This is a genomic window from Pantoea sp. IMH, assembly GCF_000599885.1.
Classification (GTDB): domain Bacteria; phylum Pseudomonadota; class Gammaproteobacteria; order Enterobacterales; family Enterobacteriaceae; genus Erwinia.
The window spans coordinates 633,913-691,425 of record NZ_JFGT01000002.1 but is presented as its reverse complement, the minus strand read 5'-3'; the positions used below and the strand labels follow the sequence as shown (position 1 = coordinate 691,425).

General features: G+C 53.0%; 53 protein-coding genes, 1 other RNA gene and 1 pseudogene (2 of these 55 cut by a window edge). 34 read left to right on the top strand and 21 right to left on the bottom strand.

The genetic code is table 11. The features are described 5' to 3' along the window. The 5 genes from phnP to phnE (EA20_RS0103145) form a co-directional block, all read left to right on the top strand. A protein-coding gene (gene phnP, locus EA20_RS0103165; RefSeq protein WP_024965454.1) for a phosphonate metabolism protein PhnP crosses the window boundary here: on the top strand, positions 1 to 528 show its 3' portion. Its footprint begins 243 nt before the window's first position; only the last 528 of its 771 coding nucleotides appear in the window; the start codon falls outside the window, past its left edge; its stop codon occupies positions 526 to 528. Positions 529 to 610: 82 nt separating this feature from the next. Next, positions 611 to 1,441, top strand: coding sequence for a phosphonate ABC transporter ATP-binding protein (gene phnC / locus EA20_RS0103160; RefSeq protein WP_024965453.1), 831 nt, complete (start codon positions 611 to 613; stop codon positions 1,439 to 1,441). A 26-nt stretch (positions 1,442 to 1,467) separates the two neighbouring features. Then, positions 1,468 to 2,394 (top strand): phosphonate ABC transporter substrate-binding protein, encoded by a 927-nt coding sequence (phnD, locus tag EA20_RS0103155; protein WP_024965452.1) that lies wholly within the window; start codon positions 1,468 to 1,470, stop codon positions 2,392 to 2,394. 81 nt (positions 2,395 to 2,475) lie between these two features. After that, on the top strand, positions 2,476 to 3,330 hold the full coding sequence (gene phnE / locus EA20_RS0103150) for a phosphonate ABC transporter, permease protein PhnE (protein WP_024965451.1): 855 nt from the start codon (positions 2,476 to 2,478) through the stop codon (positions 3,328 to 3,330). A gap of 1 nt (position 3,331) precedes the next feature. After that, positions 3,332 to 4,216: a phosphonate ABC transporter, permease protein PhnE gene (phnE, locus tag EA20_RS0103145; RefSeq protein WP_024965450.1), complete on the top strand. Its 885-nt coding sequence runs from the start codon at positions 3,332 to 3,334 to the stop codon at positions 4,214 to 4,216. Positions 4,217 to 4,622: 406 nt separating this feature from the next. On the opposite strand, the gene EA20_RS0103140 is transcribed toward phnE (EA20_RS0103145), so the two are convergent. Together EA20_RS0103140 and EA20_RS19515 are read right to left on the bottom strand one after the other, a co-directional pair. Beyond that, positions 4,623 to 5,477, bottom strand: a complete 855-nt coding sequence (locus tag EA20_RS0103140; protein ID WP_024965449.1) for a PA4780 family RIO1-like protein kinase — start codon at positions 5,475 to 5,477, stop codon at positions 4,623 to 4,625. A gap of 1,041 nt (positions 5,478 to 6,518) precedes the next feature. Next, a pseudogene (locus tag EA20_RS19515) lies at positions 6,519 to 6,659 on the bottom strand (arsenate reductase); the annotation flags it as partial. 329 nt (positions 6,660 to 6,988) lie between these two features. On the opposite strand from EA20_RS19515, the gene EA20_RS19510 reads away from it, so the two are divergent. Continuing rightward, the gene (locus EA20_RS19510) at positions 6,989 to 9,250 is read left to right on the top strand and encodes a restriction endonuclease (RefSeq protein ID WP_024965448.1); all 2,262 of its coding nucleotides are present in this window, start codon (positions 6,989 to 6,991) and stop codon (positions 9,248 to 9,250) included. Between the two features lie 780 nt (positions 9,251 to 10,030). Here the strand turns inward: EA20_RS19510 and EA20_RS0103125 are convergent. The 6 genes from EA20_RS0103125 to EA20_RS0103100 are packed head-to-tail and all read right to left on the bottom strand — an operon-like array spanning position 10,031 to position 13,946. Next, a complete protein-coding gene (locus EA20_RS0103125; protein WP_024965447.1) occupies positions 10,031 to 12,361 on the bottom strand; it encodes a primase-helicase zinc-binding domain-containing protein in 2,331 nt (776 codons plus the stop codon). 14 nt (positions 12,362 to 12,375) lie between these two features. Continuing rightward, a complete protein-coding gene (locus EA20_RS0103120; RefSeq protein ID WP_024965446.1) occupies positions 12,376 to 12,699 on the bottom strand; it encodes a DUF5375 family protein in 324 nt (107 codons plus the stop codon). After that, entirely contained in the window at positions 12,696 to 12,920 is a 225-nt protein-coding gene (locus EA20_RS0103115) for a hypothetical protein (protein ID WP_024965445.1), read from the bottom strand. Before EA20_RS0103115 ends, EA20_RS0103120 begins: the two co-directional genes overlap by 4 nt. Continuing rightward, on the bottom strand, positions 12,917 to 13,456 hold the full coding sequence (locus tag EA20_RS20065) for a host cell division inhibitor Icd-like protein (protein WP_071995373.1): 540 nt from the start codon (positions 13,454 to 13,456) through the stop codon (positions 12,917 to 12,919). The genes EA20_RS0103115 and EA20_RS20065 overlap by 4 nt, the downstream gene beginning before the upstream one ends. An 8-nt stretch (positions 13,457 to 13,464) precedes the next feature. After that, the gene (locus tag EA20_RS0103105; RefSeq protein WP_024965443.1) at positions 13,465 to 13,683 is read right to left on the bottom strand and encodes a hypothetical protein; all 219 of its coding nucleotides are present in this window, start codon (positions 13,681 to 13,683) and stop codon (positions 13,465 to 13,467) included. Then, positions 13,680 to 13,946, bottom strand: a complete 267-nt coding sequence (locus tag EA20_RS0103100; protein ID WP_024965442.1) for an AlpA family transcriptional regulator — start codon at positions 13,944 to 13,946, stop codon at positions 13,680 to 13,682. Before EA20_RS0103100 ends, EA20_RS0103105 begins: the two co-directional genes overlap by 4 nt. 524 nt (positions 13,947 to 14,470) lie before the next feature. Between EA20_RS0103100 and EA20_RS0103095 the strand changes: the two genes are divergently transcribed. From EA20_RS0103095 to EA20_RS0103080, 4 genes are all read left to right on the top strand, one after another. Next, positions 14,471 to 15,214, top strand: coding sequence for a hypothetical protein (locus tag EA20_RS0103095; protein ID WP_024965441.1), 744 nt, complete (start codon positions 14,471 to 14,473; stop codon positions 15,212 to 15,214). Between the two features lie 90 nt (positions 15,215 to 15,304). Beyond that, complete coding sequence (locus tag EA20_RS0103090) at positions 15,305 to 15,580, top strand: ogr/Delta-like zinc finger family protein (RefSeq protein ID WP_024965440.1); 276 nt, start codon at positions 15,305 to 15,307, stop codon at positions 15,578 to 15,580. Positions 15,581 to 15,597: 17 nt separating this feature from the next. Beyond that, complete coding sequence (locus EA20_RS0103085) at positions 15,598 to 16,410, top strand: hypothetical protein (protein ID WP_024965439.1); 813 nt, start codon at positions 15,598 to 15,600, stop codon at positions 16,408 to 16,410. A gap of 318 nt (positions 16,411 to 16,728) precedes the next feature. Then, a complete protein-coding gene (locus EA20_RS0103080; protein WP_024965438.1) occupies positions 16,729 to 18,426 on the top strand; it encodes an AIPR family protein in 1,698 nt (565 codons plus the stop codon). Between the two features lie 171 nt (positions 18,427 to 18,597). Here the strand turns inward: EA20_RS0103080 and EA20_RS0103075 are convergent, their stop codons facing one another. The 3 genes from EA20_RS0103075 to smpB all read right to left on the bottom strand — a co-directional run bounded on the left by EA20_RS0103075 (position 18,598) and on the right by smpB (position 20,869). Beyond that, a complete protein-coding gene (locus EA20_RS0103075; RefSeq protein WP_024965437.1) occupies positions 18,598 to 19,791 on the bottom strand; it encodes an integrase domain-containing protein in 1,194 nt (397 codons plus the stop codon). Positions 19,792 to 19,973: 182 nt separating this feature from the next. Then, positions 19,974 to 20,337: a transfer-messenger RNA gene (gene ssrA, locus EA20_RS20060) on the bottom strand. Between the two features lie 49 nt (positions 20,338 to 20,386). Then, complete coding sequence (gene smpB, locus EA20_RS0103070; RefSeq protein ID WP_024965436.1) at positions 20,387 to 20,869, bottom strand: SsrA-binding protein SmpB; 483 nt, start codon at positions 20,867 to 20,869, stop codon at positions 20,387 to 20,389. A gap of 158 nt (positions 20,870 to 21,027) precedes the next feature. Between smpB and EA20_RS0103065 the strand changes: the two genes are divergently transcribed. Further along, positions 21,028 to 21,462, top strand: coding sequence for a type II toxin-antitoxin system RatA family toxin (locus EA20_RS0103065; protein ID WP_024965435.1), 435 nt, complete (start codon positions 21,028 to 21,030; stop codon positions 21,460 to 21,462). After that, positions 21,455 to 21,742: an RnfH family protein gene (locus tag EA20_RS0103060; RefSeq protein WP_024965434.1), complete on the top strand. Its 288-nt coding sequence runs from the start codon at positions 21,455 to 21,457 to the stop codon at positions 21,740 to 21,742. Before EA20_RS0103065 ends, EA20_RS0103060 begins: the two co-directional genes overlap by 8 nt. A gap of 55 nt (positions 21,743 to 21,797) precedes the next feature. Here EA20_RS0103060 and bamE read toward each other — a convergent pair whose 3' ends face one another. The 3 genes from bamE to nadK all read right to left on the bottom strand — a co-directional run bounded on the left by bamE (position 21,798) and on the right by nadK (position 25,067). Beyond that, a complete protein-coding gene (gene bamE / locus EA20_RS0103055; RefSeq protein WP_024965433.1) occupies positions 21,798 to 22,145 on the bottom strand; it encodes an outer membrane protein assembly factor BamE in 348 nt (115 codons plus the stop codon). A gap of 294 nt (positions 22,146 to 22,439) precedes the next feature. Continuing rightward, entirely contained in the window at positions 22,440 to 24,101 is a 1,662-nt protein-coding gene (recN, locus tag EA20_RS0103045; RefSeq protein ID WP_024965432.1) for a DNA repair protein RecN, read from the bottom strand. A gap of 87 nt (positions 24,102 to 24,188) precedes the next feature. Further along, the gene (nadK, locus tag EA20_RS0103040) at positions 24,189 to 25,067 is read right to left on the bottom strand and encodes an NAD(+) kinase (RefSeq protein ID WP_024965431.1); all 879 of its coding nucleotides are present in this window, start codon (positions 25,065 to 25,067) and stop codon (positions 24,189 to 24,191) included. A gap of 124 nt (positions 25,068 to 25,191) precedes the next feature. On the opposite strand from nadK, the gene grpE reads away from it, so the two are divergent. Next, the gene (grpE, locus tag EA20_RS0103035) at positions 25,192 to 25,773 is read left to right on the top strand and encodes a nucleotide exchange factor GrpE (protein WP_024965430.1); all 582 of its coding nucleotides are present in this window, start codon (positions 25,192 to 25,194) and stop codon (positions 25,771 to 25,773) included. Between the two features lie 43 nt (positions 25,774 to 25,816). Here the strand turns inward: grpE and ung are convergent, their stop codons facing one another. Then, the gene (gene ung / locus EA20_RS0103030; RefSeq protein ID WP_024965429.1) at positions 25,817 to 26,497 is read right to left on the bottom strand and encodes a uracil-DNA glycosylase; all 681 of its coding nucleotides are present in this window, start codon (positions 26,495 to 26,497) and stop codon (positions 25,817 to 25,819) included. A gap of 281 nt (positions 26,498 to 26,778) precedes the next feature. On the opposite strand from ung, the gene grcA reads away from it, so the two are divergent. Continuing rightward, entirely contained in the window at positions 26,779 to 27,162 is a 384-nt protein-coding gene (gene grcA / locus EA20_RS0103025; RefSeq protein WP_024965428.1) for an autonomous glycyl radical cofactor GrcA, read from the top strand. Positions 27,163 to 27,405: 243 nt separating this feature from the next. On the opposite strand, the gene srmB is transcribed toward grcA, so the two are convergent. Beyond that, a complete protein-coding gene (srmB, locus tag EA20_RS0103020; protein WP_024965427.1) occupies positions 27,406 to 28,737 on the bottom strand; it encodes an ATP-dependent RNA helicase SrmB in 1,332 nt (443 codons plus the stop codon). A gap of 132 nt (positions 28,738 to 28,869) precedes the next feature. Between srmB and EA20_RS0103015 the strand changes: the two genes are divergently transcribed. Beyond that, positions 28,870 to 29,607: a tRNA1(Val) (adenine(37)-N6)-methyltransferase gene (locus EA20_RS0103015; RefSeq protein ID WP_024965426.1), complete on the top strand. Its 738-nt coding sequence runs from the start codon at positions 28,870 to 28,872 to the stop codon at positions 29,605 to 29,607. Here the strand turns inward: EA20_RS0103015 and nadB are convergent, their stop codons facing one another. After that, on the bottom strand, positions 29,608 to 31,209 hold the full coding sequence (nadB, locus tag EA20_RS0103010) for an L-aspartate oxidase (RefSeq protein ID WP_024965425.1): 1,602 nt from the start codon (positions 31,207 to 31,209) through the stop codon (positions 29,608 to 29,610). Between the two features lie 456 nt (positions 31,210 to 31,665). On the opposite strand from nadB, the gene rpoE reads away from it, so the two are divergent. From rpoE to acpS, 12 genes are all read left to right on the top strand, one after another. Then, on the top strand, positions 31,666 to 32,241 hold the full coding sequence (rpoE, locus tag EA20_RS0103005; RefSeq protein WP_024965424.1) for an RNA polymerase sigma factor RpoE: 576 nt from the start codon (positions 31,666 to 31,668) through the stop codon (positions 32,239 to 32,241). Between the two features lie 30 nt (positions 32,242 to 32,271). Then, a complete protein-coding gene (gene rseA, locus EA20_RS0103000) occupies positions 32,272 to 32,919 on the top strand; it encodes an anti-sigma-E factor RseA (protein ID WP_024965423.1) in 648 nt (215 codons plus the stop codon). Next, positions 32,919 to 33,872 carry a sigma-E factor regulatory protein RseB gene (gene rseB, locus EA20_RS0102995; RefSeq protein WP_024965422.1) on the top strand — a complete coding sequence of 318 codons (954 nt, stop codon included), beginning with the start codon at positions 32,919 to 32,921 and terminating at the stop codon, positions 33,870 to 33,872. The genes rseA and rseB overlap by 1 nt, the downstream gene beginning before the upstream one ends. Continuing rightward, a complete protein-coding gene (gene rseC, locus EA20_RS0102990) occupies positions 33,869 to 34,333 on the top strand; it encodes a SoxR-reducing system protein RseC (protein WP_024965421.1) in 465 nt (154 codons plus the stop codon). The genes rseB and rseC overlap by 4 nt, the downstream gene beginning before the upstream one ends. A 230-nt stretch (positions 34,334 to 34,563) precedes the next feature. Continuing rightward, positions 34,564 to 35,694 (top strand): ABC transporter substrate-binding protein, encoded by a 1,131-nt coding sequence (locus EA20_RS0102985; RefSeq protein ID WP_024965420.1) that lies wholly within the window; start codon positions 34,564 to 34,566, stop codon positions 35,692 to 35,694. Between the two features lie 292 nt (positions 35,695 to 35,986). After that, entirely contained in the window at positions 35,987 to 37,786 is a 1,800-nt protein-coding gene (lepA, locus tag EA20_RS0102980) for a translation elongation factor 4 (RefSeq protein WP_024965419.1), read from the top strand. A 26-nt stretch (positions 37,787 to 37,812) separates the two neighbouring features. Beyond that, positions 37,813 to 38,778, top strand: a complete 966-nt coding sequence (gene lepB, locus EA20_RS0102975) for a signal peptidase I (protein ID WP_038381474.1) — start codon at positions 37,813 to 37,815, stop codon at positions 38,776 to 38,778. Positions 38,779 to 38,911: 133 nt separating this feature from the next. Beyond that, positions 38,912 to 39,592 (top strand): ribonuclease III, encoded by a 681-nt coding sequence (rnc, locus tag EA20_RS0102970; RefSeq protein WP_024965417.1) that lies wholly within the window; start codon positions 38,912 to 38,914, stop codon positions 39,590 to 39,592. After that, a complete protein-coding gene (gene era, locus EA20_RS0102965; RefSeq protein WP_024965416.1) occupies positions 39,589 to 40,494 on the top strand; it encodes a GTPase Era in 906 nt (301 codons plus the stop codon). Before rnc ends, era begins: the two co-directional genes overlap by 4 nt. A 5-nt stretch (positions 40,495 to 40,499) precedes the next feature. Continuing rightward, entirely contained in the window at positions 40,500 to 41,234 is a 735-nt protein-coding gene (gene recO, locus EA20_RS0102960; RefSeq protein ID WP_024965415.1) for a DNA repair protein RecO, read from the top strand. A 74-nt stretch (positions 41,235 to 41,308) separates the two neighbouring features. Then, positions 41,309 to 42,040 (top strand): pyridoxine 5'-phosphate synthase, encoded by a 732-nt coding sequence (pdxJ, locus tag EA20_RS0102955; protein ID WP_024965414.1) that lies wholly within the window; start codon positions 41,309 to 41,311, stop codon positions 42,038 to 42,040. After that, on the top strand, positions 42,040 to 42,420 hold the full coding sequence (gene acpS, locus EA20_RS0102950; RefSeq protein ID WP_024965413.1) for a holo-ACP synthase: 381 nt from the start codon (positions 42,040 to 42,042) through the stop codon (positions 42,418 to 42,420). The genes pdxJ and acpS overlap by 1 nt, the downstream gene beginning before the upstream one ends. A 110-nt stretch (positions 42,421 to 42,530) precedes the next feature. Here acpS and EA20_RS0102945 read toward each other — a convergent pair whose 3' ends face one another. The 3 genes from EA20_RS0102945 to EA20_RS0102935 form a co-directional block, all read right to left on the bottom strand. Next, entirely contained in the window at positions 42,531 to 42,785 is a 255-nt protein-coding gene (locus EA20_RS0102945) for a YfhL family 4Fe-4S dicluster ferredoxin (protein WP_024965412.1), read from the bottom strand. Between the two features lie 339 nt (positions 42,786 to 43,124). Next, positions 43,125 to 44,249: an O-antigen ligase gene (locus EA20_RS0102940; protein ID WP_235192623.1), complete on the bottom strand. Its 1,125-nt coding sequence runs from the start codon at positions 44,247 to 44,249 to the stop codon at positions 43,125 to 43,127. Between the two features lie 371 nt (positions 44,250 to 44,620). Then, complete coding sequence (locus EA20_RS0102935; protein WP_024965410.1) at positions 44,621 to 45,460, bottom strand: MurR/RpiR family transcriptional regulator; 840 nt, start codon at positions 45,458 to 45,460, stop codon at positions 44,621 to 44,623. A gap of 195 nt (positions 45,461 to 45,655) precedes the next feature. Between EA20_RS0102935 and murQ the strand changes: the two genes are divergently transcribed. From murQ to tadA, 4 genes are read left to right on the top strand one after another with little or no spacing between them, the layout of a single operon-like run. Further along, the gene (gene murQ, locus EA20_RS0102930) at positions 45,656 to 46,555 is read left to right on the top strand and encodes an N-acetylmuramic acid 6-phosphate etherase (RefSeq protein WP_024965409.1); all 900 of its coding nucleotides are present in this window, start codon (positions 45,656 to 45,658) and stop codon (positions 46,553 to 46,555) included. Between the two features lie 3 nt (positions 46,556 to 46,558). After that, positions 46,559 to 47,908: a PTS transporter subunit EIIC gene (locus EA20_RS0102925; protein ID WP_024965408.1), complete on the top strand. Its 1,350-nt coding sequence runs from the start codon at positions 46,559 to 46,561 to the stop codon at positions 47,906 to 47,908. 3 nt (positions 47,909 to 47,911) lie between these two features. Beyond that, a complete protein-coding gene (gene yfhb, locus EA20_RS0102920; protein ID WP_024965407.1) occupies positions 47,912 to 48,550 on the top strand; it encodes a phosphatidylglycerophosphatase C in 639 nt (212 codons plus the stop codon). Between the two features lie 39 nt (positions 48,551 to 48,589). Continuing rightward, positions 48,590 to 49,096 (top strand): tRNA adenosine(34) deaminase TadA, encoded by a 507-nt coding sequence (gene tadA, locus EA20_RS0102915; RefSeq protein WP_024965406.1) that lies wholly within the window; start codon positions 48,590 to 48,592, stop codon positions 49,094 to 49,096. Between the two features lie 29 nt (positions 49,097 to 49,125). Here tadA and mltF read toward each other — a convergent pair whose 3' ends face one another. Next, entirely contained in the window at positions 49,126 to 50,583 is a 1,458-nt protein-coding gene (mltF, locus tag EA20_RS0102910; RefSeq protein WP_024965405.1) for a membrane-bound lytic murein transglycosylase MltF, read from the bottom strand. 269 nt (positions 50,584 to 50,852) lie between these two features. Here mltF and purL point away from each other — a divergent pair, with 269 nt between their 5' ends. From purL to qseG, 3 genes are all read left to right on the top strand, one after another. Continuing rightward, entirely contained in the window at positions 50,853 to 54,743 is a 3,891-nt protein-coding gene (gene purL, locus EA20_RS0102905; RefSeq protein ID WP_024965404.1) for a phosphoribosylformylglycinamidine synthase, read from the top strand. An 829-nt stretch (positions 54,744 to 55,572) separates the two neighbouring features. Then, a complete protein-coding gene (locus EA20_RS0102900) occupies positions 55,573 to 57,009 on the top strand; it encodes a HAMP domain-containing sensor histidine kinase (RefSeq protein ID WP_024965403.1) in 1,437 nt (478 codons plus the stop codon). Beyond that, positions 56,999 to 57,513 carry the 5' portion of a two-component system QseEF-associated lipoprotein QseG gene (qseG, locus tag EA20_RS0102895; protein WP_024965402.1) on the top strand. Its footprint extends 226 nt past the window's final position, so only the first 515 of its 741 coding nucleotides appear in the window; it begins with the start codon at positions 56,999 to 57,001; its stop codon lies beyond the right edge, outside the window. The genes EA20_RS0102900 and qseG overlap by 11 nt, the downstream gene beginning before the upstream one ends.

Genomic DNA, 57,513 nt, shown 5'->3' with positions numbered 1-57,513 from the left:
GGATTATTTGCGCTGCGCTGGGGGATGGGGAAGCCGATTCCGGTCTGGGGACCGCCCGATGAACGGGGTTGTGATGATTTGTTTAAACATCCCGGCCTGCTCAATTTCCGGCCCGCGCTGACGCCTTTTGTGCCGCAACAGTTTGGTGAACTGCAGGTCATCGCGCTGCCGCTCCAGCATTCGCGGCTGACGTACGGTTATCTGTTTGACTGGCAAGGTACCCGGCTGGCATGGCTTTGTGACACCTGCGGCTTGCCGCCCGATACCGCAGAATTCCTCCGGGGACAGCAGATCGATCAACTGATTATCGACTGCAACGATCCGCCGCGCGTCGATGCGCGTAACCACAATGATGTGACTCGCGCGCTGGCGACGATAGCCAGCCTGCAACCCCGTCAGGCTTGGCTGACCCATCTCAGCCATGAGATGGATAACTGGCTGCGGGAAAACAGTCTGCCAACAGCGATCCGCCCGGCATACGATGGGCTGACGCTGGGAATGGGCGTCGATCAGGCTGTCATTGTTTGATCATCTTACTGTCATTGAACATTCACTGCGCATTGCCCTAATAGGCCTCAACTTACGGTCGGTTAACGAAACGGAACACACTATGGCCCAGGTACTTCTGAAAACAGTGGTCGATAACGAGCTGCACCCCTCCACCCCAAGCGGACAGAAAGTCTTGTCAGTACAGGGACTGAGCAAGGCTTTTGGCGAGACGCGGGTATTGGATAATGTCAGTTTCGATCTGCATGCGGGTGAGCTGGTGGCCGTGATTGGCCGTTCTGGCGCAGGCAAATCGACGCTGCTGCATATGCTGAACGGCACCATCAGCGCCAGCGAAGGGGCCATTTACAGCCTGCAAAACGGCGAAGTTAACCAGAACATCGTCGCGCTCAACAGCCGTCAGATGCGGCAATGGCGCAGTGAGTGCGGGATGATCTTTCAGGATTTCTGCCTGGTGCCACGGCTGGACGTGCTGACGAATGTGCTGCTGGGCCGGCTTAGCCGGACCTCAACGCTTAGCTCGTTCTTCAAGGTTTTCTCCGATGCCGATCGCGCCGCTGCCATTGAGCTGCTGCAGTGGATGAATATGCTGCCGCAGGCGCTGCAGCGGGCAGAAAACCTCTCCGGCGGCCAGATGCAACGTGTGGCGATCTGCCGTGCCCTGATGCAAAACCCCAGAATTCTGCTGGCGGATGAACCTGTCGCTTCGCTCGATCCCAAAAATACCACGCGCATTATGGATGTGCTGCGTCAGGTGAGCGGTCAGGGCATCAGCGTGATGGTGAACCTGCATTCTGTTGACCTGGTAAAACAATATTGTACCCGCGTAATCGGTATTCAGCGCGGCGTAGTCATGTTTGACGGCCATCCTTCCCGGCTTACCGACGGCCTGCTGCACCAGCTCTATGGCGATGAAATTAATCAACTCTACTAACTCCCACGGCAAGAGAAAAACTTCGAATGAAACTGACATCTTTAGCTTTATTGACCAGTGTGATGACCTCAGCCGCTTTTGCCGCAGAGGCACCAAAAACGCTTAATCTGGGCATTCTGGGCGGACAAAACGCCACGCAGCAGATTGGCGATAATCAGTGTGTGAAAAGTTTCTTTGATAAAGAGCTGGGCGTGGATACCAGACTGCGCAACTCCTCCGACTATTCGGGCGTCATCCAGGGGTTACTGGGTGGAAAGATCGACATGGTACTGAGCATGTCGCCCGCCTCTTTCGCGTCGGTGCACCTGCAGGATCCCGAGGCTGTGGAGGTAGTGGGTGTGGTGGTGGATGACAAAGATAATTCGCGTGGCTACCACTCTGTGGTGATCGTCAAGGCTGACAGCCCTTATAAAACGCTGGCCGATCTGAAAGGCAAAGCGTTCGGCATGGCCGATCCCGACTCTACCTCCGGTTTTCTGATGCCAAACCAGGCATTTAAAAAAGAGTTTGGTGGCACCGTCGATAACAAATACAACAACACCTTCTCCAGCGTGACCTTCTCTGGCGGCCATGAACAGGACATTCTCGGCGTGCTCAATAACCAGTTTGACGGCGCGGTGACCTGGACTTCCATGGTGGGCGACTACGACAGTGGTTACTCCGCGGGCGCGTTCAGTCGTCTGATCCGGATGGATCAGCCCGATCTGATGAAAAAAATTCGCATTATCTGGCAGTCGCCGCTGATCCCGAACGGTCCGCTGCTGGTAAGTAATAAGCTGCCGGCTGAATTCAAACAGAAAGTCGTGGCTGCCATCAAAAAGCTGGATAAAGAAGACCACGCCTGCTTCGTCAAAGCGGTGGGCGGTGAGCAACATATTGGCCCGGCCACTATTGCAGACTATCAAAACATCATCGATATGAAACGCGATCTGATGAAAGGCGAGCGCGGATAAGTCACGTGCGCCTCAGGGCGCACCTTTAACTTCACTGTCCGGCAGTAAAGGCCCGGCTCTTTCACCCACAGGATCTCCCCCGTGACTGATTTCGAACGCTACTACAAGCGCATTCGCACTCAGCAGAAGCGCGATACGTTAATCTGGTCGTTGTTGCTGGTGGTGCTCTATCTCACGGCCAGCCATCTGGCCGAATTTAAGCTGGTCACTGTCTTGCAGTCATTGCCTGATTTCTTCGATTACCTGCGCGAGATCGTACCGGTTCTACACCTGCCGCTGCTCTTTGCAGATGGTAAAACCGAAGGATCGCTGGCTTACTGGGGCTACCGGCTGCCGATCCAGCTGCCGCTGATTTGGGAGACGCTGCAACTGGCGCTGGCCTCCACTCTGGTGGCAGTCGCTCTGGCCAGCGTGCTGGCGTTCTTTGCGGCTGATAATACTCAGACCCCCGCAGGCGTGCGCCTGGCTATCCGCTCCTTTGTCGCTTTTTTACGCACCATGCCGGAACTGGCGTGGGCGGTCATGTTTGTTATGGCGTTCGGGATTGGTGCCATACCCGGCTTCCTGGCGCTGATGCTGCATACCGTAGGCAGCCTGACCAAGCTGTTTTATGAAGCGATTGAATCGGCCTCCGACAGGCCGGTGCGCGGACTGGCGGCGTGCGGAGCCAGCAAACTGCAGCGCATGCGCTTCGCTTTCTGGCCGCAGGTCAAACCGGCATTTCTCTCCTATAGCTTTATGCGCCTGGAAATTAACTTTCGCTCCTCGACGATACTCGGCCTGGTGGGCGCGGGCGGTATTGGTCAGGAGCTGATGACTAATATCAAGCTGGATCGTTACGATCAGGTCAGCATTACGCTGCTGCTTATCCTGATTGTGGTTTCGTTGCTGGATACGTTATCCGGTAAGTTACGCCGCCGTGTGGTGGAGGGATAAGATGATCGCGATTGCGCCTGACACCCGTAAAATGAAGCAGCAGCACGCTGAGCTGTTTGCCGCCCAGAACCGCTATCTGCGCCGTATCGGCCTGCTGGCACTGGCGGTGCTGCTCTATTACCTTTTCTTTTTCACCGTCTATGGCATTGAGTGGAGCCGTTTAGCCGCCGGCAGCCAGCAACTGGGGCGCTACTTTCTGCGCATGTTTGTCTGGCAGAACTTTGCCAGCTGGCCTTTCAGTTATTACTTCTCGCAAATTGGCATCACGCTGGCGATTGTCTTTGCGGGTACGATTACCGCCTCGCTGCTGGCGTTACCGCTCTCCTTTCTGGCAGCGCGCAACGTTATGCATGGCAGGCTAACCAGGCCGGTAGCCTTTATGATGCGCCGCCTGTTTGATGTGCTGCGTGGCATCGATATGGCGATTTGGGGGCTTATCTTCGTGCGTGCGGTTGGTATGGGGCCGCTGGCCGGGGTGTTAGCGATTGTTATGCAGGACGTAGGACTGCTCGGCAAACTCTATTCAGAAGGGCATGAGGCCGTTGAGCGTTCGCCAGGCCGGGGTCTGGCCGCCGTGGGGGCTAACAGCCTGCAAAAACACCGTTTCGGCATCTTTACGCAGTCGTTCCCTAACTTTCTGGCGCTCAGCCTTTATCAGATTGAATCAAACACCCGCTCTGCTGCGGTGCTGGGTTTTGTCGGTGCGGGCGGCGTAGGGCTGGTGTATGCCGAAAATATGCGGCTGTGGAACTGGGATGTGGTGATGTTTATCACGCTGATTCTGGTGGCCGTGGTAATGACGATGGATGCGATTTCCAGCCGTCTGCGTAAACGCTATATCACTGGCAAAGCGGTACCGCTGTGGCAGCCTGCCGCCCGTAGCTAATGGCACTCATACCGGCCCCGTGAAAGCGTAAGCAGAGGATGTGTGCAGATATTTACCCTGAACGGTTGCGAGCGTATTTAAGGGACGTTTAAGAGTTAATGAGAAGGGAAGGCAGACGGGACGTCAGCTATGTGCTTTCAGCAAGGGGCAGGGTGCGTCACTATTGCAACGCTGTGACAGGTAAGTAGCAGACTGGATACTGGTAATAGCCATCGCCCTGTTATCGCGTAATACGTGGTGGATTCAAATCCAGCGCCTTTTACAACGAAAAACAGGTTGCCCTGTACGATAACAGGCAACCTGTTTTGCCGCGTGGCGGCCGTGCTCCATTGAGATAAAGCGCATCAGCCGCGGATGCGGCAATCAGCCCATAATCCTGCGCGGTCAGGTGCTACCGGTCGGGACGCTACTGCTCGTCGCGCTCGTTTTTGGCCCGCTGACGATCATAATAGTCATCTTCCGCCGCAATGATTTCATCCATCAGTGAGTTCATATCCACCTTATGCTTCTCTTCTACAAAGCGGCCGGTCAGCGTGGTTTCCGGCGTTAACTTGCCATCTTCATATAACGCCCAGATCTCTTTGGCATAGCGGGTCTTGAGCAGCTGCGGCGCGAACTGACCATAGTAAGCGGTGATATTATTGACATCACGTTCAAACATGGCCGCGGCATGGTTGTTGGCAGCGGCATCCACAGCCTGGGGCAGGTCGATAATTACTGGCCCTTGCGCATCAAGCAGCACGTTGAACTCCGATAAATCCCCATGTACCAAACCGGCACACAGCATGCGGACGATATTACGGATCATCGTATCGAAATCGGCCAGGGCAGTTTCTTCTGACAGAGTCACATCGCTGAGACGCGGGGCAACGGCGCCTTCCGCATCAGTCACCAGCTCCATCAGTAACACACCGTCGATGCAGATATAGGGCTGCGGCACGCGCACACCCGCATTAGCCAGCCGGAACAGCGCATCGACCTCGGCCATCTGCCAGGACTCTTCCTGCTGCTTGCGACCGAACTTCGAGCCTTTTTGCATGGCGCGGGCGTTACGGCTGTTGCGGGATTTCCTGCCTTCCTGATACTGCACCGCCTGCTTAAAACTGCGCTGGCTCGCTTCCTTGTACACTTTGGCACACTGAATTTTGTCGCCGCACAGCACGGTATAGACGTCTGCTTCCTTACCGCTTTTCAGCCGCTGCAGCACGGTATCTACCAGGCCATCATCGACCAGAGGTTGGATTCTGTTTGGGATTTTCATACGGCTTTATACCTTATTTCAGCCGCTTTTCGTATCCATAACGGTGATGGCGATACGGGAAAAAACTGGCAGTGTCTGAGTGAAGACGATCATTTTACCTGAAAATGGTGGGGGAAGGGCAGCGTTCAGCGTTTATTGTTTTGATGATAAAACAGCCTGTTGAAGGATTGTGAATCAGGGTTGGCGCATATCAGGCTGCCTGGGATAAAGGCTGTGCGAAAAAGAGAGCTTGCGCTGGTTTTGAGATCTGTCCTGACGGTGAATCCGACGGCAGGTTTCTCTGCTGAATTATCGTGTCAGCACAGAAACTGGCGAAGAGCTGCCCGAATAATACTGAATGGTTATCAGGCATGGCTGGATGGTCTGATTGCCGCGGCAGGTTTGGGGTAATCAGGCCATAACAGTCAGAAAGAATGTAGCGCGTTTCAGGACAGGGGGACGCTTTACGCAATTGGAAGAGTTTGTTCGCCTGGCTATGGGGAAAATTCGGTAGCATCAGGCGCTTTGATCGCACCATTCATGAAAGGGGCGTCGGGCTGGAGGTCTTAAAGTTCTGCGTTTGGTTGAGCCACTTCAGATTTCGCGGCACTAATCAGAGGCACAAAAAAGCCCGCAGGGCTTGTGCCATGCGGGCTTTCAGGACTTCATCGGATGGTTCTGGTAGCCATCGATCAAGAATTTGGTGGGCTGGCGGAATCTGAATCTTTTATTCAATATTATGTTTTATAAGTAATTTTATTAATTCAACTTTGGTTGGTATACCTAACCGTATACCAATCGCGTTCACTAAGGCGTTTTTCAAGTAGGTAAAGGGCTGGTTTTGCTTATATCGTTTCGCATGTTTCTAGCCCCGAAGCTCGCTTGACGTTACATAGATCGGAAAGGGACACGAAGTTTAGGCGTACTGAACAGGAAAACGGCATTCAGTGACGAAAAGCCCAATTACAAAACTGAAAATGTGATCTGATGATAGTCCGCTATGAGCGAAAACCGGACGCCCGCATAGTGTAAACAGGCGTCCGATATTCTGAAGTGGGCAGATTACTTAACCCGCTTCCCCGTTTCGTCAATGACCTTCTCGCCATCCTCTTTGGTAAACGCTCCTTTCTGACCTTCCTTTAGAATATCCAGCACTATTTCTGAAGGTCGGCAAAGACGAGTGCCAAGCGGCGTAACGACTAATGCAGGTCTGCGGAGGTACAGAGTCCTTCAATGCAGTGAACCAGTGACCTGCCTACCTTTGCGCGCGCTTGCTTCCCCGCCTCGCTTGCGCACATTAATACCCCATTTTTGTGCTCTTTCTGAAAGGCAGCAAAACTGCGCCATATACGACGCGGCACATCTTTTAGTTACCTTGAAAAATCGTGCAATTTTGCGCAAAATCATGCACTAAATCACAATTTAATCCTTATGAACTCTATAAATATAACAATCTATCATCATTCCACTTTTTTTTGATTTTTCCACCATGTAACATTGCTATCATTTTCAGCCACTTATTAAGAACTCCAATGACAAACTATGATTTTAGAGCACTCAATAATGAAGAGTTTGAAAGACTAGCTACAGACCTCTTAAGCAAGAGAGAAAATCTGCTTATTGAGCGTTTTAAATCAGGAAAAGATGGTGGAATTGATGGTCGTTTTTATCACTCTGGCGAAGTAATAATCCAAGTTAAACATTATGTTAAAACTGGTTATAGTGGATTATTAAGTAAACTTAAAAGCGAAGAAGTTGCAAAAGTTAAAAAATTAAAACCTAATCGATACATTTTCATCACAAGCGTTGGTTTATCCCCTGGTAATAAAAAAGAAATCTTCGATTTATTTAATCCTTACATTCTAAGCAATAATGACATCATTGGTCCTGAGTATCTCAATGATCTTTTAGCACTTCACCCCGAAATAGAACGGAACCATTACAAACTTTGGCTTTCCAGTACAAATTTTCTAATGAGCATGCTAAATAATGCTGCAATTCAAAATAGTAACTTCCTGATTGAAGATGCTAGGAAAGAATCATACAAATTCATCGAAACTAAGCAATTACAAAAAGCTTTAGATATTTTAGATGAAAACAAAGTTGTAATCATCACTGGTTTACCTGGCGTTGGTAAAACCACTCTTGCAAAACAAGTGATGCTTATGCATTGCAATCGCGACTATGAAATTTACCACATTGAAGGATCAATTTCAGAAATTGAATCTATATACTTTAAAGAGAGAAAGCAATTTTTCTATTTTGATGATTTTCTCGGCGCTACTCTTTTAGAAATTTTCACTAGAAACTCTGATTCTAAAATCGTTCAGTTTATTAAAAAAATCATTACCGACAAAAACAAAAAGATGATTTTGACGTCAAGAACCAACATATTAAACAGAGCTAAAAATCTCAGTGATATATTTAATATAGAAAAAATTGAAAAAAAAGAACTTGAGATAAATGTATCAGATCTTACTGATATAGAAAAGGCTGATATACTTTACAATCATGTTTGGCATAGTTCATTACCGCAGGAGTACATTGATACTTTTTATGATAATCGTAATTATTTTAAAATAATACATCATCCAAACTTTAACCCACGGCTTATATCGTTTATTACAGATAGCGATAGAATATCAGGAATCGATAGTTCGAATTTTTGGTCATATATCGAAAATTCATTAGACAATCCAGAAATGATCTGGTCGCACTGTTTCAATAATCAAACACGTGAGGAAGTCCTTGATCTGGTTTGCTTGGTTGTTTTTAATTCTAATAACATTGAAGAACGAGACTGTAAAAATGCATTAAAGTGCATTTTCAATATCAAATATAAAAATAACTTTCACTCCAAAGTAAACAAAATAGATGAATACATAAAAGAGTCAATAAAATCAACACTTAATAGAAGCCTGACACAGCTAGATAAAAATGTAATGATAAGACTGACACCATTCAACCCATCAGTGTCTGACTATATCATCAATCGCTATGCTACTGATGAAACCTCTCTTGCACTTTACTTTTCAGCCCTTAAGACAAATCAATCAATTAACACTTTGTTCTCTTTGTACAGCAATAGGAAAATTAATGCAGATGTATTTGTTTCAGTGCTGGAGTCAGTACTCAATGCTGTTGATCTTAAATGCTTAAATGATTACTCAATTCATCTTCTTCATTCGATTATAAATTCCAATTTAATCTCCACCAATAAAAACAGAATGGTCTATCCGAGCTTATTTTTAAACATTAAAGAAGAATATCTCACTTACGATTACGAAGTTGGGGAGTGCGTGTTATGGGCTGTAAAAAAGGCTGCAAGTCTATTTTCAGATAAATTCATCTCTGACTTTATAAATTATGCCATAAGGTCTAGTTGGAGATATACTCTTAACCATGACGATTACCTCCCCTTAGCACACTTAATCAACCTTCGACCTGCAATAAAAGGAGAGGAAGTTACTCATGAACTCATGGAACATATCAAAGAATATTGGCATGAAAATTATGACGAACATTTATCTGGAACAGGAAAAATTCAATCATTAGATGATGACGAAAGATCTAAAGCTGATGAAATTGCATATGACATGCTACATGATTTAATTAGTGAATACGATTTACCCTTTGATGACAATGAAATTGAATATATGTATAGTCAAGTTGATGCGTCTACACACCTCTATGACTCTTACGATTATGAGGATCAAAGAGATCGCTTCCATAGCCACAGAGATGAAAAAGAACATATCGAAAGCTATATAAACGATTTATTTAAAAAACATTAGCTAATTTCATAACTCACCATTTTGGCCACATATGAAAAATATTATTGCATAAATGCGCAGACCACCGGAGGCCAGCCCGGTGGTTTGCTGTTGATACATCATAATGCACAGCTGAATAGTTCAAAATTGATTTTTCAAAAGATTTCATTGTGGTGCTGCATCATCAACTCCCTTTTCCAAAAGTCCCATTTGGATCACACAAAAATCCACAACAGCCCCAACCATTTCGGTGTCTCTTTCATAGTCCTGCCGCAACTCTGCACTGCTGTAACTCAGCTTTTGGCCCTTATATTCCCAATCTCAGAGCATTGTTAGAATTGGACCATTCCATTCAAATCGTACACGCGTTTCCGGTTTAACTTTTCTGGCCTCCATCGTAAGTTGTCCTTTAATTGCCACATCCACCTGACCTGCCCCTACCGATTAGTACGTTCCGAACTTAGCATTGTCTGCTCTTGGCACTTGGCGGAAATAATACCTTGGGCATTAATCAGCACATCCTGAAGAATAAAGCGGGCGAGAAGTGCGCAGCTTGCCCTTCAGCGGCATGGAAGTGTCAGATGACGAGGAAGCAGGTACTTCAAAACATTTGAGTGAGCAGGAAGCGAGGTGCCCTTAAAAAAAGATTTTATGAAAAATACTTCACACTCTACACCTTTTATTTAATACTTTTAAATTCAACTAATTAGGTGGTGAAGTATGGGTGTAGAATCGCCTGAATTCTACACCACGGGTGTACAATAGGCGTAAAAAAACCGGCTTGCGCCGGTTCCGTGTGGCTCAGATGGCTGCCGGGTCATCACACTTTGGTAGCCAGTCGGTGTTGCTCTCCTCCGTCAGATCCAGATTGGTCTGGATCCCCAGCTTCGTTCGTCGCTTCAGGTAGTTCAGCCCGTATTCCCGTAAAATCCCTTCAAGCGCCAGGCCAAACATTTTCATGCTCAGCGGGTTCCTGTAGCCATTGGCCTCCATGTAGCACAGGTAAGCGTGATACAGATAGCGGCGTGGCTGTGCGGGCCGGATGCTGGCATTCCCCATATAAAGCGCGTTTGGCTCCGGTGCGGTAAACAGGTAGCCACAGAAGTCCACCATCGGATCGGCATCGCGCTTGATGCGCATTGCCTCGCCGGAGTTCTGCTGCGACTGAAGCAGTGCGCGGGCATCCTGCGGCTGACTGAACCGCTGCATCAGCTGGCGCACGATAACGGCCAGCTCTCCCCGGATTTTCTCTTTCAGCTGCGGATCGCGCTCGCTGGCCGCAACGATTTCCGGAAAATGAAGAATGACCCGGCGGCGTGACACGCCCCCGCTGCGGTCGGTGAAGCGCATCGGGTTGTTGTTCACCGCCAGAATAACTGCCGGGATATGGGTTGAGTAGGCGTCACGGTATTTCGGATCAACGGATACCGCATCGCCGCCGGTGATGGCCTTGATACCCGCACCGTCGCCGCTCCATTTCTCCTGGTCAGGCAGAATAATCAGTGAGTAGCCAATCACTGCCGCGCGTTCACGTGAAGACTCCAGCGTCTCGATGGTTGCAGAGGTGGTGTTATCCGTTCCGGCCAGCATGGTGGCGATTTCGGCCATGATACTTTTACCACTGCCACCGGGGCCGGTCACCTCAAGAAACAGCTGCCAGTCATAGCGGTTTGCCAGCACCATGAACAGCGCGGCCAGAATGATGTCGCGTTTCTCTGCACTGCGTCCGGCAGCCCGGTCCAGCCACCGCCAGAAGTGCGGCGCGTGTTTTTCCAGCGTCTCGCCGCCAACCGGTGGCGTGAAGTCCACATCACTGACGGTGCGCAGCCAGTAATCCTTACGGTGCGGGCTGAACGTCGCGGTGTGGGTGTCCAGAACGCCGTTACGAAAGCCAATCAGACGCCGGGCCGGTTCAGCCTGCTGCGGCACGATAAGTTTCAGCGTGTCGACGATAGCCGCCACCTTCGCCGATGAAAAGCTGGCCCCAACTTTAAGGAACAGGGCCGCCACCTCACGGCGAAACTGATTGCCGGGCATCACCTTCCACGCGCCCGCCCGGTAACGGCTCAGAATTTCACCACTGGCGTCCACGGCCAGTCGGTCACGATAATGTTCAGACACACGCTCCGCCTTGTCGCTGACGCTCATGGCTGAAAATTCCGCCTCGCTCATGGTGGTAAACGGGCTGGTGCGTACTGGCCTGGCCGCGTCGCTCAGCGCCCTGCGCGTTTCATCCGCGCCGTTCTGAATAAAGGCATCATTCCAGTCACCGAATACGGGTGGCAGGGCTACCGTGGCGTTGCAGGCTTCTGCGGCCTTACCTGCTTTTGTTTGCCCGTCACCGTTCAGGTCACGGTCTGCGGCAATCAGCAGGGGCAGCGTGGCGTGTTTTTCGCGGACAAGGCCAGCCAGAGAAAGGAGGTTCACGGACGACAGTGCCACCCACACTTCATCGCCGGTCAGGTTATGCACTGTCAGCCCGGTGGCGTACCCTTCTGCCAGCCAGATGCGCTTTGCCGGTTTATCACTGCCGAGAACGTGGCAGGCACCTTTCACCTGACCGCCTTTTAAGGTGCGCTTTTCACCGGCGGCGTTAATCAGCTGGACGTTGACCTGCTGTCCGGCCATATCATGCAGCGGCACCACCACGTCACCGGGACGGTAGCTGATGGTTGCCACCTTATGCGGCTTCGTCAGCGCCAGGGCATTATGCTGCGGCCAGCCCTTGCGGGACAGGTAGGCGTTACCGGTGGCTGCTTTCGACGTGCTGACCAGCTGCTGCGCCAGCATGGCGGCGGCCTGGTGGGCTGCTTCGGTGTCAGCCGTGTTTGTTCTCAGGAACTCAGGCTGTACCGGTGGCAGCACGCCGCTCAGCTCACTGACGCGTACAGCGGCCTCGCTCAGGGAAATACTGAGCGCCTTTTCCACCAGGGTGAGACCGTCACCGGCCCCGCAGTGGTTACAAATCCAGGTGCCGCGTCCGTCTTTATCATCAAAGCGAAAGCGGTCAGTGCCCTGACAGACCGGGCACGGCATATGGCGGTTTTTCACCACCGTCAGGCCCAGTGCGGGGAGGATGCGGGGCCACTGGCCCCGGGCGGCAGTGGCCGCCTCTGATACGGTCATTTTCATTATATTTTTCTCCCTCAGTGCAGTACCGGCACGTCTTTGAGACGTCCGCACAGTTCATCCATTACCACCTGTCCGAGAAAGGACAGGCATGGCGCGGCTTTCAGCGGCCCGGCGGCCATCAGGTCAGACAGCAGTGCACAGGCGATTTCCTGCCCACGCTGGGGTCCGTGCTGGCGCAGATAAAATCCTTCCAGCCCGGTTTCGATAGCGTGTTCAACACGCGCCAGCGTCAGGGAGTGATAGCGGTTCTGCTCATGGCACAGGGTCAGCCAGGCACAGGCCACCGCGCGGCGGTAAAGCGCGGCTTTTAAAGCGGGCGACAGGGTACGTTCTTTCATGGCTGCACCTCCTCATTCATCCAGCCGTCATGGCAGCGCGTCACCACGCCGTCCAGCTGGGCGGTCATCAGGTAAATAAGTGAGGCCAGCTGCGCATGCTGGTCAGCCGGTGGAGCTTCGTGGCAGTCCTGAATCCGGGTCAGGTCAGAAACCAGTTGACCGACGTTGCGGATATGGTCGAGGCGAAGAATATCTTCATGAGAAATGCTGGCGTGGCTCATGCGTGCACCTCCCTGACCGGCAGGCGGGCGGCCAGTGACAGAATGTAATCACGTGCAAGTGTCAGGCGCGCAGCGCGCTCACTGGCAGCCACGGTGCGCAGCATCTGTATACGGGAGTGGCGCTCACAGCGGCGCAGGGCGGCAAAAACAAAGACAAACTGAATATGTGGGGAATGAGTGACTTTAGCCATGATGGCAGTCTCCAATGAGTAGCGGTTAATGCCACCACCGGAGCTGCAAATCTCATGGGTGGTAGCCCGAACAGGGTTTGCAGTACCGGCCTCAATGGATACCGGCCAGCCCGAGGGCTGCCCCGCCCGGGCCACCATTATTTGATACAGACAGAGGCATAAAAGCCACTGCCCGAAAAATAGGGAAGCCGAAGCTACGACGTAAAAAAAGACGCATGGCGCGTCTGGTGTCGCCATTGAGTTGCACGGGCTGCAAATCCCGGCTGCCGATTTTGCGGCAGCGAAAGGAATGTAGCAGGAAAATGCCCCGGCAGGCAAGCCGGGGAAGCAGAAGAAAAATATCATAGGGTGCCTCAGCAGTAGGTGAGGGAAATACCGGCACGGGAAAGGTTTTCCACATCGGCCTTACCGGCGGATGCGTCCAGGCCCCCTAAGCTGAATGCAGTCTTTACACCCTGAAAACGCTGAACCAGACCCGGTTTGTCGACATCCGCAGCGATTGCCAGCGCCAGATTTCTGGCATCCTCAACGGATAAATCATGCGTTATGCCCCCTATGGTCAGCACAATCATGACAAACGCTCCTGACCGCGTGCGGCAATGCGATCATTCATCCAGTCGCCAACTTCACTGGCAACCCACGCCACATTTTTTCCGCCCAGCGAGACCTGCGCCGGAAAGGCATTGCGGCTGATGAGGTCGTAAACGGTGGAACGGGATAAACCACAGATATGCATCACTTCCGGCAGGCGGATAAAGCGTTCCTGAGCGGGCAGCGATGAAGGTAAAACAGGGGCCGCCGGAGCGGATGAGGATGCGGAAACAGTGTTATACATGGCTACCTCTCAGGGTTCCGTAATGAGCCGGGCGGACGTGCCCGGTCTCTGGTAGCTCTTTATTTTGAGTATATAAACGATGATCACAATGTTTGTTTTTTCAATAACAAACATTGACTTTTGGGCAGTACCTCCAGATGTAAACTCATGGCAATTAAAGGTAAACCCTGGCAATGTCGTTATTTTCTTTTAATCAAATCAGCTCTGTATTTTATTCCAAAGTGTTCTAAACATGCCGCTTTCTCTAAAGCACTCTGGGTGAACAATGATGAACAGAGGGTGAAGGATTATTTTCCGATTGTTCACCCCTTAATTTCCTGTATTTACTCTTTTTTTCTTAAGAGTGAACAAAGGTGAAGGATATATATAAAAGTAAAATCAGCATGGTGGGTTTACGAAGCCCTTTTCCTGGCTGGCCAGAAGAAGGTCTTTTTGTCTGGTCGCTGAGACAACGGCATCCGGTGGTTCAGCTGTGCCAGCCCCGGCACAATTGACTTCCCAAAACCGAAAAGGCAGGAAATAACATGACCGGCACCCAGCGCACCCCCGAAGCAGACTTTACCACCGCATTACCCGCCGCTACCCGACAGGCGCTTGAGAAAGTACAGACCGCTAAATCAGCATGGCTTGCTGCACGCAAGCAACAGACTGATGCCGCAACGATGGCCGCCACCATTAAACGACGCAGGCAAGAAACAGAAGCTGAAGCGAAGCTCATGAACGAGGAGTGGCGCGAGCTGTTCCGGGAAAACCAGGGCAGCATGACGCCGCGCATGAAGAAGCTGCGTACGGATATCGCACTGGCCCGCGAGACGCTAAACGAGTTTGATGAATTGCTGAACACACTTCAGACCGAAACGGAAACCCTCCCGTGGGCCTCCGGAGACCGGGCAAAAGAATACATCACTGCCCACAAATCATTGATGATGGTTTACTCGCACCACGTATGGTCACGGTTCATGGCAGAGCATGGTGAGGAAATGATGCAGGCCCTCAGCCTGCGGATGCACGCAATGGAGCTTTATCATGCCGGTGGCTATGAGGGCGTGGATGATGCAGAGACCAAAATTAAGCAGTTCATCCGGGGAGACATTACCGAAAAAGCGATGAAGCATTCTCCGTCCACCGAAGGAGATGCCCTGCTTTCGGGGATAGGACTCAGTGCTGAATCACAGGCGCATCACGATGCACGTAATGCGCCCAGCCCGATGACACGACATACACTGTTCATGAAGCGTGAAATGGCCGCGAAGGACACAGCACAATGAGGCAGGACTGCCAGCACAGCAACTCGCCTGCCAGACACTTTCGTTACCGGCAGCGTTCTGAAAGTCTGATACGCACCAGGGGGCCAGCTGATGGCGCTTAAATGCCCGGAATGCGGCACGGTATCGCACACGCGTACCAGCGCCTATGAATCTCCCACCGTCAAGCGAACCTGGTATCAGTGCCGGAATCTGGATTGTTCGTGCACCTTTACCGCGCTTGAGAGCGTGGAGAAAATCATCATGAAACCGCACAAGCCCGTGGCGGCAGAGCCTAAACCGCAGAATGACGTCCCGGTTCGCCAGCCGCAGACGCTGGGCCGCTATGGTTCAGCTAGCACCCGCAAAGACCGCCACGCACAACCCTGACAGAGAGGAAAAGCAGCATGACACAGCAGCAGATGACCGACGAACAGATTCAGGCCGCCGGCAATCGTATTGGTACGGCGCAGGCCAGAGTACAGCGGCCACTTAAGGAATCCGGATGGCTCCTGCGATTACCCGAGGCTGACGTTATCAGCCACACCACCGAGCTGGTGAAGGGCCTTTCCCCTGACTGGCGTTTACGTATCGAAGACCTCAACGTGAAGATGCTTGCCTGGCTGGAAGCGAGGCAGGCCGAAAATGCCGCCACTGAAAATCTCAGCGAGCTGCGCCAGCGTAAAACAGAAATGGAACAGGCAAGCCGGGACAACAGGGCGCGCTTCCGTGAAATGCTGGGACAGAATGGCGGCAACGTCACGCCGGATATGAAGGCACTGCGCGCGGAGTATCTGGAACAGCAGGAAACGGCATCAGACCTTGCCGGGCTGGTTGCCGAAAAGGAAAAGCAGCTGCCAGTACTGGCAGACGTGACCGGACGAAAGGCTAACGCTTACGTATTCTGTCATGAGGGCATCACGGATGAGCGCATTGATACGCTTATTGATGACTTCTTTATCATTCATGGCGCCGAGCTGAGCAGCCTGCTCAGGATGAAGTACAGCCAGTTTGAACGTAATGGCTCAACGCATGAACCGGGCGTTATTGAAGGTGCGAACGATGCCGACACGCTTTACCGTGAATATGTCCAGAACCTTATTAAGCAATGGACGGGGGTAAACCAGCCGCTGATGTTCCGGGATGACGTGCTGAGCGTGAGCGGTGCGCATCCTTTCAGGGGAGCCAGAACCGACCGCAGCAAGCGTAAACTTTTCTGAGCGGCAGACTCAGAGACTCACCGAAGCCCGGTCAGCCCCGGGCTTTTTTACGCCTGCTGCGTGAGTGCATGTCTATGCCGCATGAAAACGCATGACTTTCCGGCATCCCGGAACGGCAGGAAAGGCCAGCTGCGGCGCGGCACAGAGCTAATCATGCAGGTGCATGAAAACTGCTGCATAAAGCGGGCAGGCGTGGCGGGGGTACGAGAGCGCGCTCGGGGGTTAAAACGATATGTAGCCCCATTAAGTGGGTTATATGAACAAGCTTTAAACAGTGATAAGATTTATTTTAGAAATGCCCTCTTTAAGGATTGATCCATGCATAGAATAGTTAAGGCTCATCTTGATAGCTTCGTAAAAAGTTATGGACTTGAAAGTAATAATGAAGATGTTCAATTCGAATTGTTTTGTAATAAAGCCATGCTTTCCTCACGTATAAATGTTGACTTTGAACTAGACGATGTAACAACTGGTACAGGCGATGATGGCACAGATGGCGTTGCCATCATTATTGATGAAGAGCTATGCATTTCTCCTGAGGATGCAGCATCAGTATTTTCATCTCAGAGAAAAAATCATGATGTTGACCTGGTTTTTATCCAATCAAAAAGAAGCGAAGGTTTTGATCTTGGCGACTTTCTGAAGTTTAAGGAGTCAATTCTCAGGTTTGTTGATGAAGAGCCTTACTCCGCAGTAGACGATGTGCAAAAAAACGCGCGCTCCATATTTGATGTGGTTATAAAAAATGTTCCTAAAATACGAGGTGGTAAACCTACATTCACAGCAAAATACATTGCAACAGGAATTTATAAAGAACCCAAAGAACTTGAAAGTGCAAAAGAAAGTTTTGTACGTGAGGTTGAAGAACTTGGTTATTTTTGCAATGTAAGCGTAGAGTTCGTTGACAGAGATGAACTTACCAAAACTTGGATTGATACTTATTCAGTGGTTAGTGCCGAGTTACCACTTTTCAGTAATGCTGCATTGCCTAAGATAAATGGTATTGACGAGGCTTACTTAGCAGTAGTTAAGGCTAAAGATTTTGTTGATAACCTACTTATCACTGATGAAGGGGCGTTAAGAAATCATGTTTTTGTAGAAAATGTCAGAGCCTTCTTAGGCATAGAGAATCCTGTAAATGCTTCAATAGCTGAAACGATAAAAGATAAAAACGCCGCATCGAGATTCCCTGTTCTTAATAACGGTATAACTATTGTTAGTCCGGATGTGCGTCTTCAAGGTAGTATTTTACATCTTGATAATTTCCAGATTGTAAATGGTTGTCAAACATCGAATGTACTTTATGAATGTAAAGATGATTTAGATGATGATTTAATGGTTAATTTGAAAGTTGTAGAAACATCCAATGAAGATGTTTTTTCTGAGTTGGTCCGCGCCACAAATAGTCAAACAAAGGTTGAAGAAACTCAATTCTACTCTTTGAGACCGATAATTAAAAAGGTTGAAGCATATTTCGACACCTTTGAAGGCCACGATGGAAGACTTTACCTTGAAAGACGAGAGCGACAATATATAGGTCGAGATATTGCTGCTGTGAGGGTTTTTTCAGTTCATATGGCGGCAAAGTGTGTTTCAGCAATGTTCTTTAGAAGGCCTGATTTATCCTATAGATATCCTAAGCGAATGTATGAGTTGCTCGCTGAAAAAATATTCAGTGATGAAACTAAGGAAATTGTTTTCTATTCGGCCTGTCTAACTCTATATAGATTGCATTTACTTACATCAAATGCCGATATACCTCAGAATATAAGGAAATATAAATGGCATATTATGGCTGTTGTAGGCGCTCTCATCGCTGGAAAAGACATCCCTAAACCCGGCTCAAAAAAAATGGATGTTTACTGCACCAAAATTATTACTGAAATGACCAAACATGGAGACAAAATTAAAGCGACCTTCCAAAAAGCTGTGGATATAGTGTTATCAGTTGAGGATATAACTGATGATAGAATGAAACGGCAAGCCATTTTAGACGAAATGCTCGATAAAATATGATTGAAGGCGAGCTTAGCTCGCCTTAATAATTACTCTTCCAAGTGGCAATTCTTAAAATTTACAACATCATAATCAAGCCGTTTCGTACGCTCAACGATAAGTTTTTGCAATGGGAAGATTTCGTTTTTTACTGATTTTAGAGGTAATTATCTCCATATTAGTAGGGGAAGGTTATACACCTTTTGAAACCCTCTCTCCCCACCATGCCATAAGTTCTTTCCTTTGAACGAGATAAGTTGAGCGGTTATATGCTCTGCGAACTTCATTTTTATCACTATGAGCTAAGGCTGCCTCAATGACATCTGAGTTGAAACCAGCTTCATTTAAAGCTGTACTGGCAATTGAGCGAAGCCCATGTGCGACCAATTTACCGCCATAACCAATCCGCTTCAGCGCAGCATTTGCAGTCTGGCTATTCATTGGCTGCTTTGGGTCATTTCTGCTAGGAAAAATATGTTCACGATGTGCGCTGATAGGCTTCATCACTTCTAAAATATCTAAAGCCTGAGGTGACAAAGGTACAATGTGTTCACGCTTTGCCTTCATCCGTTCGGCTGGAATCGTCCAAATTTTTGCATTGAGATCGATCTCTGCCCATCCAGCACCAGAAGCCTCAGAAGGACGCACGAGAGTAAGGAGCTGCCATTCAATCAAGCAACGAGTTGGAACGGATAGATTAGACATTACCAGTGAACGCATAAGCTTCGGCAATTCCTCCGGTCGCAACGTGGGCATATTCTGCTTTTTAGGCTTCTCAAAAGCCATACCAATCCCAGAAGCAGGGTTAGCATCAATCAGCCCGGTATTAACCGCATAAATCATAATCTCGTTGATACGCTGTACCAGACGACGAACGGTTTCGAGAGCACCTCGGGCCTTAATCGGCTCCAATGCTTCAACCAGCTTTCGGGCTTTAATTTCCTGAACCGGGATCTCTCCAATGACAGGAAAAACATCTTTCTCAAGAGAGCGCCAGATATCCTTTGCATAATCCGGCGTAACGCTGGCTTGCTTCAAAGCAAACCAGTTAGCGGCCACGGTTGAGAAAATGCTGTCTAACGCGATCTGCTGCTGTTCTGTGAGCTGTTCGGCTTGCGTCTGTGGGTCAATGCCATTAGCGAGTAAGGAAAGGTAATCAGCACGCACGCGTCTGGCATCTGCCAGCGAAAGGGCAGGAAAAGCACCCAGGCCCATCATGGTGCGCTGCTTTGTCGCTGGCCTTTGATAACGGAAGCGCCAAAGCTTCTTGCCGGTGGTTTTCACCACCATGAACAGTCCGTCGCCATCATGCAGAGTCAAATCTTTATCAGTGGCTTTAGATCGAAGAACTTCTGTGTTTGTGAGGGGGCGTGTAGTCCGTGCCATGCGGGGTTTTCTGCCTGAATTGGTATACGTTATTGGCATACATCTTACCGTATACCAATACGTATACCAATTATCACCGGATTTGGCTGGATCTCTACGGACTACTACAGACGTAAAAAAGCCCGCGAGGCTGGTTCCAGGCGGGCTTTCAGGACTTCCCCGGACGTATCCGGTACATAATGTGGTGGAGCTGGCGGGAGTTGAACCCGCGTCCAGAATTACTACACCGTCGGCACTACATGCTTAGTCCAGTTTTTACATTCGCTGGTTAGCTGCGAACGGACACGCCACTAACAAACTAGCCTGATTGGATTTAACGCTGCAACCCCAGGCAGGGTATTCACGCGATCTCTTTTGTTTTTGACCTCTCTTGATCCCCGTCTTAAGAGCGGAAGCTAGGGAGAGAGGGCTCTAAGCAGGTTATTAAGCTGCTAGTGCGTAGTTTTCGTCGTTTGCGACTATTTTTTTGCGGCTTTTAACGAGGCCAACCGCCCCTCGGCATGCTCCTAGGGCTTCGCAAATCCTGTCGAATCCAGAATCAGCCCCAAGTACTGTTCAGCAGTATATCAGAAAAACCAGCCTCTGTGCCAGTGGCTTAGCGGTTGGCGTGCTTCATAATACGCGCTTTGTCTAATTTCCACTCACGATCTTTAATGTCATCGCGCTTGTCGTGTTCTCTTTTGCCTTTGGCGACGCCAATTTTCAGCTTAGCCCAGGCGTTCTTCCAGTAGAGCGATAGCGCCACGATGGTATAACCGTCGCGGTTCGCTTTACCGAACAGCGTATCCAGCTCGCGCTGTTTCAGCAGCAGCTTACGGGTGCGCGTAGGGTCACAGACCACATGTGACGAGGCTCCCGTCAGCGCCTGAAAGGTCGAACCGAACAGGAAGGCTTCACCATCGCGCAGCAGTATGTAGCTTTCGCTGATATTGGCCTTGCCGGCGCGGAGTGATTTGACTTCCCATCCCTGTAGCGACAGCCCCGCTTCGAACTCTTCTTCAATGAAGTATTCATGGCGGGCCCGCTTGTTCATGGCAATGGTAGCAGAACCGGGTTTATGTGCTTTTTTCTTTGTCATAGTGCTACTTAGTTTACATGAAGCGGTGGTTGATGGCATCCCCTGTAACAACGGACGCAGGGAAAAGCGCTATTTTAGCAGAACGCTGGCGGCTCCGAATTTTTGTTTACCCGCCGGCGATGTTATTATTTATCTATTGAAGATTAACAGGAAACATTATGTCTCAGATTAGCCGTTCCGCGCTGGTGCCCTACAGCGCCGAGCAGATGTTCCGGTTGGTAAACGATGTGGATGCCTATCCGGAATTTCTACCAGGGTGTACGGGCAGCCGCGTGCTGGATTCGAGTGAACAGGAGATGACGGCGTCCGTGGACGTTTCCAAGGCCGGCATCAGTAAAACGTTTGTGACGCGCAATACGTTAACGAATAATCAGCGTATCCATATGCAACTGGTCGACGGGCCCTTCCGTAAGCTTAGCGGCGGCTGGACTTTTACTGCGTTAAGCGATGAGGCGTGCAAGGTTGAGCTGAATCTGGATTTTGAATTCAGCAATATGCTGATCGAAATGGCCTTTGGTCGCATCTTCAAAGAGCTGGCAAGCAGCATGGTGCAGGCTTTTACGCACCGGGCCAAAGAGGTTTACAGTGTCTGACATCGCTGTTGAAGTGGTCTATGCGCTGCCGGACAAACAGTATCTCTACACAGTGAACGTGGAAGAGGGCAGTACCGTCGAGCAGGCGATCCGGGCATCAGGCCTTCTTGAACTGCGTAGCGATATCGATCTCTCCCGCAATAAGGTCGGCATCTTCAGCCGGACGGTAAAGCTACAGGATGAAGTGCAGGGAGGCGACCGCATTGAGATTTATCGTCCCCTGATTGCTGACCCCAAAGAGCTGCGGCGCCTGCGCGCTGAGCGGGCAGCAAAAAAATAAGGCGCTCTTTAGCGCCTTACCGGTATAACGAACACTTCTGCCTTTACCTACCCGATTAGCCTTTATTGCCTTTCAGGTTCGGGCTGTTCTCAATATTGGTCAGCGTGCCGCTGCTGTCGAAAGTCAGCGTCAGCGTCTGCTGTTTCACCGGCTCATGGCCAGGCTCCTGACGGAACACGTAAAACCAGACGTTACTGCCGAAAGGATCGCGCATCATCGGGGTGCCCAATGTGTACGCTACCTGCTGTTGTGTCATGCCGGTATGAATTTTTGCAACGTCAGTGGCGACCAGATAGTTGCCCTGATTGATATCAGGCCGGTAAACCACTCGTTCCAGAGTGGAACATCCAGCGGTCATCATCAGAAGAACCACCGCCGCAGCAGTCAGCGTTTTACAGCGCATAAGTCTCTTTATTCCTTTTCGGGCCAACACCGTGGGCATCTGGCTATTTTATTTGCCGGTCTGAACCCAATCGGTCGCCGCAGAACGCGGGACGGTCAGTAACCTTTTCACAATCGGTTTCAGGCTGGCTGTAACAATAACGCCAGATGGCCCGTTCATCAATGACCGGCACCTGGCTGTATCGGTTTATCGCTACACTAACAGCGTAAGAAGCCGATGATAATAAACCTTTCCGCAGTTTAAAACCTCTGCGAATGAGGGTTATGACCACATGCGGCCAAAAAAGTGCGGTAATCAGGCGGCTAAAAGCTCTTTTGCGTTAGCCAGCGTATTGCGGGTCACTTCGCTGCCGCCCAGCAGACGAGCCAGCTCCTGTAAGCGGGCGCGTTTATCCAGCGGCCGCATATGGGTTTCGGTCATCGCACCGTCGGTCTCTTTGCTGACATAGAAATGTTGATGACCACAGCCGGCGACCTGTGGCAGGTGGGTCACGCACATTACCTGGGTGGACTCGCCGAGCTGGCGCAGCATTTTGCCGACCACGGCAGCGGTAGGGCCGCTGATACCCACATCCACCTCATCGAAAATCAGCGCTGGCGTATCCATTTTACGGGCGGTAATCACCTGAATCGCCAGGGCGATACGCGAGAGTTCGCCGCCTGAGGCAACCTTAGAAAGCGGCTGGAGCGGCTGTCCGGGGTTGGTGGTGACGCGAAAATCGATGCGGTCGGCGCCCTCAGCGGTCAGATGGTCGGCGTTAAATTGCACCTCAATGCTCAACTGGCCGTGCGGCATAGAGAGCGTATGCATACTTTCACTGATTAAGCCGCTCAGCTCACGGGCAAAATGGCTGCGGCGGTCGTGCAGCTTTTCCGCGCAGGCCAGGGCGGTACGATGGTGTATGGCAACCTTCTGTACAAGTTCATCCTGATCGCTCTCCTGCTCATCGAGTAGCCTCTGTTCTTCAAGCATCTGCTGATGAAACGCCGGCAGCTCTTCGGGAGAGATATGGTGTTTACGGGCCAGCGCGATCTGACGTGAAAGCCGCTGCTCAAGCTCATAGAGGCGGTTTGGATCGAGATCGAGCCGTTCAGAGTAGTGGCGAAGTTCATCGCTGGCTTCACTGATCTGAATCGAGGCTTCTTCCAGAAGCGTATAAACGCCGGTCAGCTTATCGTCCATGCTGATAAGTTCACTGACGTGCTGTTGCGCAATATGGAGTTGAGCCAGTAAGGTTGAGTCCTCGCCATCGGCCAGCAGCATTAGCGCCTGCTGGCTGGTGGAGAGCAGCTGTCCGCTGTTAGCCAGGCGCTTGTATTCTTCATCAATGTTTTCATACTCGCCCGCCACGGGAGCAAACTCATTCAGCTCTTTAAGCTGATACTGGAGCAGCTCACGGCGCGATTCACGCTCCTGAGAGAGTTGCTGATGCTGCGCCAGCGTCCGGCAGCTTTGATGCCACTGACGATAGGCCTGAGCCATCTCCTGACGCAGATCGTTTTCACCGGCATAGGCATCCAGCAGCACTTTCTGATGTTCAGGCTTAAGCAGCATCTGGTGGGCGTGCTGTCCATGGATCTGGATCAGTAGCTGACCTAAATCGCGAAGCTGGGAGAGCGGAACAGCCGTTCCGTTGATAAAACCGCGGGAGCGCCCGTCGCTATTAATAACGCGACGCAGCAGACATTCCTGGCCTTCGTCGAGTTCGTTTTCAACCAGCCAGCGCAGGGCGGACGGGGTATCCTTAAGGGAGAAGCGGGCGCAAATGTCCGCTCGTGTGGCGCCCTGACGCACCATATCTGCTTCTGCTCGTCCGCCCAGGCAGAGACCCAGCGCATCAATAGCAATAGATTTACCGGCACCGGTTTCGCCGGTGATGGCGGTCATACCGCGCTGAAAATCGATCTCCAGCTCACGAACAATCGCAAAGTTACTGATGGTCAGTTGTGCCAGCATAATTGTTGTTCCTGTACGAAAACACAGATATGGTTTTTCATACAGTATATACTGGTTTTATAACCAGTAAAGGTGCTGAGGGCGTTTTTAAAATAATTTTTTTGACCAGGCTAGCTTAGAACTCAATGTGTTGAAATAATTGTAGTTTTGTGGGTGTATCAGGTTAAGGTGATCGTCATTCCGCCGGATAAGGACATCTTCACCTTCCTGAATCGGCAGTGCAATCTGGCTGTCGCAGCTCACTTCAAGGTCGCTGCGCATTGTGGAAAATCGCAGACGGATCGTACTGCTGCTGTTAATGACCAGCGGACGGGCAGAGAGCGTGTGCGGAAACATCGGCACAATGGCGATAGCATCCAGCGACGGCGTCAAAATCGGCCCACCAGCGGAAAGCGAATAGGCAGTGGAACCCGTCGGCGTTGAGATAATCAGACCATCGGAACGTTGGGAAAAAGCGAAGGTTTCGTCGATATACACTTCGAATTCGATCATATGAGCGACCTTGCCGGGGTGCAGCACCACTTCATTGATCGCGGTGCCGATGCGGGGTTCCTCTCCTTTGCGGCAAACGCTCGCCTCAAGCAAAAAACGGCTCTCGGTAATATATTTACCTTCAAGCACGTCTGCCAGCTGCTGCTGCGCGTTGTCAGGATCAAGGTCGGTCAGAAAACCCAAATTGCCGCGGTTGATGCCGATGACTTTTATATCGTATCGCGCCAGTACGCGGGCCGCGCCCAGCATATTTCCGTCGCCGCCCACCACCACTGCCAGGTCTGCCTGCTGACCAATTTCAGAGAGCGTGCCGGTTTCCACATCGGTAAGGTTAAGCTCGCGGGCAATCTGCTGCTCAATGATGACCTGATATCCCTTTGCCGTCAGCCAGCGGTAAAGCATTTCATGCGTAGTCAGCGCCGTGGGATGGCGTGGATGTCCGACAATACCGATACAGTTGAAATGGTTGTTCATGATGCTGGCTTTCCTCATGAGGTAAACTACCCCAGACAATGTGACGGGTTCCCTTGAAACCTCAATTCTGATCCCCATAATAAGCGAACCAGCGAGATGAATGTGCACAAACGCGGAGAAATTCATGAGTAGTAAAGAACAGAACACACCAAACGAGCAAGTCTCAGACGATATTGAGATGGAACAGGCGCAGCCTCAGGACGCAGAGACAGCAGAAGGCGTGGATCTGCGTGATGATCGCATTGCCGAACTGGAAGCCCAGCTGGCGCAGTCGCAGGGCGGCGTGCGCGAGGCGCAGATCCGTGCGCAGGCTGAAATTGAAAACATCCGTCGTCGCGCTGAGCTTGATGTGGAAAAAGCGCATAAGTTTGCGCTTGAGAAGTTTGCCAATGAACTGCTGCCGGTGATCGACAGCCTCGAGCGTGCGCTTGAAGTCGCCGATAAGAATAATGCCGAGCTGACCGCGATGGTGGAAGGTATCGACCTGACGTTGAAATCCCTGCTGGGCGCCGTCCGCAAGTTTGGCGTCGAGGTGGTTGGTGAAGTGAATGAGCCTTTCAATCCCGAACTGCATCAGGCGATGTCGATGATGGAGTCGGAAGGGGTGGCGCCAAATCACGTCCTGATGGTGATGCAGCGCGGCTATACGCTGAATGGCCGTCTTCTTCGCCCGGCGATGGTCGCGGTTGCCAAAGCCAAAGCGTAATCTATTCGTTAAAAAAGCACCTCCGGGTGCTTTTTTTTCGTCTTTATTCCGGCAGTTGCGGACGCCAGTCGATCGGCTTTTCACCTTGTTCTTCCAGCAGCTGATTCGTCTTTGAGAAATGACCGCAGCCAAAGAAGCCCCTGTGGGCGGAGAGTGGAGAAGGGTGAGGCGCTTTTAATACATGATGCCGCTTAGGGTCGATGATGCTTCCCTTCTTCTGCGCATGTGAGCCCCAGAGCAGGAACACCACACCTTCCCGGTACTCATTGATGGCGGCGATGACATTGTCCGTAAAGGTTTCCCAGCCAAAGCGGGCGTGCGAGTGGGCTTTACCCGCTTCGACCGTCAGAACAGTATTAAGCAGCATCACGCCCTGACGCGCCCAGCTTTCCAGGAAGCCGTGCGCAGGCCGCTCGAAGCCGGGAATGTCCGTAGCCAGCTCTTTATAGATATTGACCAGAGAAGGCGGTACGGCAACCCCTGGCAGCACGGAAAACGACAGCCCGTGAGCCTGATGCGGCCCGTGATAAGGGTCCTGTCCGAGGATCACCACCTTCACTTCGCCTAATTCGGTGAGGCGAAACGCATTGAATACATCTTTTTGCGGAGGATAGATAACCTTACCCGCAGCCCGCTCATTCGCCACCATGGCGAGCGTTTCGACAAAATAGGGTTTCTCTTTTTCCTCAGCCAGCACATCGTGCCAGGTCAGCGCATTGACCATTTTCGCCTCCTTTATTTTGTAAGGTGAATAGCTTAGCGCGTATCGTGCGCGGGAAGAACTTAAAATAATTTTGAAAATTTACAGATTTTATTAAAAATAGTTTTTTATGAAAAATCTATGCGAATCATAAAGTTGGCATTTTTTGCATTTCTGGCGCGCTACAGATATTGATTCTGGTCAAAGTTGCCGCATTTAGAGACTGATATACAGTAGAGAGCAGATCAATATTGAACTGATAACTCGTGCTGACGCCGGTCAGCCATAACTGCCTGGAGGCAAATATGATTACTGGAATTCAGATTACGAAAGCTGCAGATGCCGCGCTGATGAACTCATTCTGGTTGCTGGACGATGAAAAAGCCGAAGCACGCTGCGTATGCGCTAAAGCGGGCTACAGCGAAGATCAGATTGTACCCGTGGGTGAGCTGGGCGAAATCGAGTACCGCGAAGTGCCGCTGGAAATGAAACCGGAAGTCCGTGTGGAAGGCGGCCAGCATCTGAACGTTAACGTATTACGTCGTGAAACGCTGGAGGATGCGGTTAAGCATCCGGAGAAATATCCGCAGCTGACCATCCGTGTGTCTGGTTATGCCGTACGTTTTAACTCACTGACGCCTGAACAGCAGCGTGACGTTATTGCCCGTACTTTTACAGAAAGTCTGTAACAATTTCGCCTAAACGGCCTGATTATATAAATTAAAACCCGGATGGCGCTGAAACAAACGCCATCCGGGTTTTTTATAATCCATTTGTAATTCAGCTTGTTATAACAATCCCTTAGCAGCTAAAACGGTATCCCCTGCCTGAAAGCGCGGTTCCGCTACTATTGCCCTCCAGTCCGCTATTTTTGTAGAACATAAGCCAAAAAAAACCGCCCCGGGAGGCGGTTTTTCTGTATGGCTGATGCTTTATTCAGCACTGTCCGTTTTGGCTGCGCTGCTTGGCTTACGGCGTTTGCCGATATTCTTGATATCCCGGTGGCGCTTCTTAACGCGCGGCTTATTTTCAGCGTCTTCTTTCTGTTTCTGCTCTTTGCGCTTTGCCAACACCTTTTTCGACGGCTTGCCGTTCAGCTTTTCGCTTGGTGCACGGGTAGTCGGGCGCAATTCATCAATAGTGCGCGCTTTTAGGGGCTCTTTGATATAGCGAATAATCTTGCCCAACAGCACGTTATCGTGTGCCTCAACAAAGGAAATTGCCGTTCCTTTTTTCCCGGCGCGGCCCGTACGGCCGATACGGTGGAGATAGGTATCCGACGTGCGCGGCAGATCGAAATTAAACACGTGGCTGACATCTTCAATGTCGATGCCACGGGCAGCAATGTCGGTAGCGACCAGAACATTAACCCGCCCGTCCACCACGCGTTTAATCGCTTCGTTACGCTTAAACTGCTCCAGTTCGCCTTCCAGATAGCTGGTGTTGATGCCCGCCTCGCGCAGCCAGCCGCAGAGTTCATGAACGCGTTCACGTTTGCGCACGAAAACAATCGAACGGGTCGCTTCTGGCTGCTTAAGAAGATGAATCAGCATGGCGGTTTTATGCTTGATGTCATCTGCACGGTAATACCACTGCAGGATTTTTTTACGCTCACGACGGGCCGGATCGGCTTCGATTTCAACCGGTTCGTTCAGCAGGCGCTCAGAGAAGTCCTGGATCGCTTCCCCTTCCAGCGTGGCGGAGAAAAGTAGCGTTTGCTTGCGCCAGCGGGTTTCGGCGGCAATAGTTTCAATATCCTGAGCAAAACCCATGTCCAGCATGCGGTCCGCTTCATCCAGGATTAGCGTTTCTACCGCACGACAGTCAAAATTTTCTTCTTTGATGTACTGAAGCAGTCGTCCGGTTGTGGCCACCACCACGTCCTGGTTTTCGCTGAAAACTTCAGCATGGTTCATATAAGCCACGCCGCCGGTAATAGTGGCAATGTCCAGGTGGGTATGCTTTGCCAGCTCGCGGGCCTGATCGGCAACCTGCATCGCCAGCTCGCGCGTTGGCGTCAGCACCAGAATACGCGGCGGTCCCGATTTTTTGCGCGGGAAGTCGAGCAGATGCTGCAGTGCGGGCAGTAGATAAGCCGCCGTTTTGCCTGTACCGGTTGGTGCCGAACCCAGAACGTCGCGACCCTCCAGTGCAGGCGGGATTGCAGCGGCCTGGATTGCAGTGGGGCGCGTGAAGCCTTTTTCCTGCAGAGCGTTCAGCAGGCTTTCATCAAGTTCGAGTTCGGAAAAAGTGGTTACAGTCATGGTCTACCTCAGTTTGGGGCGCTGATTATAGACAGATTGAACACGATCTTCATCTGTTTGTGTGGGCTTAATGACTTTTCCTTCAACATACTTTGTCATATGCTAGCGCCGTTTCCCCTTCAGGTCAGTCAAATGTCTTCAAAGAAAGCGGTTCTGCGCGCCAACGGATTTACCTTCAAACAGTTTTTTGTCGCCCACGATCGTTGCGCGATGAAAGTTGGCACGGACGGCGTTCTTTTGGGTGCCTGGGCACCGGTCGCGGGTGTGACGAGAGTACTGGATATCGGCACCGGCAGCGGACTGATCGCCCTGATGCTGGCTCAGCGTACCGGCCAGACGGTCAGCGTGGACGCGGTTGAACTCGACGAGCAGGCCGCCGCACAGGCCAGAGAGAATGTTCAGGCATCGCCCTGGCGTGAGCGTATCCATATTCATCAGGATGATATCCGGCAGTGGGCTAAGCAGTGCGAAAACCGTTACAACCTGATCGTCAGTAATCCGCCTTATTTTACGCCCGGCGTTGAGTGCGCCAGCCCGGCGCGGGCTGCTGCCCGCTATACCGCAGACCTGACGCATGAGATCCTGTTGCAATGTGCGGAAGAATTGATCGCGGAAGATGGTTTTTTCTGCGTCATCCTGCCAGCAACAGCCGGTAATGCGCTGGTGGAGCATGCCTTGCCGCGCGGCTGGCACCTCCGTTCCCGCACCGATATTTCTGATAACGAAATGCGCCCGCCAAACCGGGTGCTGCTTGCACTCTCTCCCCAACCGGGTGAGCTGCTTCTGGATCGGATGACCATTCGCGGGCCGGATCAGCGTTATTCAGAAGCGCACTGCAGCCTGACCCGCGATTTTTACCTGTTTCGCTGATCAGGGTGTCAGGATCGTCGGTCTGGCCTCATCCAGCATATCCGGGTAGTCGAGCGTAAAGTGCAGGCCGCGGCTCTCTTTACGCGCCATGGCGCAGCGAACAATCAGTTCCGCCACCTGAACCAGATTCCTCAGCTCCAGAAGGTTGTTCGAGATGCGAAAGTGAGCGTAATACTCATCAATCTCCTGCTGAAGCGTATTGATGCGTCTCAGCGCGCGTTCAAGCCGCTTGGTGGTCCGCACTATCCCCACGTAATCCCACATAAACAGGCGCAGCTCATGCCAGTTATGCTGGATGACCACGCGTTCGTCAGAATCATCAACGCGGCTCTCGTCCCAGACGGGTAGTGTTGATGGCAGCGTAACGGTTTGCAGATAGCGATGAATATCTTCAGCGGCTGACCAGCCGTAAACCAGGCACTCCAGCAACGAGTTGGAGGCCAGGCGGTTGGCGCCATGCAGACCTGTATAGCTGACTTCACCGATGGCATAAAGGCCTGTGACATCGGTGCGCCCTTGCTGGTCAACCATCACGCCGCCGCAGGTGTAATGTGCCGCCGGAACAATCGGTATTGGCTCTCTGGTGAGGTCAATGCCCAGCGTTTTCAATTTTTCATTGATGGTCGGGAAATGAGATTCAATGAACTCAGTAGGTTTATGACTGATATCCAGGTACATACAGTCTGCACCGAGACGCTTCATCTCGTGATCGATGGCACGGGCCACGATGTCTCGCGGCGCCAGTTCAGCACGTGGATCAAAATCAGGCATAAAGCGGGAGCCATCCGGGCGTTTCAGCACCGCCCCCTCACCACGTAGCGCTTCTGTCAGCAGAAAATTCCGTGCTTCCGGGTGAAATAAACAGGTGGGATGAAACTGGTTAAACTCCAGGTTAGCCACCCGGCAGCCCGCCCGCCAGGCCATCGCGATGCCGTCACCGGAGGCGACATCGGGATTGGTAGTGTACTGGTAAACCTTCGCTGCGCCGCCGGTAGCAAGCACCACAGCCCGGGCACGGCAGGTTTCCACGCGTTCACGTTTACGGTTCCAGATATAAGCCCCCACCACGCGACGTTCACCGGCAAGACCGATTTTATCCGAAACGATAAGATCAACCGCATTGCAGCGTTCGATAAGCTGAATATTAGGGTGGGTGAGCGCGCGGCTGACCAGCGTCGTTTCAACGGCGCGGCCCGTGGCGTCGGCGCTATGCAGAATGCGGCGATGGCTGTGACCGCCTTCCCGCGTCAGGTGATAGCGGGAGGCGCTGCTATCGGGCGTCTCTTTATCAAACAGCATGCCGTTATCAATCAGCCACTGTACGCAGTGGCGCGCATTACTGGCGATAAACGAAACCGCCTCACGGTCACAAAGACCGCCACCGGCAATCAACGTATCTTCAACATGAGATTCAATGCTGTCGGTTTCATCAAACACAGCGGCAATGCCGCCCTGCGCGTAGAAAGTGGATCCTTCACTCACAGGCCCCTTGCTGAGCACCGTTACCTGATGCGTTTCGGCCAGGCGCAGCGCCAGCGATAAGCCGGCAGCGCCGCTACCGATGATAAGCACGTCACAACTGTATTCGGAAAGAGAGGTCATTTTGTTTAATTTACTAAACAGGAGGTTTAGTGAGCATAACATTCCTGACGGCGATGAAAAATGCTTTTCATAACTTGTGTTCAGCAAGTTGAAAAGGAGAGACAGAGGCGAACGGGCGCCGGAAAGAAGGGAAGAGCAGCTTTTCGCCGTTTAATATTGCGAACCCGCCTGGACTGTGGCGATTTAGAGGTGAAATAACGAGCCTCATGAGTTACTCTGCGGCGTTAGTGCAAAGCGCTGCGCCTTAAAGCAAAACCAGAAGAAAGCAGAGGCTTCAGGCCGGTTATAACAAAAAACGTACCGGTCTTCTCTTTCTGCCGGGAACTCAAAATTATAAGGTCGTAATGGAACTTTACTCATGATGATCAATCAAACCGGATGCTTGCTCGAAATAGATAGGTTGTTGCGGGTAGTTCATCAACGCGTGGAAAAAGATTTGGGGAGACATTACCTCGGATGAGCGAGCAGTTAACGGATCAGGTTCTCGTTGAGCGAGTGCAGAAAGGGGATCAGAAGGCGTTTAATTTACTGGTGGTTCGCTACCAGCATAAAGTGGCGAGTCTGGTTTCCCGCTATGTTCCCTCGGGCGATGTGCCAGACGTAGTACAGGAATCCTTTATAAAAGCCTATCGGGCGCTGGAATCCTTTCGTGGCGATAGCGCGTTCTATACCTGGCTTTACCGGATTGCCGTAAACACGGCGAAAAATTATCTGGTTGCGCAGGGACGACGTCCTCCTGCCAGTGACGTTGATGCTATTGATGCTGAAAACTTCGAAAGTGCGGGCGCGCTTAAAGAAATTTCGAACCCTGAGAACTTAATGTTGTCTGAGGAATTGAGACAGATCGTTTTCCGCACTATTGAGACGCTTCCTGAAGACTTACGTATGGCGATTACGTTACGTGAGCTGGATGGCCTGAGCTATGAAGAGATAGCCGCCATCATGGAGTGTCCCGTGGGAACGGTGCGTTCACGTATTTTCCGGGCGCGAGAAGCTATTGATAATAAAATTCAACCACTTATCCAACGCTAGCGATAGCGGTCACAGGAAGGGTACTTAGGCATGCAGAAAGAACAACTTTCCGCTTTAATGGATGGTGAGACTTTAGATAATGAAGTGTTATCCGCATTGTCTGAAGACGCCACGCTACAGAGAAACTGGGAAAGCTATCATCTGATTCGCGATACCCTGCGTGGTGATACCGCTCAGTTCGTGTACGTTGATATCGCCGCCCGCGTAGCGGCAGCGATTGAAAATGAACCGGCAAGGCCGGCACCTCTCATTCCTGAAGCACAGCCGAAGCCGGAACAGTATGTCAAATTGCCGTTCTGGCAAAAAATGCGCCCCTGGGCGGCCCAGATCACGCAGGTTGGTGTTGCTGCCTGTGTCTCGCTGGCCGTGATCGTTGGCGTACAGCACTATAACGCGCCACAGGATGGCCAGGCGGCGTCTGACTCACCGGTATTCAATACGTTGCCAATGATGGGCCAGGCTTCACCGGTCAGTCTCGGTGTCCCTTCTGAAAGCGCGCTTAACGGCAATGCGCCGCAGCAGGTTCAGGATCAGCGCCGTCGCGTCAATGCGATGCTGCAGGATTATGAACTTCAGCGCCGTTTGCATTCCGAGCAGCTTCAGTTCGGGCATAGCCCTGCGCAGCAGGCTGCTGTCCAGGTCCCGGGTAACCAGTCGCTAGGAATTCAGTCGCAGTAATGAAGCACTTTTGGTACGCCGTCAGCCTTATGGCTGGCAGCCTGATGTACTCCAGCGTCGCCCCGGCGGAAACCACCTCCGGGGCGCTTCTTCAACAGATGGAGCAGGCCAGCCAGACCCTCAGTTACGAACTCGCCTACATTAACGTTTCCAGGCTCGGGATAGAGTCGATGCGTTACCGCCACGCCGTCCTTGATAATAAAACGTATGCGCAGTTGCTGCATATGGACGGTCCGCGCCGGGAAATTATCCAGCGGGGCAACGAAGTCAGCTATTTCGAACCTGGCCTGGAGCCTTTTACGCTGGCGGGCGATCATATCGTGGACTCAATGCCGTCACTGGTTTTCGCAGATTTTAAACAGCTCTCTGAAAACTATGATTTTGTCGCCGTGGGCCGGACCCGCATCGCCGACCAGCTCTGCGAAGTTATTCGCATCGTGGCCCGGGACGGTACCCGCTACAGTTATATCGTCTGGATGGACAGTGATACCAAGCTGCCGCTGCGTGTCGATCTGCTGGATCGTGATGGCGAAACCCTGGAGCAGTATCGCGTTGTCAGCTTCGCCATTGATGAAGGCGTAAGCAAAATGATGCAGGGGCTGGTTAAGGCGACGCTGCCGCCTGCGCTTTCCGTGCCGCAGGGCGATAAGGTGAAGTTTGACTGGCAGGCGGGATGGTTACCCGTGGGCATGAAAGAAGTGACTCAGAGCCGCAGGCAGATCCCTTCCCTGAATAAGCCCGTGGAATCCCGGCTCTATTCTGACGGCCTGTTCAGCTTCTCCATTAACATCAGCGCAGCGGATAAAAATGCGGCCTCACAGCTTTTGCGTACCGGACGGCGTACGGTGCATACTGAAATACGTAATAACCGTGAAATTACGGTGGTGGGGGAATTGCCACCCGCTACCGCTAAACGCATTGCTGACGGCATCAATCTGGGTAACGCAAAATGATGAGAGAATGGGCCACAGTCGTATCATGCCAGGATGGCGTGGCGACGCTGCACTCAGAAATAAAAACATCCTGTAGCAGCTGTTCCGCCCGCAAAGGCTGCGGCAGCCATATGCTCAACAAGCTTGGGCCGAAAAACGCGCACGTGATGAAAATCGCCACGGCTGAACCGCTGTCGCCCGGGCAGCGTATCGAACTGGGTATTGCTGAACAAAGCCTGCTCAGCTCCGCGCTGCTGGTCTATATGACGCCGCTGGTGGGGTTGTTTATCCTGGCCGGCCTGTTTCAGATGCTGTTTCACAGCGATCTGGCGGCGGCGGCGGGAGCGCTGTTAGGCGGTATCGGCGGCTTTATTATCGCCAAAGGCATTTCAGGTTATCTGAGCAAGTCCGCCGCATTCCAGCCGGTTATCCTGAGCATTGCCCTTCCACACGATGCGCTTCGTGTAGAAACCGAAGCCTGAGGCCGGCCGCCATCGCTGTGGCGGCGGCCAGATTAACACCTTACCTGCCCACGTTTTCCCCTGCTTGAAAAAAGGCTTAACCGGTAATTTTTCGCGGGTTATCTCAGCCTGACAGCCCCTTTTAACAGAAATATTAAGAAATAAAGTGACATATCTTGTGTTAAATCCGGCAACGTCGTAGCATCTGCCTGAATTGATAATGATAATCATTTAATTTTATGGGGTTAATCATGCCATCTCTGTTGAAAAAAGCAGGCCTGCTGGTTTGCGGGCTGTTTGTGGCCTGTCAAACCTTGGCGGCGCCGTTTACCGTTGAAGATGTCAGCGGCCGTCAGGTTGAAATCAAATCGGAAGTGAAACGCATTATTTTGGGTGAGGGACGGCAAATTTACCTGCTGGCCGCCTTTGACACGCAAGCGCCGTTCAGCCGCGTGGTAGGCTGGCGTGACGATCTGCCTAAGGCGGATTTCGACAGTTATCAGAGCTATGAGAAGAAATACCCACAAATTAAAAAACTGCCCACGTTTGGCGGCGCTAAGGATGGCACCTTCAACGTTGAACAGGCGCTGACGCTCAAGCCGGACCTGGTGCTGATGAACCTGGAATCCAAAGCCGCCACGGATGAAGGCAAGCTTATCGAAAAACTGACGAAACTGGGCATCCCGGTGGTGTTCATTGATTTTCGCGAAAAGCCGTTTGAAAACGCCGAAAAGAGCATTCGTATTATGGGACAGCTGCTTGGTAAACCTGAGCGTGCCGAAGAGATCCTGGCTTTCCGCCGTGAGCAGGTAAATATCGTTACTGACCGTCTTAAGGATTACCGGGGCAAACGGCCCTCGGTCATGCTTGATCGTGCCGGTGGTTATACTGACGAGTGCTGTATGTCCTTTGGCGATGAAAATTTTGGCCGGATGGTCGATGTCGCGGGCGGCAGAAACATCGCTAAGGATCTTATTCCCGGCACCTTCGGTACCCTTAACCCGGAAGAGATCATCAGCGCCAATCCAGATGTGGTGATCGTTACGGGCGCTAACTGGAAGAACTACAACACGGCTGACGGTTGGGTTGGCGTGGGACCGGGAGCCGATCTAAAGGTAGCTGAACAGCGTCTGACCGCACTGATGGCCAGGCCTGCTTTCAGGACGCTGCCGGTTGCGACCAACGGTAACGCGCACGCGATCTGGCATCAGTTCTATGACAGTCCTTATAACTTTGTTGCCATTCAAGTCATCGCAAAATGGCTGCATCCTGATCTGTTTCGCGATCTTGATCCTGACGCCACATTCCGTACTTTCCATGAACGGTTTTTACCGCTGGATTATCAGCCCGGTTACTGGGTGAGCTTGCCAGCCAGGAATTGATGGCTATTCAATAAATTAGCGGCAACAGATATGACGGGCCACTTCGGTGGCCCTTATTATTGGCCGTCTGTTTTTAGTCCGTATTGAGAAAGCGTGATGGATGAGCGAAGAGGTGGAAATAGCGGCGTGACGCCGCGAATTTGATGTGCCCCAGAGCGCGTGAATTCTTTCGTGCCGGGGGTTAACAGTGTAAGATGCGTGCTCATTGATGGCGGGTACATTGCGAGAGTTGTCCATAGCTCTGTTCACCGTGAGAACTAAACCGAACGTTTAAGCGAAAATATTCATATAAATGAAGCATATAAGAAACTTTTCTATCATCGCTCATATCGACCACGGCAAATCAACGCTCTCTGACCGTCTGATTCAGATCTGCGGTGGGTTGACCCAACGTGAAATGGCCGCGCAGGTTCTGGATTCAATGGATCTTGAACGTGAACGCGGTATTACCATTAAGGCGCAGAGCGTAACGCTCGATTACCATGCGCCGGACGGTGAAACTTACCAGCTCAATTTTATCGACACGCCGGGCCACGTGGATTTTTCCTACGAAGTGTCCCGCTCGCTGGCTGCCTGTGAAGGTGCGCTGCTGGTGGTGGATGCCGGGCAGGGGGTTGAAGCCCAGACCCTGGCAAACTGCTATACCGCGATGGAGATGGATCTGGAAGTGGTGCCGGTGTTAAACAAGATCGATCTGCCCGCGGCCGACCCCGATCGTGTTTCTCAGGAAATTGAAGACATCGTGGGCATCGATGCCACCGATGCGGTGCGCTGCTCGGCGAAAACCGGCGTTGGTGTTCCTGAGGTGCTCGAACGCCTGGTGCGCGATATTCCGCCGCCGGAAGGCGATCCGGAAGGGCCTTTGCAGGCGCTGATTATCGACTCCTGGTTCGATAACTATCTCGGCGTGGTATCGCTGGTACGTATTAAAAACGGCACCATGCGTAAGGGCGAAAAAATCAAAGTGATGAGCACCGGACAGGTCTACAATGCTGACCGTCTGGGCATTTTCACCCCGAAGCGCGTTGACCGTGACGTACTGAACTGCGGCGAAGTGGGCTGGCTGGTCTGCGCTATCAAGGACATTCTCGGCGCACCGGTCGGGGATACGCTGACGCTGGCGCGTAATCCGGCTGAAAAATCGCTGCCGGGCTTTAAGAAAGTGAAGCCGCAGGTGTATGCCGGCCTCTTCCCTATCAGCTCTGACGATTATGAAGCCTTCCGCGACGCGCTGGGCAAGCTGAGCCTTAACGATGCCTCGCTGTTCTACGAGCCGGAAAGCTCAACGGCGCTGGGCTTCGGCTTCCGCTGTGGCTTCCTTGGCCTGCTGCATATGGAGATCATCCAGGAGCGCCTGGAGCGTGAGTACGATCTGGAGCTGATCACCACGGCACCAACCGTAGTATATGAAGTGGTCACTACCGGCGGCGAAACGGTCTACGTTGACAGCCCAGGCAAATTGCCGCCGTTAAACAACATTGAAGAACTGCGCGAGCCGATTGCCGAGTGTCATATGCTGCTGCCGCAGGAGTTCCTGGGTAACGTCATCACGCTCTGTATCGAGAAGCGTGGCGTGCAGACCAACATGGTCTACCACGGTAACCAGGTGGCGCTGACTTATGAAATCCCGATGGCGGAAGTGGTACTCGACTTCTTTGACCGCCTGAAATCCACCTCACGCGGCTATGCGTCACTGGATTACAACTTCATCCGTTTCCAGGCTTCTAACATGGTGCGCGTCGATGTGTTGATCAACTCCGAGCGCGTGGATGCGCTGGCGCTGATTACCCATAACGATAATGCACCGTACCGTGGCCGCGAGCTGGTGGAGAAGATGAAAGATCTGATCCCGCGCCAGCAGTTTGATATCGCGATTCAGGCTGCCATCGGCAACCACATTATTGCGCGTTCAACCGTTAAACAGCTGCGTAAAAACGTACTGGCGAAGTGCTACGGTGGCGACGTGAGCCGTAAGAAAAAGCTGCTGCAGAAACAGAAAGACGGTAAGAAGCGCATGAAGCAGGTGGGTAACGTTGAGCTGCCTCAGGAAGCGTTCCTTGCCATTCTCCATGTTGGTAAAGAGAGTAAATAAGGCCCGCAGGCTACGAGGGAACTGGAATGGCTAATATGTTCGCCCTGATTCTGGCGATAGCAACACTCGTCACCGGTATTATCTGGTGTATTGATAAATTTAAATGGGCGCCAGCCCGCAAAGCCAGGCAGGCTGAAGCGGCGGCAAAGGCGGGGGAAACCGTCAGCGAGCAGAACAAAGCGGCTAAGCCCGGCTGGGCGGAAACCGCCGCGTCGGTTTTTCCGGTGCTGCTGCTGGTTTTCATCGTACGTTCGTTTATTTACGAGCCGTTCCAGATCCCCTCGGGATCGATGATGCCGACGCTGCTGATTGGCGATTTTATTCTGGTTGAAAAGTATGCTTATGGGATCAAAGATCCTATTACGCAAACCACGCTAATCCAGACAGGGCACCCTAAACGCGGCGATATTGCCGTCTTTAAATATCCTGACAAACCCAGCCTGGATTACATCAAGCGTGTGGTAGGACTGCCGGGTGACCGGGTCAGTTACGATCCGCTGAGCAAGACCGTCACCATCAATCCGGCCTGTGGCGCAGGTAATTCCTGTGATAAAGCGTTGGCAGTGACTTATTCTGATGTTAAGCCAAGCGATTTTGTTCAGACCTTCAGCGGTTTTGAGGGAAATGAACAGGGAAATGGCTTCTATCAGCTGCCGCAAGGCGAAACGATGCGTGGCGGTCTGCGTCTGGCGACGCGCGAGGAGACACTGGGAGATGTGACTCACTCAATCCTGCTGGTCGCAGAGGCGCAAAGCCAGGCAAGTTCTTACTATCAGCAGCCGGGCCAGCCACAATCTTCATGGGTTGTTCCTGAAGGGATGTACTTCATGATGGGCGATAACCGCGACAACAGCGCAGACAGCCGTTACTGGGGTTTTGTCCCGGAACGCAATCTGGTTGGCAAAGCGACCGCCATCTGGATGAGCTTTGAGAAGCAGGAAGGGGAATGGCCTACCGGCGTTCGCCTCAGCCGCATTGGCGGTATTCACTGATATCCGCCTTCGGGCGAAGTGGTAAACGGGTGGTTTCCTCCGGGGGGCCACTGCACACGAAACAGTTTCGTGTTGGCGCGTCCAGCCCTGTTCCGTGTGCAGATTATTTGACGCATTCAGACACTGGTAACACATGAACCCCATAGTCATTAACAGACTCCAACGTAAGTTGGGCTACACTTTTACCCATCAGGAACTTTTGCAGCAGGCGCTCACTCACCGCAGTGCCAGCAGTAAGCACAACGAAAGGCTTGAGTTCCTGGGCGACTCCATTCTCAGTTACGTGATTGCTAACGCGCTCTACCATCGTTTTCCCCGTGTTGACGAAGGGGATATGAGCCGGATGCGCGCCACGCTGGTGCGCGGCAATACGCTGGCCGAAATGGCCAGAGAGTTTGATCTGGGCGAATGCCTTCGCCTGGGTCCGGGTGAGCTGAAAAGCGGCGGTTTCCGCCGTGAATCGATCCTGGCCGATACCGTGGAAGCGCTGATTGGCGGCGTGTTCCTGGATAGTGATATCCAGTCGGTAGAGAAACTGATCCTGAGCTGGTATGCCAGCCGCCTCGATCAGATCAGCCCGGGCGATAAGCAGAAAGATCCAAAAACGCGTCTGCAGGAATATCTGCAGGGTCGTCATCTGCCGCTGCCCTCCTATCTGGTGGTGCAGGTGCGTGGCGAAGCGCATGACCAGGAATTTACCATTCACTGCCAGGTGAGCGGCATGGCTGAACCGGTTGTTGGAACCGGATCAAGCCGTCGTAAAGCTGAGCAGGCAGCCGCCGAACAGGCGCTGATTAAGCTAGGACTTGAATGAACGAACAAACCCCCTATTGCGGCTTTATAGCGATTGTAGGCCGCCCGAACGTCGGGAAATCCACCTTACTGAACCAGCTTCTGGGGCAGAAGATCTCTATTACCTCGCGTAAGCCGCAAACGACCCGCCATCGCATTATGGGTATCCATACGGAAGGCCCTTATCAGGCTATCTATGTGGATACGCCGGGTCTGCATATGGAAGAGAAGCGGGCGATAAATCGCCTGATGAACCGTGCCGCCAGCAGCTCAATCGGTGACGTTGAGCTGGTCATTTTTGTGGTGGAAGGCACGCGCTGGACCGCTGACGACGAGATGGTGCTTAACAAGCTTAAGGACGGGAAAGTCCCTGTCCTGCTGGCTATCAATAAAGTCGACAACATCACGGATAAAAGCATTCTGCTGCCGCATTTGCAGTTCCTGAGCCAGCAGATGGATTTCCTGGATATCGTGCCGATTTCCGCTGAAAACGGGAAAAATGTCGATACCATTGCCAGTATCGTGCGTAAACGTCTGCCGGAAGCCGATCACCATTTCCCGGAAGATCATATTACGGATCGTTCTCAGCGCTTTATGGCTTCGGAGATCATCCGTGAAAAGCTGATGCGTTTTCTGGGCGCTGAACTGCCTTACTCGGTCACGGTTGAGATCGAACAGTTCGTCACCAATGAACGCGGCGGTTATGACATACATGGCCTGATTCTGGTTGAGCGTGAAGGCCAGAAGAAAATGGTGATTGGTAATAAAGGTGCCAAGATCAAAACGATCGGTATCGAAGCCCGTAAAGATATGGAAGAGATGTTCGAGGCGAAAGTGCATCTTGAGCTCTGGGTGAAAGTGAAGTCGGGCTGGGCAGATGACGAACGTGCTCTGCGTAGCCTGGGCTATACAGACGATCTCTGATCCTGATGGAAGGCTGGCAGCGCGCGTTTGTCCTGCATGGGCGTCCCTGGAGCGAGACCAGCCTGATGCTCGATCTCTTCTCCGAGAACTACGGGCGAATACGTGTTGTTGCCAAAGGTGCCAGAAGTAAGCGCTCCAGTCTGAAAGGGGCGCTGCAACCCTTCACGCCGCTGCTGGTTCGCTGGGGTGGCAGAGGCGAGGTCAAGACCCTGCGCGGCGCAGAACCCATCTCGCTCGCGCTACCGCTTTCCGGTATTACCCTCTACTGCGGCCTGTACGTCAACGAACTGCTCTCACGCGTGCTGGAGCAGGAAACGGCGTTCACCGATCTCTTCTTTGATTATCTCTACTGCCTGCAGGCGCTGGCTTCCACCAGTGGAACGCCGGAACCGGCGCTGCGGCGCTTCGAGCTGGCGATGCTCGGACACCTTGGCTACGGCATCGATTTTCTGCATTGCGCAGGCAGTGGGGAAGATGTCACCGATGGCATGACCTACAGCTACCGTGAAGAAAAAGGTTTCATCGCCAGCCTGGTGGTAAATAACAAAACTTTTACCGGCCGCCAACTGCGGGCGCTGGCCGAGCGTACCTTTCCCGATGCGGATACGCTGCGGGCCGCCAAGCGCTTTACCCGTATAGCGCTGAAGCCCTACCTTGGCGGCAAGCCCCTTAAAAGCCAGGAGTTGTTTCGTCAGTTTGTGCCGAAAAAACGCGCGGAAACGCCCCCTGAGACAGAGTAACAACAGCAGGGCGTTCCAGCTGGCTATAAGAACATTGTAAACTGGCTTCTCTTTGCCACTTTCTGAGGACTGTTATGGCTGAGCTATTGTTAGGCGTTAATATCGACCATGTTGCTACGCTCCGTAACGCGCGCGGTACCCAATATCCGGACCCCGTACAGGCTGCCTTTGTGGCCGAGCAGGCGGGCGCTGACGGCATAACCGTCCATCTCCGGGAAGACCGCCGCCATATTACCGATCGCGACGTGCAGCTTCTTCGTCAGACTATCCAGACCCGCATGAACCTTGAGATGGCCGTCACCGACGAGATGGTGGCGATCGCCTGCGAGATCAGGCCGCATTTTTGCTGTCTGGTGCCCGAAAAGCGTCAGGAAGTTACGACCGAAGGCGGGCTGGATGTGGCTGGCCAGCAGGATAAAGTGTCCGCCGCCGTCAGCACGCTGGCCGCAGCAGGCATTCTGGTGTCGCTATTTATTGATGCTGATACCGCCCAGATCGATGCGGCTGCCGCAGCTGGCGCGCCTTATATTGAGATCCATACCGGCGCCTACGCTGAGACGGACGAGGGGCCAGAACGGGATGCCGAGCTGGCGCGTATCGCGAAAGCCGCAACCTATGCCAGCAGCCTTGGATTGAAGGTTAATGCGGGACATGGCCTGACTTACCATAACGTTCTGCCCATTGCCGCCCTGCCTGAAATGCATGAGCTGAATATCGGCCACGCTATCATTGGACGGGCGGTGATGAGCGGGCTGGCGGATGCGGTCAGTGAAATGAAGAGACTGATGCGGGAAGCGCGGCGCTGATGGCGATACTCGGACTTGGCACAGACATTGTTGAAATCACGCGGATTGAAGGTGTGATTTCCCGCTCGGGCGATCGGCTGGCAAAGCGTGTATTAAGCGAGAACGAATGGCTGCAGTATCAGGCTCACCAGCAGCCGGTGCGCTTTCTCGCCAAGCGTTTTGCGGTAAAGGAAGCGGCTGCCAAAGCCTTTGGCACCGGGATCCGTGGCGGCCTGGCCTTCAATCAGTTTGAAGTTTATAACGATGAACTGGGTAAGCCTGGATTGCGCTTTTTCCTGAAGGCCGCTGAGGTAGCGGAAAAGCTGGGCGTGACTTATGTGCACGTTACGCTGGCCGACGAACGCCACTATGCCTGCGCCACGGTGATTATTGAGAGCTAAGCGATACTGGAAACTGGGGCTGGTCCGGGGACTTCGCGTGATGTCACTATGCCCGCGTCACGCTCGTCTTTGTACGCCAGGCGATGCTGAAAGATATAACGTCGCCCGGACTACTCCATGTGATGCAGGATCACAAATTTCTCCCATAGCGTATCCTGGCTCTCAATGTGCGCCGGATCGGTGACGATCGTATTGTCGATAGGGCAAACTTGCTGACAGGTCGGCGTATCGTAGTGGCCGACGCACTCGGTACAGCGCGCCGCATCAATTTCATAAATCATATCGCCCATGGAGATGGCCTGATTAGGACATTCCGGCTCACACATATCGCAATTAATGCATTTTTTTGTAATCAGTAACGCCATGATGTCATCATCACTTTTTGCTGCAAAAGAGAACGCCAAAACGGATGCAGAAAGGTTGGCTGAAGTTACCTGGCAAACAGGCACGGCTATATAGCAAATTTCACGCGGCAATTTAGTATAAATAGTGTCCGGCTACCATATACCCGCATTCATCCGCTGGATGAATAAATTAACATGCATACGGATAACATTGTGGGCAGGAAATATTTATAAAATTAACACTGCTGTTACCTTCTCCGAAATTTACCAGCAACGTAAGGAGAGAAGGGGTGCTGTTAAATGGGTATTACAGGTGCAGAAGCGTTATCGCAACTGCACGCCAGATATCGGTTAATCTGCTTATGATTCACGGGGAGCAGATTGCTGACTGGTCAGTTTGATATTATATAAATTCGCCAGCGTCAGTGACGTCGTCAGTAAGACGACATATTCAATAGAGGTCAGTAAAACATCCGTCATACCATAAAGCAGCGCCGATAATGTCATTATCGTTACCGGATTGACAAAAGAGGTTTTCATCCCGTTAAAGAATATCATCGTAATATAAAAATAAGCCAGGATCAGCACGCCGAAAATACCGAACAGAGAGGCGTATTGAATGAATTCATTATGCAGGTGGACATTAATAAAACTTAACGCGTAGGGCCTGGGTTTGATATCAGCCAGCCGCTCACGAATAATCGTGTTGCGGGTAATCTGGGTTTCACCTAGCGGGTTTTCTGCAAAGGTAACCAGGCCCATTTTCCAGAGGGTAAAACGTGATCCTAACGACGTGTTGTCATTGCCCTGCTGATAACGGGAAAGTTCGAGACGCGTGGTTTCCAGCCGCGTGTTAATAATATCCCGATTCAGACCAAGGACGGCAACAACCGAAGCAATAATAAACAGAACGGGGATAAGCTTCAGCTTCTTGTCACACCACAGGATATTAAGCAGCAACAGCAAAGCAAGCAGCGTATGGATAACCATCGCCGAACGCGTCTCACTCAAAAATGTAATATAAACAGAGAGCAGGCTGCTTAAAATGACGCTGAAATATTTGATTTTTAATGACGGGATCTGACTTAGCATGGCAATGGTAGCCAGCGACATCGCGCTGAAAGCGTAGGCCGACATTGTTGCACGGTTAATGCCTAAGGTAATTCTCACCACGCCGTTAAGATGTTGCCAGATGCCATAGGCGCTGGATAATAAAAAGGCGGCCAGTAATGAAGCCCAGACCAGACGGTAAAGCACGGTTTTGCTGATAATATTCTGCCGCGCGCTCCAGGCGATATAAAGCGCGATAAGGGAAGCGAGAAACCAGCGTTTAGCTGGCGTCAGCAAAATACCGTTTTCCTCGCCGGGTACCGATAAATAAAGCGCAACCAGTGACCAGAGCGTAAAAAGTAAGGCTAATGAAAAACCGGCCACCGCCATTTTTGACGCAGCAAGCATAGACTTAAACGCTCTGATGTTAAGCACTATCCCTGCGGCGGAAAGATAACTGCACCAGTAAAACGTTACCCGACCCGCTTTTTCATTTAAAAACCCCAGGGGTAAAATGAACAGCAACAGAAGCAGTGTCAATGGAAATAACCATCGGTTAATCTGGTCGCGTTTTAAAGAGAAACTATTACGGGGATAAGAGGTGTTGCTCTCGTTCCTTATCACGCTATTCCATCCTTCTGATCGATGCCCGGTTTGGGCGGCCGGTATTTTGGGGCGCCATCTTATCAGCCTGGCCCGGTGAAAGTATAGAATGGCTGCAGGAAAAACTGAGCGGCGAAAACGTGGTATTCACTGCCGTTATTATATTCCCGAAGCACGCATTCAAATGCTCAACCTGCGAAAACCTACACCAGTTTTTTTACCAACGCTTCACTGTGCCGGATGTGGGTGGAGGCTCGTTCCGGATCATGTTGTACCAGCGCCATAAAAAGCAGATCTGTGAGCGTAAACTGTGCGGTTGTGGAGGAGATCGCAGCGCTACGGGTAGTCTGCTCTTCCGCCACCGTGTAGAGGCAGTGGGTGGCACACTGCTGTAGCGTATTCGGCGTAAAGCCGGTAAAAGCCAGTACGCTGGCACCGGCCCGCTGTGCCTCCTGAGCGGCAAGGTTAATCTCCCGTCGCTCGCCGGTATAGGAGATTGCTAACAGCAGGTCTCCCACGCTTAACGCCTGTACGCTGGCCAGCAACGCATGCATATCCTGCTCGGCGACCGCGCTCATGCCAATCTTCATCAATTTCCAGGAAAAATCTTTCGCCACCAGGCCTGACGCGCCGATCCCCACCAGCACGATGCGGTTAGCGGTTCTGAGCAGCCGCAGGGTTTCCATCAGCATTTCTTCGCTGTTGATATCCAGCGTGGCCCGGATCGCGGACTGTTTCTCCGTCAGCAGCTTTTCACCCACCATTTTCAACGGATCATCGCTAAGGATCAGATTGTGCACGGTAATCGCATCTCTCTCCGCCAGTGATTCACTGAGGGCCAGTTTCAGGGCCGGAAAACCTTTATAGCCCAGCTTCTGGGCAAATTTCACCACGCTCGACTGGCTGACGCCCGACTCTTCAGCAAGCTTTTGTGAACTCAGGTGACGCGCGCGATCCGGCTGTGACAGCAAAAAATCAGCCAGCCTCCGCTCGTTTAAAGCCAGACGTGGGTAAAGCTGGCGGATACGTAACAGTGAGCTCATCAGGCACATTCTCCCATTCTTGATCCAACATCCTGAATAATCAGGACTGATAATAGCGTGCTGGCGCAGCAGCCGTAAGCTTAACGCCGCATTAATCACATTCCATGATGAAAGTCGGTTATTTCGGTGGCCTAAAGGAATATAATATTCCCTTTAATGACATTTATAAGAATTATTTATTCAAAAGGCGAAAATATGCAGCTTGGTTCTCTGATTTCTGAAACACGTAATAAAGACACCCTGGATCTGGACAGCCTGAGTACGCTTGAAATGGTGACCAAATTCAATGAACAGGACGCTACCGTGGCGGAAGCAGTACGCATGACGCTGCCAGCGGTTGCCAAAGCCGTCGATGCGGCAGCGTTATCTTTATCACAGGGCGGAAGGCTGATTTATATGGGCGCAGGCACCAGTGGCCGACTGGGCGTGCTGGATGCCTCAGAATGTCCTCCCACTTTTGGCGTGCCGCATGGGCTTGTGGTGGGAATTATTGCGGGCGGGCCAGGGGCGCTGCTTAAGGCGGTCGAAGGGGCGGAGGATGATGAAGATCTTGGCGTCAGCGATTTGCAGGCACTCAAGCTGACAAGCCGCGATATGGTGGTAGGGCTGGCAGCATCAGGACGCACTCCCTATGTTATTGGCGCGCTGCGCTTTGCCCGCCAGACAGGCTGTCGCACTGCCGCCATCTCCTGTAACCCGGATTCTCCTGTCGCCCATGAGGCGGAGATTGCCATTTCCCCAGTCGTGGGGCCGGAAGCTTTGACCGGCTCAACACGGCTTAAATCCGGCACCGCGCAAAAGCTGGTGCTCAATATGATCTCCACCGGCGCGATGGTGAAAATCGGTAAGGTTTACCAGAACCTGATGGTAGATATGCAGGCTACTAATGTGAAGCTGGTTGACCGCGCCTGCCGGATGGTCTGTCAGGCGACCGGCTGCGCGGCAGAAGAGGCGGAAGCCGCCCTGAGCCAGACGGACTACGCGGTTAAACCCGCCATCCTGATGATATTGAGCGGTATCACGGCACCCCAGGCGCAAAGCCGGCTGGAAAAACATAATGGGTTTCTGCGGGCAGCGCTTGAAGACAGAGGATAAACCATGAACGCGAAACGTCTGGCGGAAGCGTTGCTGGCAGGGATCGGCGGAGCGGGCAATATCCAGAGGCTGGAAAATTGTATGACCCGCGTGCGGGTGGAAGTGAATGATGAAAGCCTGCTGGATATCGAAAAAATGCGTGCGCTTGAGGGGGTAAAAGGCTACGTCAGGCAGGGCGGGCAGCACCAGTTTATTGTCGGGCCCGGCGCCTCGGCAAAAGTGGTCGATGCCATGCGCAGCCTGATGGCGGAGCAGCCCACAGCGGATATCAGTGCGACCAAAGCCGCCACCACGAAAAAATATAAAGCGCCAATGAGCGACGCGCTTCGTCAACTGGCGAACGTCTTTATCCCCCTTATTCCTGCATTTATCGCTTCGGGCCTGATTACGGGCATTATCAATATCCTCAGGCGGCCCGATATCGTCGGCGATTTTGCCAGCCAATATCCTGATGCGCTTGGGCTTGCGGCCATCTTCGGCAGCGCGATATTTACTATTATGAATATTCTGGTCGGTGTGAATACAGCCAAAGTGTTTGGCGGCTCCACCGCGCTGGGCGGCGTGATGGCGGGTATTCTCTCCAGCCCGGCGCTGGCGCAAATCACGCTCTTTGGCGAACCTTTACAGCCGGGCAGGGGCGGCGTGATCGCCGTACTGCTTGTGGTGGTAATGATGTGCTGGATTGAAAAAAGGCTGCGTGAATGGCTTCCTGACGCCGTTGAGCTGATCCTTAACCCGCTTCTGACTACACTGATAACTGCTACAGTCGCCATTATCGCGCTGCAACCGCTGGGCGGCGTGATCTCCGATGCGATTGCCCACGGCGCAACCCTGGCTATCGATCGCGGCGGAATGGCGGTAGGGGCGGTACTGGCGGGCACCTTCCTGCCGCTGGTGTTGACCGGATTGCATCAGGGAATGGTGCCGATCCATGTTGAGTTGGTGCAGGCGCACGGCGTTAATGCGCTACTGCCGATTCTGGCGATGGCCGGGGTGGGGCAGGTTGGGGCTTCTCTTGCGGTATTGCTGAAAACCCGCAATGCCCGGTTAAAAAAACTGGTGAAGGGCGCGTTGCCGGTAGGGATTCTGGGCGTTGGCGAACCGCTGATCTTTGGCGTGACATTGCCGCTGGGTAAACCGTTTATCGCCGCCTGTCTTGGTGGTGCTGTAGGAGGCGCGGTCGTCAGCTCAGCCAAGGTGGCAACGGTGATTACCTTTGGTATTTCAGGTCTGCCACTGGCGCTCACTATCATCTCTGGTAAGGTTATGCTTTATCTGGCCGGTTGGCTGACGGCCGTAATCTGTGGTTTTCTGTTTGCCTGGTTTATGGGCTTTAACGATCCCGAGGAGTAATGTTTGACTATTGGTATGGAACGTCGCGTGGTGTTTTTCGATCTGGACGGCACGCTGCATCAGCAGGATATGTTCGGCACTTTTATGCGCTATCTTCTCTGGCGCCAGCCGCTGAACCTGCTTCTGGTGCTGCCGGTCCTGCCGATCGTGGGCGCCGGGCTATTGATAAAAGGGCGCGCTGCGCGCTGGCCGATGAGTCTGCTGCTCTGGTCGATTACCTTTGGCCATAGCGAGGCGAGACTGAGAGCGCGCGAGGCGGCTTTCGCCAGCTGGTTCCGCGAGCGGGTGACCGCTTTCCCGGTCGTGCAGCAGCGGCTGACGGAATATCTCAACAGCTCCGATGCCGACGTCTGGCTGATCACCGGTTCACCGCAGCCGCTGGTGGAGCAGGTCTACTTTGATTCTGCCTTTCTGCCGCGGGTGAAACTGATCGCCAGCCAGATGAAACGGGGATTCGGTGGCCGCGTGCTGGCGGTGCGCTGCCTCGGGCATGAAAAGGTGGCGCGGCTTGAGGAGCAAATCGGCACGCCGCTGCAGCTTTACAGCGGCTACAGCGACAGCAAGCAGGACAATCCACTGCTCTTTTTCTGCCAGCATCGCTGGCGGGTAACGCCGCAGGGGGATCTGCAACAGCTTGAGTAAACGGGTATACTGCCCCGCGTTTTTTTGCTGGAGACTCAGGTGAGCACGACCCCTATTGATGAATTCTGGATGCGCCACGCGCTGGCCCTGGCCCGCAGGGCCTGGGAAGAAGGTGAAGTTCCCGTTGGCGCGGTACTGGTACAGGGTGACCGCGCGATCGGTGAAGGATGGAACCGTCCTATCGGCCATCACGATCCTACGGCGCATGCGGAAATCATGGCGCTGCGGCAGGGCGGTAAGGTGCTTGAAAATTACCGGCTGCTGGACACCACGCTTTACGTCACGCTGGAACCCTGCGTCATGTGTGCAGGCGCGATGGTACATGGCCGGATAAACCGGCTGGTCTTTGGCGCGAAAGATGAAAAAACCGGCGCTGCAGGTTCGCTGCTTGACGTACTGGGGCATCCCGGCATGAATCACCAGGTGGTCATTGATCAGGGCGTACTGGCGAAGGAGTGCGCGGCCATGCTCAGCGATTTCTTTCGCTACCGGCGCGCGCAGAAAAAGGCGCTGCGGGATAAGCAGCGCCAGGCAGCCTCAGACTAACGCGCCTTCAGGCGCGTCTCACCCTGACATCAGTTCAGGGCGACTTCTGGCTCAACCACGGGATACCCCTCACCCAGCGCCGCTTCAAGGGCGGACTGCTGGGCCAGCTTACGCTCCTGATCCTGCAGATAGCCGACCAGGCTCAGCTGGTAAATACGGATGTTTTCCACATAGTTATAGGCTTCGTGGCCTCGCGCATAACCATAGCGGGTTTTACTGTAGTAGCGCTTCTGGCTGAGCATCGGCAGCCGCTGTTTAACGTCAGCCCAGCTGTCAGGATTCCCTTTCTGTTTGGCCGTCAGCGCGCGCGCATCAAGCATATGCGCATAGCCCATATTGTAGGCGGCCAGCGCAAACCAGATACGCTCATCTTCCGGGACGGTAGCCGGCACTTTTTCCATCATCCGCACCAGATATTCGCTGCCGCCGCGAATGCTTTGTTCCGGATCGGTACGATCGCTGACATTCAGGCTTTCGGCGGTGTTGCGCGTCAGCATCATCATCCCGCGAACGCCAGTAGGGGAGGTCGCCTGCGGGTTCCAGTGCGATTCCTGGTAAGAAATAGCGGCCAGCAAACGCCAGTCAATTTCACTGGCATATTTTTCGAACAGCGGGCGTATGCGGGGTAACGTGCTGTCGATGGCGCGCAAAAAGGTGCGGGTATCGACATAATCGAAGGTTCCCACATGGCCGAGATATTTCTCCTCCAGCCGCGCCAGCGTGCCTTCTTCGCCCATCTGATTGAAATAATCAAGCAGGGCGGCGTGCAGACTGTCGTCCTCACTGCGTCGCATATACCAGGTCACCGGCTCTTCATCGGTGATGTCGAAAGCCACGGCCAGCTGCGGATGAATGCGTTGAAGCAGGGCAATCGACAGGGAGTCGCCGACCGTGTAGTCGAGCTTGCCTTCGACTACCGCTTCCAGCAGGGCATTAGGGCTCTGATCGGTGGAAATCGCCCAGTCGAGATCGGGATACTGGTTCTGTTTTATGCTACGCAATGTGGAAAGATAGGCGGAGTCAGAGGCCACCGTCAGTCGTCCATTCAGATCGCCCAGACTCTTCGGGCGCGGCTTGCCCATCCGGTAGACGAGTTGCTGAGAAACGGAGTAATACGTAGGACCAGTGCGAAAACGTGAGAGGCGGTCACCGCTGTAAAGCAAACCCGCCGCCAGCACATCAGCCCTGTCATCTTCAAGATCGTCAAACAGCTCGCTGAGGTTCTGACGGACGGTCACTTCCAGTTTGACGCCCAGATAATCGGCAAAACGCTTCGCCAGCTCGTAATCCATACCGGCCGGCGCTTGATTGACTGTGGTGTAAGTCAGCGATGAATTGAGCGTGCTGATGCGCAAAACTCCCCGCGACTTTATCTGTTCCAGCTGATCCTGCGACCCGCCATACCATGGGATCGCGGGCCATAGCGCCAGCGAGAGCAACACGGTAATGAGCCCGATGAACAGATAATTAAATTTTAGGCGTTTCAAATAGTTATCTCTCGATTGCTCTCAGGTTTCTGTCTGTAACGGCAGTATTTGTGGTCTGTATTGGATCCTGAGCGTGGGGCATTTTGCGCAACTCATGCCCCCTGTGCAACTGAATTCATGTTGAATTGTGCGATTTTAAGCCAATTCCGCTGCCCGATAATTTCTGCGCAAACGGTTTCGTAACCGGTGGGGATTCTCTATAATACCGCCGCTTCCCCTGTTGCGCCCAAAGAAGCGTCGCCCGGCGCTTCGAAGACGAGAGATCTTTGATGATGGAAATTCTGCGTGGTTCGCCCGCTCTGTCGGCATTTCGTGTTACCAAACTGCTGGCCCGCTTTCAGAACGCTCACCTGCCGGTGAGTGACATTTACGCTGAGTACGTCCATTTTGCCGAAGTCAGCGCGCCCTTATCCGACGCGGAAAAAGCCCGCCTGCAGCGTCTGCTGAAATATGGTCCCTCGCTTGCCGAACATACGCCGGAAGGGCGTCTGCTGCTGGTAACGCCGCGTCCAGGTACGCTCTCGCCCTGGTCATCCAAGGCCACTGACATTGCGCATAATTGCGATCTGCCGCAGGTTAAACGGCTTGAGCGCGGTCTGGCTTTTTATGTGAAGGCTCCGCAATTGACGGAAACGCAGTGGTCAGCACTCGCAGCTCTGCTGCATGACCGGATGGTGGAAGTTGTGCTGACCGATCTCGCTCAGGCAGCGCAACTGTTTGCCCATCATCAGCCCGCGCCGCTGCAAAGCGTGGATCTGCTGGGGGAAGGGCGAGAGGCGTTAGTGACGGCGAACCGCAAGCTTGGCCTGGCGCTCGCTGATGATGAAATCGACTATTTACAGGCGGCGTTTGAGAAGCTCGGGCGCAATCCAAACGACATTGAACTCTATATGTTTGCCCAGGCAAACTCTGAGCATTGCCGTCACAAAATTTTCAACGCCGACTGGATCATCGACGGTAAAGAGCAGCCTAAGTCGCTGTTCAAAATGATCAAAAACACCTTCGAGAAAACGCCGGATTACGTCCTTTCTGCCTATAAAGATAATGCGGCGGTAATGGAAGGTTCACAGGTAGGTCGTTTTTACGCTGACGCAGCGCAGGGCCAGTATGAGTTCCATCAGGAAGAAGCGCATATCCTGATGAAGGTGGAAACCCATAACCATCCAACAGCGATCTCGCCATGGCCGGGCGCGGCGACCGGTTCCGGCGGTGAGATCCGCGATGAGGGCGCAACGGGGCGCGGCGCCAAACCCAAGGCTGGCCTGGTGGGCTTTTCCGTCTCTAACTTGCGTATTCCGGGCTTTGAACAGCCCTGGGAAGAAGATTTCGGCAAGCCGGACCGCATCGTGACGGCGCTTGATATCATGACCGAAGGCCCGCTGGGCGGGGCCGCCTTTAACAATGAATTTGGACGACCCGCGCTGACGGGCTATTTCCGCACTTATGAAGAGCAGGTAAACAGCCATAATGGCGTGGAGTTGCGCGGCTATCACAAGCCGGTGATGCTGGCAGGTGGACTGGGCAATATCCGGGCCGACCACGTACAGAAAGGCGAAATTACCCCTGGCGCTAAGCTGATTGTGCTCGGCGGCCCGGCGATGAATATCGGCCTTGGCGGCGGTGCGGCTTCTTCCATGGCGTCAGGTCAGTCTGATGCCGATCTCGATTTCGCTTCCGTGCAGCGCGACAACCCGGAAATGGAGCGGCGCTGTCAGGAAGTGATCGATCGCTGCTGGCAGCTGGGTGAAGCAAACCCCATCCTCTTTATTCATGATGTGGGCGCAGGCGGCCTCTCCAATGCGATGCCTGAGCTGGTCAGCGACGGCAACCGGGGCGGCCGCTTCAACCTGCGTGACATTCTCAGCGATGAGCCTGGCATGAGCCCGCTGGAGATATGGTGTAATGAATCCCAGGAACGTTACGTGCTGGCCGTTTCACCTGACAAACTGGCCCAGTTTGACGCCCTGTGCAAACGCGAGCGCGCGCCTTATGCGGTGATTGGTGAAGCGACGGAAGAGCTGCATCTGACGCTGACCGACAGCCACTTCGACAACAAACCGATCGATATGCCGCTTGATGTGCTGCTGGGCAAAACGCCCAAAATGACCCGCGATGTCAGCACGCTGAAAGCAAAAGGTGAGGCGCTTCATCGTGATGAAATAACGATCGCTGAGGCCGTTAATCGCGTACTCCATCTGCCAGCCGTTGCGGAAAAAACCTTCCTGATCACCATCGGTGACCGCTCGGTAACTGGCATGGTGGCCCGCGATCAGATGGTCGGTCCCTGGCAGATCCCGGTCGCTGACTGCGCCGTAACCACCGCCAGCCTGGACAGCTATTACGGCGAGGCGATGTCGCTGGGTGAACGTGCGCCGGTCGCCCTGCTCGATTTTGCCGCCTCTGGTCGTCTGGCGGTGGGAGAGGCGCTGACGAACATCGCCGCCACGCAGATTGGCTCGCTCAAACGGATCAAGCTTTCCGCTAACTGGATGGCTGCCGCAGGCCATCCGGGAGAAGATGCCGGACTTTATGAAGCGGTGAAGGCGGTGGGGGAAGAACTCTGTCCGGCGCTGGGCATCACCATTCCGGTCGGCAAAGATTCGATGTCGATGAAAACCCGCTGGCAGCAGGGAGCCGAACAGCGTGAGATGACCTCGCCGCTGTCGCTGGTGATCACCGCTTTTGCCCGTGTGGAAGATGTGCGCCGCACCGTGACGCCAGAGCTGAAGCCGCAGCAAGATAATGCGCTGCTGCTGATCGATTTGGGGAAAGGTGTTAATGCGCTCGGCGCAACAGCGCTCTCCCAGGTTTACCGTCAGCTTGGCGACAAACCCGCAGATGTGCGTGATGTGGCGCAACTGGCGGGCTTCTTTAGCGCGATGCAGACGCTGGTGGCCGACGGCAAGCTGCTGGCCTACCACGACCGTTCCGATGGCGGTTTGCTGGTTACGCTGGCGGAAATGGCCTTCGCCGGTCACTGTGGGATCGAGGCGGATATCGCCTCCCTTGGCAGCGATCCGCTCGCCGCGCTGTTCAATGAAGAACTGGGCGCCGTTATTCAGATTGCGGCGACCGATCGTGACGAAGCAGAGCAGGTATTCGCGGCTAACGGCCTCGCCGACTGTGTACATTTTCTTGGCTGCGCACAGCATGGCGATCGCTTTACCATTACCTCCGGTGACTCAACGGTTTACAGCGAAAGCCGCACCACGCTGCGTACCTGGTGGGCGGAAACCACCTGGCAAATGCAGCGCCTGCGTGATAACCCGGCCTGCGCCGACCAGGAACATGAAGCGAAGAAAAACGATGCCGATCCTGGCCTGAACGTGGCGCTGTCCTTTAAACCGGAAGAAGATATTGCCGCGCCGTTTATTGCCACCGGCGCACGGCCCAAAGTGGCCGTACTGCGCGAGCAGGGCGTTAATTCACATGTTGAGATGGCAGCGGCGTTTCACCGTGCCGGATTTGATGCGGTGGATGTGCATATGAGCGATCTGCTGTCAGGACGTCGCGGACTGGAGGAATTTCAGACGCTGGTGGCCTGTGGCGGCTTCTCCTATGGCGACGTGCTGGGGGCTGGCGAGGGATGGGCCAAATCAATTCTGTTTAACAGCCGCGTGCGCGATGAGTTTGAAACCTTCTTCCACCGTCCGCAGACGCTGGCGCTGGGCGTCTGTAACGGCTGCCAGATGATGTCAAACCTGCGTGAGCTGATCCCGGGAAGCGACGCCTGGCCGCGCTTTGTCCGTAATCAGTCAGAGCGTTTCGAGGCCCGCTTCAGCCTGGTGGAAATCGCGGGCAGCCCTTCTCTGATGCTGGACGGGATGCAGGGTTCGCGGATGCCGATCGCCGTCTCTCACGGGGAAGGGTTTGTCGAAGTCCGTGACGCTACCCACCTGGCGACGCTGGAAAGCAAAGGACTGGTGGCGCTGCGCTACGTCGATAACTTCGGCAAGGTCACGCAGCACTATCCCGCCAATCCGAACGGCTCACCAAACGGCATTACCGCCGTCACCAATGAGAGCGGACGCGTGACGATTATGATGCCGCACCCGGAGCGTGTGTTCCGTACGGTCAGTAACTCGTGGCATCCGCAGGAGTGGGGCGAGGACAGCCCATGGATGCGTCTGTTCCGCAACGCCCGTAAGCAACTGGGCTGAACCGGCAACGATCTGTTTGCAGACGGCGCAGCGAGCATCTGTGCCGTAGTGCAGATGAACCGCGCCAGTGCTTGTACATAAGCAGACTGACTCTCATAAGCAGCCTTTAAGGCTGCTTATGACTATTAACTAAGGGTTTGCTCCAGGTACAAAAATCGTTCATTAAGACGCAAAAACTCTCATTCCCGGCAGCTCATCCTGCGCCATGAAATGCGCGGTACGCTCTACTTCAGTATCTGTTACCTTCGCTATCAGTTTATCAGCCTCAGGGCTGCTTTTTTACTATGAAGCTGACTGTTGCCTGTCCCCGACAAATCAATCCTTTAACTGTCTCTAAAAGGCGACACTTAACTCGCTGATTTTAATATTTTTAATTATTGCGGTCTGCATGTGTTGCCTTAAGGAGACAGTATCCCGGCCGACGCGGTTCCGCATGCGACAATAAAAGCCTTCTCTTATTTTAAAAACATTTCACATCAATGGCTTATATTTTATTTTCATAGTTGGCACGCGGTTTGCTATAATCCTGTCAGTGGCTCATTCACTCAGCTATGACAGCCCTGCGCAAGCGGACAAGCGCTTCATAACACATCGAATGACGCACAATACGGTGCCTGCCGTCCACCTAACCGATAACTGCCCACGTAGTGGCTTTATCAGACACCGGACGCAACGTTGAGTTAGGCACCACCTATTTTGCAGGTTGCATCGCGCAGCCTGTCCGGAATGGCAGATTCTCTGAATCTGCCATTTTCCGTTTCTGTTCAGCCCTTTCTTCCCGCGCGCCACTCAGCTAGCATCAGCATACAGCGCAAAATGAGACTCTCCCGTGAAAAAATGGCGTTTATTCCCGCGATCCCTGCGTCAGCTGGTGCTGATAGCTTTTCTGCTGGTTCTGTTGCCGCTGCTGGTGCTGGCATGGCAGGCATGGGAGAGCCTGTCGGCGCTCAGCGGCAGGGCGGCAGATACCAACCGTACGACGCTGACCGATGTCCGGCGTAGCGAGGCGATGGCCCGCACCGCGCTGGAGCTGGAGCGCAGCTACCGGCAATATTGCGTGCTGGATGATCCTATGCTGGCCAATCTCTATCAGACGCAGCGAACCCGGTATGCGCAGATGCTGGAAGAGCACGCTTCCGTATTGCCGGATGTGAAGGTTTATCAGCAGTTACGCCAGTCGCTGGGCACTCTCACTAAACTCAACTGCATTAACAGCAGCCCCATCAGCGTGGCCTCGCAGGCGCTTGAAACGTTTTCTACCGCCAATGGCCAGCTTATTCAGTCGACGCGGGAGGTGGCCTTCTCGCGTGGGCTACAGCTTCAGCGGGAAATCGCCGAGCGTGGTCAGTATTTCAGTTGGCAGGCGTTAATTCTCTTTCTGATAAGCGTGGGGCTGGTGCTGCTGTTTACCAGGATGATTATCGGCCCGGTAAAGGCCGTTGAACGGATGATCAACCGTCTGGGGGAAGGGAAGCGGCTCAGCCACAATCTGGCTGCCAGAGGGCCAAGGGAACTACGCTCGCTCGGGCAGAGTATTCTCTGGCTTAGCGAGCGCCTGGCCTGGCTGGAATCACAGCGCCACGAGTTTCTGCGCCACATCTCCCATGAGCTGAAAACGCCGCTTGCCAGCATGCGCGAAGGCACGGCGTTACTGGCTGACGAAGTCGCCGGACCGCTTACCGCCGATCAGCGCGAGGTGGTCGCTATCCTTGATGACAGCAGCTGCCACCTGCAACGGCTAATCGAGCAACTGCTTGATTACAACCGTGAGCTTTCTGATGCGCCAGTGACGCTGGTGCCGGTCGCGCTGGCACCCCTGGTCGAAAGAATTGTCAGCAGTCACAGTCTGACCGCTCGCGCCAAATTGATGCAGACCGAGGTGTTACTGGCTGAAAAAAATTGTCTCGCGGAACCGATGCTTCTGGCGCGTGCCATCGACAATCTTTACTCGAACGCCCTACACTACGGCAGCGAATCCGGTACCATCTGGATCCGCAGTCGCCGTCATGGAAACAGGGCGATTATTGAAGTTGAAAACACCGGAACGCCCGTGCCTGCCACCGAGCAGACGATGATATTCGAGCCTTTTTACCAGGGCAGCCAGCAGCGCAGGGGCGCTGTGAAAGGGAGCGGGCTGGGACTCAGCATCGCCAGAGACTGCATTCAACGCCTGAAAGGCGATTTACAGCTGGTTCAAAGTGAAGGGACGGTCGTCTGTTTTCGGATCGAACTCACGCTGACAGCCGGGAAAAATAATGAGAACTGATGCCTTTACTGCCGTAAAACCTGGCGTATGCCACACCGCGGCGCTGTTTTTCGCTGCCGCACTGCTTGCAGCCTGTACGCCTCAAACCCCGGGCTCCGCCGTCAGCACGGCATTAACGCCGCCTGGGGAGCCTGAAGCTAAAGTGGTCGATTTTCAGCAGGTTGACTGTTCCCTGATCTGGGATCAACCGGAGGAGAAAGCGAGCCATAATGCCCTCTACTGGCTAAGGGCGGTCGACTGCGCAGGCCGGCTCTCCGCCGCCGGCGCGCGGGCTGAAGCGCGCCACTGGCAAGCCACAAACTGGCAGAACGCCTTCAAACGGGGCATTTTGCTGGCAAACGGCAACGTCACGCCGGTTGAACGGCGGCACTATATGCAGCAGCTGGCATTTTTCAGCCGCGATTATCCGCTGCCGGTCAGGCCGCTGATTCAGCTCTGGCGTGACGGCCAGGCCGGACAGCTTCAGCTTTCTGCTGAACGCATGCGTTATTATCAGCTCCAGCA

What these genes read in the sequence shown, in the direction of transcription:
- phnC (WP_024965453.1), top strand. Translation starts at nt 611, where the DNA reads ATGGCCCAGGTACTTCTGAAAACAGTGGTCGATAACGAGCTGCACCCC.
- phnD (WP_024965452.1), top strand. Translation starts at nt 1,468, where the DNA reads ATGAAACTGACATCTTTAGCTTTATTGACCAGTGTGATGACCTCAGCC.
- phnE (WP_024965450.1), top strand. Translation starts at nt 3,332, where the DNA reads ATGATCGCGATTGCGCCTGACACCCGTAAAATGAAGCAGCAGCACGCT.
- EA20_RS0103140 (WP_024965449.1), bottom strand. Translation starts at nt 5,477, where the DNA reads ATGAAAATCCCAAACAGAATCCAACCTCTGGTCGATGATGGCCTGGTA.
- EA20_RS19510 (WP_024965448.1), top strand. Translation starts at nt 6,989, where the DNA reads ATGACAAACTATGATTTTAGAGCACTCAATAATGAAGAGTTTGAAAGA.
- EA20_RS0103125 (WP_024965447.1), bottom strand. Translation starts at nt 12,361, where the DNA reads ATGAAAATGACCGTATCAGAGGCGGCCACTGCCGCCCGGGGCCAGTGG.
- EA20_RS0103120 (WP_024965446.1), bottom strand. Translation starts at nt 12,699, where the DNA reads ATGAAAGAACGTACCCTGTCGCCCGCTTTAAAAGCCGCGCTTTACCGC.
- EA20_RS0103115 (WP_024965445.1), bottom strand. Translation starts at nt 12,920, where the DNA reads ATGAGCCACGCCAGCATTTCTCATGAAGATATTCTTCGCCTCGACCAT.
- EA20_RS20065 (WP_071995373.1), bottom strand. Translation starts at nt 13,456, where the DNA reads ATGATATTTTTCTTCTGCTTCCCCGGCTTGCCTGCCGGGGCATTTTCC.
- EA20_RS0103105 (WP_024965443.1), bottom strand. Translation starts at nt 13,683, where the DNA reads ATGATTGTGCTGACCATAGGGGGCATAACGCATGATTTATCCGTTGAG.
- EA20_RS0103100 (WP_024965442.1), bottom strand. Translation starts at nt 13,946, where the DNA reads ATGTATAACACTGTTTCCGCATCCTCATCCGCTCCGGCGGCCCCTGTT.
- EA20_RS0103095 (WP_024965441.1), top strand. Translation starts at nt 14,471, where the DNA reads ATGACCGGCACCCAGCGCACCCCCGAAGCAGACTTTACCACCGCATTA.
- EA20_RS0103090 (WP_024965440.1), top strand. Translation starts at nt 15,305, where the DNA reads ATGGCGCTTAAATGCCCGGAATGCGGCACGGTATCGCACACGCGTACC.
- EA20_RS0103085 (WP_024965439.1), top strand. Translation starts at nt 15,598, where the DNA reads ATGACACAGCAGCAGATGACCGACGAACAGATTCAGGCCGCCGGCAAT.
- EA20_RS0103080 (WP_024965438.1), top strand. Translation starts at nt 16,729, where the DNA reads ATGCATAGAATAGTTAAGGCTCATCTTGATAGCTTCGTAAAAAGTTAT.
- EA20_RS0103075 (WP_024965437.1), bottom strand. Translation starts at nt 19,791, where the DNA reads ATGGCACGGACTACACGCCCCCTCACAAACACAGAAGTTCTTCGATCT.
- smpB (WP_024965436.1), bottom strand. Translation starts at nt 20,869, where the DNA reads ATGACAAAGAAAAAAGCACATAAACCCGGTTCTGCTACCATTGCCATG.
- EA20_RS0103065 (WP_024965435.1), top strand. Translation starts at nt 21,028, where the DNA reads ATGTCTCAGATTAGCCGTTCCGCGCTGGTGCCCTACAGCGCCGAGCAG.
- bamE (WP_024965433.1), bottom strand. Translation starts at nt 22,145, where the DNA reads ATGCGCTGTAAAACGCTGACTGCTGCGGCGGTGGTTCTTCTGATGATG.
- recN (WP_024965432.1), bottom strand. Translation starts at nt 24,101, where the DNA reads ATGCTGGCACAACTGACCATCAGTAACTTTGCGATTGTTCGTGAGCTG.
- nadK (WP_024965431.1), bottom strand. Translation starts at nt 25,067, where the DNA reads ATGAACAACCATTTCAACTGTATCGGTATTGTCGGACATCCACGCCAT.
- grpE (WP_024965430.1), top strand. Translation starts at nt 25,192, where the DNA reads ATGAGTAGTAAAGAACAGAACACACCAAACGAGCAAGTCTCAGACGAT.
- ung (WP_024965429.1), bottom strand. Translation starts at nt 26,497, where the DNA reads ATGGTCAATGCGCTGACCTGGCACGATGTGCTGGCTGAGGAAAAAGAG.
- grcA (WP_024965428.1), top strand. Translation starts at nt 26,779, where the DNA reads ATGATTACTGGAATTCAGATTACGAAAGCTGCAGATGCCGCGCTGATG.
- srmB (WP_024965427.1), bottom strand. Translation starts at nt 28,737, where the DNA reads ATGACTGTAACCACTTTTTCCGAACTCGAACTTGATGAAAGCCTGCTG.
- EA20_RS0103015 (WP_024965426.1), top strand. Translation starts at nt 28,870, where the DNA reads ATGTCTTCAAAGAAAGCGGTTCTGCGCGCCAACGGATTTACCTTCAAA.
- nadB (WP_024965425.1), bottom strand. Translation starts at nt 31,209, where the DNA reads ATGACCTCTCTTTCCGAATACAGTTGTGACGTGCTTATCATCGGTAGC.
- rpoE (WP_024965424.1), top strand. Translation starts at nt 31,666, where the DNA reads ATGAGCGAGCAGTTAACGGATCAGGTTCTCGTTGAGCGAGTGCAGAAA.
- rseA (WP_024965423.1), top strand. Translation starts at nt 32,272, where the DNA reads ATGCAGAAAGAACAACTTTCCGCTTTAATGGATGGTGAGACTTTAGAT.
- rseB (WP_024965422.1), top strand. Translation starts at nt 32,919, where the DNA reads ATGAAGCACTTTTGGTACGCCGTCAGCCTTATGGCTGGCAGCCTGATG.
- rseC (WP_024965421.1), top strand. Translation starts at nt 33,869, where the DNA reads ATGATGAGAGAATGGGCCACAGTCGTATCATGCCAGGATGGCGTGGCG.
- EA20_RS0102985 (WP_024965420.1), top strand. Translation starts at nt 34,564, where the DNA reads ATGCCATCTCTGTTGAAAAAAGCAGGCCTGCTGGTTTGCGGGCTGTTT.
- lepA (WP_024965419.1), top strand. Translation starts at nt 35,987, where the DNA reads ATGAAGCATATAAGAAACTTTTCTATCATCGCTCATATCGACCACGGC.
- lepB (WP_038381474.1), top strand. Translation starts at nt 37,813, where the DNA reads ATGGCTAATATGTTCGCCCTGATTCTGGCGATAGCAACACTCGTCACC.
- rnc (WP_024965417.1), top strand. Translation starts at nt 38,912, where the DNA reads ATGAACCCCATAGTCATTAACAGACTCCAACGTAAGTTGGGCTACACT.
- era (WP_024965416.1), top strand. Translation starts at nt 39,589, where the DNA reads ATGAACGAACAAACCCCCTATTGCGGCTTTATAGCGATTGTAGGCCGC.
- recO (WP_024965415.1), top strand. Translation starts at nt 40,500, where the DNA reads ATGGAAGGCTGGCAGCGCGCGTTTGTCCTGCATGGGCGTCCCTGGAGC.
- pdxJ (WP_024965414.1), top strand. Translation starts at nt 41,309, where the DNA reads ATGGCTGAGCTATTGTTAGGCGTTAATATCGACCATGTTGCTACGCTC.
- acpS (WP_024965413.1), top strand. Translation starts at nt 42,040, where the DNA reads ATGGCGATACTCGGACTTGGCACAGACATTGTTGAAATCACGCGGATT.
- EA20_RS0102945 (WP_024965412.1), bottom strand. Translation starts at nt 42,785, where the DNA reads ATGGCGTTACTGATTACAAAAAAATGCATTAATTGCGATATGTGTGAG.
- EA20_RS0102935 (WP_024965410.1), bottom strand. Translation starts at nt 45,460, where the DNA reads ATGAGCTCACTGTTACGTATCCGCCAGCTTTACCCACGTCTGGCTTTA.
- murQ (WP_024965409.1), top strand. Translation starts at nt 45,656, where the DNA reads ATGCAGCTTGGTTCTCTGATTTCTGAAACACGTAATAAAGACACCCTG.
- EA20_RS0102925 (WP_024965408.1), top strand. Translation starts at nt 46,559, where the DNA reads ATGAACGCGAAACGTCTGGCGGAAGCGTTGCTGGCAGGGATCGGCGGA.
- purL (WP_024965404.1), top strand. Translation starts at nt 50,853, where the DNA reads ATGATGGAAATTCTGCGTGGTTCGCCCGCTCTGTCGGCATTTCGTGTT.